General features: G+C 46.1%; 44 protein-coding genes and 1 pseudogene. 30 read left to right on the forward strand and 15 right to left on the reverse strand.

Going from position 1 to position 57451, the window contains the following annotated elements; all coding sequences use genetic code 11:
* The first annotated feature begins 229 nt into the window (after positions 1-229).
* Positions 230-1129, forward strand: a complete 900-nt coding sequence (locus ACVA54_RS11895) for an HprK-related kinase A (RefSeq protein WP_099079424.1) — start codon at positions 230-232, stop codon at positions 1127-1129.
* A complete protein-coding gene (locus tag ACVA54_RS11900) occupies positions 1113-2201 on the forward strand; it encodes a nucleotidyltransferase domain-containing protein (RefSeq protein WP_099079425.1) in 1089 nt (362 codons plus the stop codon). Before ACVA54_RS11895 ends, ACVA54_RS11900 begins: the two co-directional genes overlap by 17 nt.
* 95 nt (positions 2202-2296) lie before the next feature.
* On the opposite strand, the gene ACVA54_RS11905 is transcribed toward ACVA54_RS11900, so the two are convergent.
* The 4 genes from ACVA54_RS11905 to ACVA54_RS11920 form a co-directional block, all read right to left on the reverse strand.
* Positions 2297-5200, reverse strand: a complete 2904-nt coding sequence (locus ACVA54_RS11905) for a S8 family serine peptidase (RefSeq protein WP_446649638.1) — start codon at positions 5198-5200, stop codon at positions 2297-2299.
* A 302-nt stretch (positions 5201-5502) separates the two neighbouring features.
* Positions 5503-6438: an OB-fold domain-containing protein gene (locus tag ACVA54_RS11910; protein WP_446649639.1), complete on the reverse strand. Its 936-nt coding sequence runs from the start codon at positions 6436-6438 to the stop codon at positions 5503-5505.
* A 4-nt stretch (positions 6439-6442) separates the two neighbouring features.
* Positions 6443-7654, reverse strand: coding sequence for a thiolase family protein (locus tag ACVA54_RS11915; RefSeq protein WP_099079428.1), 1212 nt, complete (start codon positions 7652-7654; stop codon positions 6443-6445).
* Positions 7655-7666: 12 nt separating this feature from the next.
* The gene (locus ACVA54_RS11920) at positions 7667-9568 is read right to left on the reverse strand and encodes a long-chain-acyl-CoA synthetase (protein WP_446580771.1); all 1902 of its coding nucleotides are present in this window, start codon (positions 9566-9568) and stop codon (positions 7667-7669) included.
* 339 nt (positions 9569-9907) lie between these two features.
* Between ACVA54_RS11920 and ACVA54_RS11925 the strand changes: the two genes are divergently transcribed.
* From ACVA54_RS11925 to ACVA54_RS11935, 3 genes are all read left to right on the forward strand, one after another.
* Positions 9908-10738 carry an alpha/beta fold hydrolase gene (locus ACVA54_RS11925; RefSeq protein ID WP_099079430.1) on the forward strand — a complete coding sequence of 277 codons (831 nt, stop codon included), beginning with the start codon at positions 9908-9910 and terminating at the stop codon, positions 10736-10738.
* An 18-nt stretch (positions 10739-10756) separates the two neighbouring features.
* Positions 10757-12874 (forward strand): FAD-dependent oxidoreductase, encoded by a 2118-nt coding sequence (locus ACVA54_RS11930; protein ID WP_099079431.1) that lies wholly within the window; start codon positions 10757-10759, stop codon positions 12872-12874.
* A 96-nt stretch (positions 12875-12970) separates the two neighbouring features.
* The gene (locus ACVA54_RS11935; RefSeq protein ID WP_446642381.1) at positions 12971-14392 is read left to right on the forward strand and encodes a coniferyl aldehyde dehydrogenase; all 1422 of its coding nucleotides are present in this window, start codon (positions 12971-12973) and stop codon (positions 14390-14392) included.
* Between the two features lie 820 nt (positions 14393-15212).
* Here the strand turns inward: ACVA54_RS11935 and ACVA54_RS11940 are convergent.
* The 6 genes from ACVA54_RS11940 to ACVA54_RS11965 all read right to left on the reverse strand — a co-directional run bounded on the left by ACVA54_RS11940 (position 15213) and on the right by ACVA54_RS11965 (position 24795).
* On the reverse strand, positions 15213-16289 hold the full coding sequence (locus ACVA54_RS11940) for a replication initiation protein (RefSeq protein ID WP_099079433.1): 1077 nt from the start codon (positions 16287-16289) through the stop codon (positions 15213-15215).
* A gap of 1061 nt (positions 16290-17350) precedes the next feature.
* Complete coding sequence (locus ACVA54_RS11945) at positions 17351-18106, reverse strand: SDR family NAD(P)-dependent oxidoreductase (protein WP_119464436.1); 756 nt, start codon at positions 18104-18106, stop codon at positions 17351-17353.
* A gap of 39 nt (positions 18107-18145) precedes the next feature.
* Complete coding sequence (locus ACVA54_RS11950) at positions 18146-20545, reverse strand: efflux RND transporter permease subunit (protein WP_099079435.1); 2400 nt, start codon at positions 20543-20545, stop codon at positions 18146-18148.
* Between the two features lie 17 nt (positions 20546-20562).
* Positions 20563-21573 carry a WD40/YVTN/BNR-like repeat-containing protein gene (locus tag ACVA54_RS11955; protein WP_216360614.1) on the reverse strand — a complete coding sequence of 337 codons (1011 nt, stop codon included), beginning with the start codon at positions 21571-21573 and terminating at the stop codon, positions 20563-20565.
* Positions 21574-21834: 261 nt separating this feature from the next.
* Entirely contained in the window at positions 21835-23394 is a 1560-nt protein-coding gene (locus ACVA54_RS11960; RefSeq protein ID WP_446580777.1) for a DUF1302 domain-containing protein, read from the reverse strand.
* A 15-nt stretch (positions 23395-23409) separates the two neighbouring features.
* Positions 23410-24795 (reverse strand): DUF1329 domain-containing protein, encoded by a 1386-nt coding sequence (locus tag ACVA54_RS11965; RefSeq protein WP_099079436.1) that lies wholly within the window; start codon positions 24793-24795, stop codon positions 23410-23412.
* A gap of 248 nt (positions 24796-25043) precedes the next feature.
* Between ACVA54_RS11965 and ACVA54_RS11970 the strand changes: the two genes are divergently transcribed.
* From ACVA54_RS11970 to ACVA54_RS11990, 5 genes are read left to right on the forward strand one after another with little or no spacing between them, the layout of a single operon-like run.
* Positions 25044-26012, forward strand: coding sequence for a flavin reductase (locus ACVA54_RS11970; protein ID WP_119464433.1), 969 nt, complete (start codon positions 25044-25046; stop codon positions 26010-26012).
* A gap of 10 nt (positions 26013-26022) precedes the next feature.
* Positions 26023-26820, forward strand: coding sequence for a fumarylacetoacetate hydrolase family protein (locus ACVA54_RS11975; protein WP_099079438.1), 798 nt, complete (start codon positions 26023-26025; stop codon positions 26818-26820).
* A 48-nt stretch (positions 26821-26868) separates the two neighbouring features.
* Positions 26869-27771 (forward strand): acetaldehyde dehydrogenase (acetylating), encoded by a 903-nt coding sequence (locus ACVA54_RS11980; RefSeq protein ID WP_099079439.1) that lies wholly within the window; start codon positions 26869-26871, stop codon positions 27769-27771.
* Positions 27772-27781: 10 nt separating this feature from the next.
* Entirely contained in the window at positions 27782-28804 is a 1023-nt protein-coding gene (gene dmpG / locus ACVA54_RS11985; RefSeq protein WP_446642380.1) for a 4-hydroxy-2-oxovalerate aldolase, read from the forward strand.
* A gap of 59 nt (positions 28805-28863) precedes the next feature.
* Positions 28864-29643 (forward strand): SDR family oxidoreductase, encoded by a 780-nt coding sequence (locus ACVA54_RS11990; protein WP_099079441.1) that lies wholly within the window; start codon positions 28864-28866, stop codon positions 29641-29643.
* An 877-nt stretch (positions 29644-30520) separates the two neighbouring features.
* On the opposite strand, the gene ACVA54_RS11995 is transcribed toward ACVA54_RS11990, so the two are convergent.
* From ACVA54_RS11995 to ACVA54_RS12010, 4 genes are all read right to left on the reverse strand, one after another.
* The gene (locus tag ACVA54_RS11995; RefSeq protein WP_099079442.1) at positions 30521-31597 is read right to left on the reverse strand and encodes a ParB family protein; all 1077 of its coding nucleotides are present in this window, start codon (positions 31595-31597) and stop codon (positions 30521-30523) included.
* Positions 31597-32796 (reverse strand): ParA family protein, encoded by a 1200-nt coding sequence (locus tag ACVA54_RS12000; RefSeq protein WP_099079443.1) that lies wholly within the window; start codon positions 32794-32796, stop codon positions 31597-31599. The genes ACVA54_RS11995 and ACVA54_RS12000 overlap by 1 nt, the downstream gene beginning before the upstream one ends.
* A gap of 210 nt (positions 32797-33006) precedes the next feature.
* Positions 33007-34098: a Rieske 2Fe-2S domain-containing protein gene (locus tag ACVA54_RS12005; RefSeq protein ID WP_099079444.1), complete on the reverse strand. Its 1092-nt coding sequence runs from the start codon at positions 34096-34098 to the stop codon at positions 33007-33009.
* Positions 34091-35479: a spinster family MFS transporter gene (locus tag ACVA54_RS12010; protein WP_099079445.1), complete on the reverse strand. Its 1389-nt coding sequence runs from the start codon at positions 35477-35479 to the stop codon at positions 34091-34093. Before ACVA54_RS12010 ends, ACVA54_RS12005 begins: the two co-directional genes overlap by 8 nt.
* A gap of 249 nt (positions 35480-35728) precedes the next feature.
* On the opposite strand from ACVA54_RS12010, the gene ACVA54_RS12015 reads away from it, so the two are divergent.
* The 14 genes from ACVA54_RS12015 (at position 35729) to ACVA54_RS12080 (ending at position 50778) form a co-directional block, all read left to right on the forward strand.
* Complete coding sequence (locus ACVA54_RS12015; RefSeq protein ID WP_143699939.1) at positions 35729-36817, forward strand: MBL fold metallo-hydrolase; 1089 nt, start codon at positions 35729-35731, stop codon at positions 36815-36817.
* A gap of 13 nt (positions 36818-36830) precedes the next feature.
* On the forward strand, positions 36831-38552 hold the full coding sequence (locus tag ACVA54_RS12020; protein WP_119464431.1) for a class I adenylate-forming enzyme family protein: 1722 nt from the start codon (positions 36831-36833) through the stop codon (positions 38550-38552).
* A 31-nt stretch (positions 38553-38583) separates the two neighbouring features.
* Complete coding sequence (locus ACVA54_RS12025; RefSeq protein ID WP_119464430.1) at positions 38584-40341, forward strand: FAD-dependent oxidoreductase; 1758 nt, start codon at positions 38584-38586, stop codon at positions 40339-40341.
* A gap of 30 nt (positions 40342-40371) precedes the next feature.
* Positions 40372-41985: a FadD3 family acyl-CoA ligase gene (locus ACVA54_RS12030; protein ID WP_446617537.1), complete on the forward strand. Its 1614-nt coding sequence runs from the start codon at positions 40372-40374 to the stop codon at positions 41983-41985.
* Positions 41986-42115: 130 nt separating this feature from the next.
* Complete coding sequence (locus tag ACVA54_RS12035) at positions 42116-42898, forward strand: SDR family NAD(P)-dependent oxidoreductase (RefSeq protein ID WP_446619369.1); 783 nt, start codon at positions 42116-42118, stop codon at positions 42896-42898.
* Positions 42899-42907: 9 nt separating this feature from the next.
* A complete protein-coding gene (locus ACVA54_RS12040; protein ID WP_446640093.1) occupies positions 42908-44032 on the forward strand; it encodes an alkene reductase in 1125 nt (374 codons plus the stop codon).
* 12 nt (positions 44033-44044) lie between these two features.
* On the forward strand, positions 44045-44776 hold the full coding sequence (locus tag ACVA54_RS12045) for an SDR family NAD(P)-dependent oxidoreductase (protein ID WP_099079452.1): 732 nt from the start codon (positions 44045-44047) through the stop codon (positions 44774-44776).
* A gap of 10 nt (positions 44777-44786) precedes the next feature.
* Positions 44787-45422, forward strand: a complete 636-nt coding sequence (locus ACVA54_RS12050; RefSeq protein WP_099079453.1) for a nuclear transport factor 2 family protein — start codon at positions 44787-44789, stop codon at positions 45420-45422.
* A 258-nt stretch (positions 45423-45680) separates the two neighbouring features.
* The gene (locus ACVA54_RS12055; protein WP_099079454.1) at positions 45681-45968 is read left to right on the forward strand and encodes a YkgJ family cysteine cluster protein; all 288 of its coding nucleotides are present in this window, start codon (positions 45681-45683) and stop codon (positions 45966-45968) included.
* Between the two features lie 123 nt (positions 45969-46091).
* Positions 46092-46442, forward strand: coding sequence for a DUF3147 family protein (locus tag ACVA54_RS12060; RefSeq protein WP_099079455.1), 351 nt, complete (start codon positions 46092-46094; stop codon positions 46440-46442).
* A gap of 208 nt (positions 46443-46650) precedes the next feature.
* On the forward strand, positions 46651-46782 hold the full coding sequence (locus ACVA54_RS12065; protein ID WP_446620130.1) for a PEP-CTERM sorting domain-containing protein: 132 nt from the start codon (positions 46651-46653) through the stop codon (positions 46780-46782).
* 314 nt (positions 46783-47096) lie between these two features.
* A complete protein-coding gene (locus ACVA54_RS12070; protein ID WP_446617539.1) occupies positions 47097-48275 on the forward strand; it encodes an SGNH/GDSL hydrolase family protein in 1179 nt (392 codons plus the stop codon).
* A 56-nt stretch (positions 48276-48331) separates the two neighbouring features.
* Positions 48332-49786, forward strand: coding sequence for an MBOAT family O-acyltransferase (locus ACVA54_RS12075; protein WP_119464426.1), 1455 nt, complete (start codon positions 48332-48334; stop codon positions 49784-49786).
* Positions 49787-49845: 59 nt separating this feature from the next.
* Positions 49846-50778 (forward strand): hypothetical protein, encoded by a 933-nt coding sequence (locus tag ACVA54_RS12080; protein ID WP_446580794.1) that lies wholly within the window; start codon positions 49846-49848, stop codon positions 50776-50778.
* 324 nt (positions 50779-51102) lie between these two features.
* On the opposite strand, the gene ACVA54_RS12085 is transcribed toward ACVA54_RS12080, so the two are convergent.
* Positions 51103-51852 carry a PEP-CTERM sorting domain-containing protein gene (locus ACVA54_RS12085; RefSeq protein ID WP_446620128.1) on the reverse strand — a complete coding sequence of 250 codons (750 nt, stop codon included), beginning with the start codon at positions 51850-51852 and terminating at the stop codon, positions 51103-51105.
* Positions 51853-52227: 375 nt separating this feature from the next.
* On the opposite strand from ACVA54_RS12085, the gene ACVA54_RS12090 reads away from it, so the two are divergent.
* The 6 genes and pseudogenes from ACVA54_RS12090 to prpB form a co-directional block, all read left to right on the forward strand.
* Positions 52228-53013: an SDR family oxidoreductase gene (locus tag ACVA54_RS12090; protein ID WP_099079461.1), complete on the forward strand. Its 786-nt coding sequence runs from the start codon at positions 52228-52230 to the stop codon at positions 53011-53013.
* 12 nt (positions 53014-53025) lie between these two features.
* Positions 53026-53487 (forward strand): MaoC family dehydratase, encoded by a 462-nt coding sequence (locus ACVA54_RS12095; protein ID WP_099079462.1) that lies wholly within the window; start codon positions 53026-53028, stop codon positions 53485-53487.
* 16 nt (positions 53488-53503) lie between these two features.
* Positions 53504-54706 (forward strand): thiolase family protein, encoded by a 1203-nt coding sequence (locus ACVA54_RS12100; protein ID WP_099079463.1) that lies wholly within the window; start codon positions 53504-53506, stop codon positions 54704-54706.
* Between the two features lie 56 nt (positions 54707-54762).
* The gene (locus tag ACVA54_RS12105; protein ID WP_446620129.1) at positions 54763-55530 is read left to right on the forward strand and encodes an enoyl-CoA hydratase/isomerase family protein; all 768 of its coding nucleotides are present in this window, start codon (positions 54763-54765) and stop codon (positions 55528-55530) included.
* 18 nt (positions 55531-55548) lie between these two features.
* Positions 55549-57189 (forward strand): electron transfer flavoprotein-ubiquinone oxidoreductase, encoded by a 1641-nt coding sequence (locus ACVA54_RS12110; RefSeq protein ID WP_099079465.1) that lies wholly within the window; start codon positions 55549-55551, stop codon positions 57187-57189.
* A 95-nt stretch (positions 57190-57284) separates the two neighbouring features.
* Positions 57285-57451: pseudogene (gene prpB / locus ACVA54_RS12115) on the forward strand (methylisocitrate lyase); the annotation flags it as partial.

Consider the following 57451-nt stretch of genomic DNA (forward strand, 5'->3'; position numbering starts at 1 on the left):
TGAAAGATAGCGTGTTTATTAGCGAACATAACGTGGTGATTTTTAGTCCATTCACATGTGAAACCTTATTATGTGAAAGAAAAGCACTCCGTTTGCTAGTAGATTTAGTACAGAAACAAAATAATCCATCTAAAGTTAAAATTAGCCAACACGAAACTCAATGGATTAATGATATCATCGTAAAACTGATATCAATGAGGATAATTTTGCTCAAGGAGTGAGTCCATTAATGTTCCTTAAGAATCGATTATACCTACTTCAAGTGGGGGAGTTTACTTTTCAGATTGAATCTAACGTTTCTACCATCCATGACTACCTTTGCACGCACTATCGCTCCAACTTAAAAGAGCCTTCTTCACAAACATATGTTGATTACTATATCGCAATCAAACATGGTTGTTGGTATCGTCGTTTTTTTAAACCACAAGTTGCGTTTTATTTTAATCATCTGGCTCCCTTTAAACCACTCCCCCTTTCTCAAGCCCACGCACTGCTTGAATGGGGAATGAACTGGGTTATTTCGACCCAAGCTCATCAACACTTGATCATCCATGCAGCTTCATTAGAAAAGAACGGTAAAGGCATTATTATTTCAGCACCTTCTGGATCAGGGAAAAGTACCCTCTGTGCCTATTTAGCTTCCCAAGGTTGGCGTTTACTCTCGGATGAATTAGCATTAGTGCATACCGAAAGCTTGGCTATACACGCCCTTGCCAGACCCATCAGCCTAAAGAACCAATCCATTGACGTCATCAAACCCTATTTTAGTGATGACCATTTTAGTGACATTGCTGTTGATACACATAAAGGTTCCATTTGCTTAGTGAAGCCTCCTCTTTCAAGCTCAATACGGGCGCAAGAGACCGCGAAGCCAAGCTTAATTGTCATGGTGAATTTTAACCCAGATGAACCTTTATATATAGAACGTATGGACTCGGCAGTTGCATTAACTGAACTAATCCAAAACTGTTTTAACTTCGGATTGTTGAATAACAATGGGTTTCAATGTGCAAAAAAACTTATCAACACCTGTGAAAATCTCTATGTAGAGTACAGTAATTTTCAAGATTGTGAGCAAGCACTAAGCCATTACTTGGAGGCAGAAAACCGTTGTGATAAAGCTAGTTGATGTATTAGTTCAGCCTGAACAGTTAATCGAAGTCTCGCCGGCAACATTATCGAATATCGTAGCTGAAGCTCGATATTTTAATATGTTGGGACAGCTTAAGTATCATTGTAATACACGTGGAGTATGGTCTCGTCTACCTAAAAAATTTCGCCAACAGCTCGATACTGCCACACTATTTTACGACAACCAGCGCAGAAAATTGGCGGTTGAAACTGACGAAATTGCTCATGCGCTCTCTCCACTCAACATCAATTGGATCTATTTGAAAGGCAGCGCCTACCACTTAAATAACATGAGTAACTTCTCAGGAAGAATGATGAGCGATATTGATGTTCTTGTGCAGGAGGAAGACTTACCACAGGTCGAAGCCGCACTAAGATCTCATGGCTGGATGCCTGCTCCGGTGAATAGTTACGATGAAAAATTCTACCGCAATTGGTCGCAAGAGATCCCGCCATTACGACATATTTATCGCCAAGTAGAACTGGATGTACATTTCAATATCCTGCCGAAGACATTAAAAGAGTCCATTAATAATAAACATTTATTCGAACAATCACTTCCGTTTAGCGATGACCCCAATCAAAAAGTACTCACCCCACATGCAATGCTCGCCCATAGTGCCATTCATCTGTTCTACGAAAGTGAATATGCCAAAGGGCTAAGAGATCTTTACGACATTGCTCTGTTGATCAATCATTATTCTGTAGAAGCGTCATTTTGGGATGATCTCATCGAACTTGGTCGTACGATTGGTAACGAATCATCGATCTACTTAGCGTTACGTTACAGTCAGCAAATTTATTGCTCTCAAATTCCTACCACGGTGATTGATCACTATGCTCAGTTCAGACCCAATTGGTTGTATCTCACTGTATTGGATTTCTGTTTCTTTGCCATTTTTACCCGCTCATTTCCACCTCACAGAAAGTCAGGACATGGGTTGGCAGAAACATTCCTCTACCTAAGAGGGCATTTGAAAAGAATGCCACTGCGCTTACTCGTCCCGCATCTAACCAAAAAGTACTTCGACAAATTTAAAGTCAAACAACAAGCAGACGAACTGATTTAATACTAACAACTATCTTCTTTTGCTAGCAACAGACAGCAAGCAAAGCTAAATACACTCTGCCTACTGTCTGTTGACAATTCGAGTTGAAACGCTGACTACTTAACGGCGATATCGTCAATCAACAACACGGAATCGTACAGATCATCTTCACTGTCTGAAATATTGATTCGGTACTCACCTTGCCCTTGTGTCACCGGTATGGTTAAGCTGACGTTCTTAAACCCTATGTGCCCCACAGTGTCATCCCCTCCTGGAAAATCAATGCCGTCAATGAGCGTAAACTCAGAGTCATTCACACTATCACGGGCTAACTCTTGTTGTGTGCCATCGGGCAATGTCAATGTGATAAGCAATATGTCATCAAATGGAGAGCCTAAAAATTCCGGATACTCTTCGGTAAGGAAATTGTAAGTCAACTCAAGCGTTAACTCTGTAACGCCCGGCTGAATAACAAATGACTTGAGCAAGGTTGTTTCCGCTTGATCTTCTTCTGGACCAGTACTCAACAACGCCATTCGATTCCCTGAAGGTGGACGTAGACTACCCAGTTCAGTAATGCTACTCGCGGTACCACTAGTTTCCCATTCAGCCAAGTCCCCAATCTCAAAACCACCATTAAACACCGCCTCAAAAAGGTCAACGCGACTTGTACCAATCAACAGTGCTGCGTCAACCGATTTACCAGACCTGAGCAAGCGCTCCCTAATTTGCTTTGGTTCCCATTCAGGGTGTTGAGTCCATATCACCGCGGCAGAACCCGACACCAAAGGCGCAGCCATACTAGTGCCCGATTTTATCGACGTACCACCGCCAAGCTGAGTAGAACGCGCATTTTCGCCCGGTGCCGCAATATCAACCCATGTCCCAAAGTTACTTAAAGGTGCTCTCTCATCAAGATCTGTTGCGTTTCCTACGCACAGTGTTTGTTCATAATAACAAGGGTACTTTCTCTTATTCGACGCATCATTACCGGCTGTGGATACGATTAAGGCCCCTTTATTCGACGCATAGTCAATCACGCGATTTAGCGAGACCGAATCGACATAACCACCGCCACTAATATTTACTACTTTAGTGCCCCTGTCCGCAGAATAGCGAATCGCAGAGACCAGTGCCGCGTAACTTCCGCCTAGACCTCGAACTGCCAAAATTTTACTGTTCCAAGCAACACTAGCGATACCATCACTATTGTTTGATTCCGCCCCGATCAGTCCCGCAACGTGGGTGCCATGGCCATTTTCATCCATAGGATCATCATCACCGGAGACAGAATCGATTCCTTTAATAATTTTGCTGTCTAAATCGGCGTGTGTATAGTCAATGCCAGTATCCACCACACCAACAAGGGTGTCGCCAGAAGAGATATACCACGCCTTATCGGCACGTATTGTGGTCATATTGGATTGATTCAAAAACTCACTGTCATTCGGATAAGCATCAATGCTCGCAAGCACTGAGTATTCGACATAGTCCACTTCAGTGTATGTTTGAAGAGATTCAATCACTTGCTCTAAACGAGATAACGAATTATTGGTTTCAACTTGGAGTTGGTAAATCCCTAGACTCAATACCGTACCAACAATTGTACCGTTCTCTGACGCGACGATTTCCTGTATACGATCTTCGCTAGTTACATCTACAAACTTGACCAACAATTCGTTACTAAAGATTTGGTTGCCACTCTCATCGGTAATAAGAGCACTGAAATCTGACGGAGCAACTGAAGTGGGTAATTGAGTAACACTAAGCGTATGAACTCCTGATTTGATCTCGCCATTGGTAACGCGGTAATAAAGTTCACCGATACTGTTTTTAGAAACGGTGTGCAAACCGGTGTAAACCAAATCCCTAGCCACAATGTCTGGTGCGATACCGTCATCACGCAGTGAGCCGAGCGTCGCAATAACGCCAGTCCCAGCCTCATCGACTTGTTCAAGTGTTAGCGTCTCTGGAGCAGTGGTGGTACGTGTTACTTTGGCACTGACAATCAGCTCTTCAGTTTGCCCGAGCGTAATGGCGTCTTTATCAGTTCCAGGGGTACTTAACTTCATTGAGCTTCGAGACGCGGTATCAGTAACCGTAATTGGCAACGACAATGTCATTGTTTGTCCTGTTTCTACCAAATTCACCACACTGGTGAACGTATACTCACCTGCGGTTACGGCATTCAATGTCACGTTGACGACCCATGAGTTATCTTCTGCGGCAAGCCATCCCCCATTAGGGTAGTTACTGGTATAGGAGACACCGCTTGCCGGCGTGACCGATTGTTCCAGCTGCACGCCATACTCTGCGGCATTGCCATCAATAAACTTAACGACAAACGCGATGATTTTTTCATCACCTTCTAGCATCGAAATGCTCGAAAGCCCCTGTTCGATAGATACAAATGGGCCTTGCGACTGAACAACCGTTACTGTTCGTGTCGCGGTAGCTTGGTTACCTGATGAGTCCGTCGCTTCGTAAGTCATGGTGTAATCGCCCGTGACATTGGTATCGACACTCCCTGTTGTCACAACGTCAACAGATCCATCAACATCATCATCTGCTGTAGCGCCGGCGTCTTTGTACGTTTGACCTTGGCTTATCTGCGTTGGGTTATCCCCCAATACGGTGATCACCGGAGGTGTTGTATCTGACTTAGTGACTGCCGCTTGTACTTTTACCGTTCTGCTCGCAGAAGCTTCGTTTCCAGCCGCATCCGTTGCCACATAAGTAATGGTATAAGTGCCTACTTTACTCGTATCAACATCATCCCCTGTTGTTGTTACCGTAACTGAACCGTCAACGGCATCGTCAGCCGTAGCTCCTGCATCACTATAGGTTTCCCCTTGCTCTACCGTCGCCGGATTATCACCCATAACAGAGATCACTGGCGGCGTGGTATCCGAGCTCGACTGTACCTCCCCATCACCACCTCCCCCGCAACCAAAGAGAGAAAAGAATAACGCCGCCAGCGCCACTTTTTTTAGTGGTTCAAATACTTTGGTGTTTCCCATCTGATTTCCCCTTCATGATCCCATCATGAATCGTGAGCCATGACTCGAATCTCGTCCACCGTCGCTCACTCATAAATATCAATATGGCATTTTATTCCTTGCCTCGAAAAATGCTTGATTAAGCACCTAGATTAACCATAGCAAAAAAAATCAATCTCATATCAATAAGGCTGCATAAATAATATGTAACCACATCACTTAGCGGGACTTCTCTGTTCATGAACGGTGTCCATCATCAAAAAGCAAAAGGGCCTGAATTTACATTCAGGCCCTTTTCTATACCTTAAAGTAGTCGCTGCCCTCTAGCGATAAATAATAACCAACTCGTTAATCACTGATGGGCGTTCATTACCCACTACATGAGTCATCACTTCCAGCGTCAGCTGAGTGCCTTTTGGACTTTGAGTCGCAGACTTCACTCGCGCACGCGCATGCAACACGGAATCAACGGGCACCGGGGCAGGAAAACGTAAGCGATCAGAGCCGTAATTCATCATGGTTCTAAAACCGGTAATTTCATACGGAAGTGCTAAATCAAATCTTGACTGAAGTACTTGAACAAGTGCACCGTGAGCAATCGTAGAGCCAAATGGACTCTCTTTCTCCGCTCGCTCTGGATCGGTATGCAACCAATAATCATCACCCGATAGCTTAGCAAAATCATCAATAAGTGCTTGATCGACGGTAATCTGGTTACTCCAAGGCGTAAAGCCTAACGACGGTAATGCGCTGATCGCGACGGTATTCTCGACACCAATTTTCACCTGGCCACGATCGTTTTTACTTAAGCACTCAAGCGGGCTCTGGTAAGTGATCTTATCAAAGTCAACCTCCTTCGCCGTGAATTGCAGCAGCGTTGTGCCTTCTGCATCCACCTCTTCAAAAACGGGCTTTAACGGCATGCCAACGGCTAGATCCGCTTCTTCAACACCCACTATCGTTGTGTTGATCTGTACACCTTCTTTGAGTTGAGCGACCGCCAGCACTTGCGGCTTATCGCTAGCAAACTCAGCCATGGTTGGCACTCGAGCGATGGTAAAGCTATACAACGTCGCTTCTCCCGATACCTCTTTCCACTCCAACTGGTCACTAAGGCAGTGTGAACAATGGTGGCGTGGATAAAAGACCCAGCCTTGACAGTCTTGGCATTGTTGAATACGAACAACACCATCTTTTAGCGATTGCCAAAAAGGCGTTGAAATCGCCGTTGCTAACGGCATTGGTTTAGTATGATTCATCGATTTATGCTCCTTGCAAGATCAGGGCGCCCTGCTCACTCATCACGCCACCGGTGCCACTAACAAAAATTTGGTCACATTTCGCCAACTGCCTTTGATCTGCACGGCCAGCGATTTGGTGAAAGGCTTCTATCACTTGCGACATGCCACCGGCCGCCCCCGATTGACCGAAGCTTAACTGACCACCATGGGTGTTCAGCGGAAAATCACCTTTAAACGTCAAGTTATGTTCTTTAACAAACGACATCCCCTCCCCTTTGCCGCAGAACCCCGCGTCTTCTAGTGAGAGCAACGTGGTAATGGTGTAGCAGTCATAAAGCTGCGCCGCATTCATATCTTCTGGCTTCACGCCAGCCATGGTAAAGGCTTGTTTCGCGGCTCGCTCTAGCGGTGTCACTGTCATCTCTTCACTGTAAGAGGGGGATTTATAGGACAAGCGTTCACCAAAACCTTTCACAAACGCAGGGCGGTGTCGCGCACGTGTGGCCAACTCTTTCGATGTCACCAATACCGCAGCACCACCGGCAACTGGCATCACAATTTCAAGCACATGAAGCGGATCGGCGACCACTTTACTCGCTAGTACGTCTTCAGCAGTAAGCGTTTGTCCGTTGAAGATGGCATCTGGATGATACTGCGCGTTAAATCGTTGATCGACCGCGATTTTAGCCATCGCTTGCTTATCATAACCATATTTCGCGGCGTAACGTTGGGCGATCATTGCATAGCCGGTATTCTGGCCAACGTGGCCATAAGGCAGATCAAATTCCGCTTCAGGGGCACCAAACGCCGTCGAATGACCACCGTAGCGCATCGCCTCGGCCATCCAGCTTAAATCTTCACCCGGAGCAAATGGTGCCATGCGAGCAGGAATAACACACAAAACCGCTTGGCATAGGCCCATTTCAATGGCCGCAGCGGCGCGCCAGATCATCCCAACCGAAGAACAGCCACCAAGATCCACCACTTCAGCAAAGTTAACTTCTACCCCGAGGTATTCTGCCGCCATCGCTGGTACAAAAATGGACGCTTCATGAAATTGCGGGCCATGTAGCACAAGGCCATCGACATCTTTCATACTCAGCCCAGCATCAAGCACCGCTCGACGGCTAAGATCAGCCACCTGCTCCAAGTGAAACATTTGCGGAGCAGTTTGATATTTCTCAGGCTTATACTGCGCCGCGCCAACGATTGCTGCGGTTCCTTTTAATCCCATTGTTATACTTCCTTATCCCTGTTCAATTTGGTGAAATGGTGGATACCCCACTGCTTTAAGTACGTCGAGTGAGTACGGTTCATAAGTCGCCGTTTTCTCATTGCGCACATACAACGGGTCTTGACACTCCTCTGGGTCATAACCTTGTCGTTGCAGATCCACTTTACGCAGCTTAAATGTGGTGGTGATGTCTGCTGCCCCACAGACACGAACAAATTGTGGTGCCGCATAACGCGGTAATCGTTCCTCAGTGAGCTGATAAAATGCCGCTGGGTCAAAAATCGCCCCCTCTTGCATTACTACCGCGGCCATACCTGCACGACCTTCATGATTTGGCACTTGTACACCATAGATATTGATCGTTTCAGCACCTTTAAAATCCGCCAGTTCAGTGGCAACTTCTTGGGTCGACACATTTTCACTTTTCCAGCGGAACGTATCGCCAATTCGGTCGACAAAATAGTAGTAGCCATCGTCATCATAACGAAGTAAGTCACCCGAGCGCCAATAAGCATCATTATCTGCAAGCACATTTCGGACAATTTTTTGCTCCGTAGCCTCTGCAGACACATAACCTTCAAATCGCCCCGCACCAATCTCTGGATGATTAATGATCATGCCGAGCGCTTCACCAACTTCTCCCGGCTCACATGGGATGCAAAATCCGTTGCTATCTTTAACGTATTGATCCGCTTCAACATCGTATTTCACCAACAAAAAGTTGGTTTTGGTCTTATCCGGAACCCGACCACACGAGCCAATATAATTATCTAAGTTGATCAAGTTTGTGTTGGCTTCGGTTGAACCCCAACCTTCATAAATGTCCATTGCACCAAATTTATCCAACCAACGTTGCCATGATTCAGCCGTCAATCCAGCCCCTAACATCGCGCGCACTTTATGGTCACGATTGCCCAAAGCCTGATTGCTATTGTCATCGTAATTCAACAAATAACGACAGATTTCGCCAATATATTGAACAACGGTAACCTGATGTTGTTTTATGTCACACCAGAACGAGCTCGAACTGAATTTACGTCGTAATACAATCGCCGACCCAGCAGCTAGTGCGGTAGAAGTGACTGATGTAGCGGCAGCGCCGTGATAAAGAGGAAGAAAACAATAAAAAGTGTCATCTTCTTTGGCATCTAACGTCACTTGCATCACATCACCAGAGGTCATCCAACGCATGTGGCTGTAGATCGCCGCTTTAGGTAATCCCGTCGTTCCTGAGGTAAAAATCAGTAGTGATGGCGTTTCCGCCGTTACCGATGAACGAACTGCCTTATCAAACGGTTCTGCGCTAGCGGCCTGCAACGCATGGACAAAACCTAAATCAAATCGAGCATGAATGCGCTCATCAGCGGGTTTTTCTTGGTCCGGTAATAAATAAAGCGGTAGCTGGGCAAAATCAGCAAATTCATCCATGGTTTGGGCAAACAGTGGCGCGCACTCTTCACCAACAATCACCATACTTGGTTGACACGCATCAATGGCATGCACCAATGGCATGCCATGAATTTGGGTATTAATGAAAGCAACGGTCACACCGATTTTGGCGAGACCAAGCCAAACAAAAAAGAATTCGGGACGGTTCTCAATGGCCATGGCACATACATCGCCAGCTTTTAACCCTTTTTCATGTGCAACATGTGCGATTTTGTTTGCCTGACGATCAACCTCGCGGTAGCTCCATGAGTGATGGTCATAAATCAAGAATGGACGCTCAGCGATTTGGCTTACTTGTTGTTCAAACCGATCGGCCAACGTGTAATGATCAGACGGTTTTATTAACATCGCCGCTTTCGCTCGACGATCCATTTTTGCCTGTGTCTCACTGCGAGGAACAGGTAAAATGACGTCTGCTACTTGGTCATAGGTGCCACTCACCTTCGGACTCATTGTGTCTGTCATATTACTTCCTGTTGTATTCAAAGGATTCATTCCATGAAATTGAGTGACGAGTCGGAGCAGTTGAATCATCAACCCTAGCAAAAACTGACGGTGTTTATTCTTATTAATTAATAGCGCCGACCTGCCATTCAATATCCCTCAATTTTTTATAAAAAATTGAACCAAGCCTATGTTGATAAATATCTTATCTCTCAACATCGTCCAACGGGACTAATCAGCGTCTATAGCGCAAAAGTCTATCTGGTCTAAACGGACGATGTAAAATCAGGCCAAACAAAGGACGATGGCAAGATGACAGTCATTGCGACTGAAAGGCATAACAACAACAAGGAGAAAGCAATGTCTAATTTGGAGCTAAATTTGCCTGAGCAGCATTATCTAACATTGCAAAATGGACTCACGGTACACTACCTAGACGAAGGCGAAGGCGACGTGGTGATTTGGCTACATGGCAGTGGACCAGGCGCATCCGGATACAGTAACTTTAAAGGCAACTATCCTGAATTTACCCAGCAGGGCTTTCGTAATATTGTCCTCGACCTTCCCGGTTTTGGTCGCTCAGATAAGCCTAGTGATGTGCACTATAACCTCGACTTCTTTGTCAGCGTACTCAATGAAATCATCGAAACCTTACGTCTCTCGCCATGTACCTTATTAGGGAATTCTTTAGGCGGCGCGATCGCGCTTGGCCAAGCGTTACAGTACCCTTCAACGGTCAATAAACTGATCCTAATGGCGCCTGGTGGGGTGGAAGAGCGCGAAACGTATTTTGAGATGGAAGGCATCCAAAAAATGGTGGCCACATACAACCAAGGGCCAATGGGAATCCACGAAATGCGAGAAGTGATGAGCCTGCAACTTCATGACTCGTCACAACTGACAGACGACATTCTGCGCGAGCGTGTTGCTGTCGCTGTTACCCAACCAAGTCAACTGTTTTCAACCATGATGGTGCCAAACATGACAAAAGATCTGCACAAGTTGGCGTGTCCCGTACTTGGCTTTTGGGGTAGCAATGACCTCTTTAATCCGCCATCCGGTGTATTTAAGTTTCTCGACAATGTGCCTGAAGCAAAATTCATTTTACTAAACCAATGCGGCCATTGGGTTCAAGTCGAGCACACTGCTCTGTTTAACCGCACCTGTTTAGATTTTCTTCACGGCTGTTAATCGAACAAGGACAGTAATATGAGTAGCTATGAGCATCTTCTAAAACCCGGAAAGATCGGTTCAATGACGGTGCGCAATCGCATTGTATCTGCACCGATGGGAACAAATCTTGCTGAATCAGATGGCCATTGTGGTGAGCGTATTCAAGCTTATTACGAAGCACGAGCAAAAGGTGGCGCGGGATTGATCACCATGGGTGTGGGCGCAATAGCCTACCCCGCAGGCACTGCAGAACCTTATCAAGTCGGGCTTTCATCCGACGAATTTCTTCCCGGCCTAAAGCAGCTAACTGAACGCGTGCACAAGCACGGTGCAAAAGTCGCCATTCAGCTACAGCATGCTGGTAAAACCGCCGTTCGAGACATCGCCGAAGGGCGAGAACTTTGGGTGCCGTCGATACCACCTAAAGCATCTATGGCCATGATGGCCGCGCTATCAAAAGAAGAACTGGCATCGTTTGTCCGCCCTAAAGGGGGCAATGTCAAAATTCGCGTCATGGATCATAAAGATATTGAACAGATGATCACCTGGTTTGCTGACGCGGCGGATCGTGCGAAAAGAGCGGGATTTGACGGTGTAGAAATACACGCCGCACACAGCTATATCATCGCCGGCTTCTTATCTAGATATTACAATAAACGAACCGATGAATACGGCGGCAGTTTCGAGAATCGAACTCGCCTGTTACGCGAAATCATCGCCTCAGTTCGTCAAAGGGTTGGTAGTGATTACCCCGTTTGGTTACGCCTTGACGCATGCGAAATGCGAACGCCTGATGGCATCGATCTCAATGATTGCCTACGCGTTGCCAAACTGTCAGAAAAACTTGGTGTGGACGCGGTCAGTATCTCTGCATATGCCACGACAACCAGTGGTGATGCCTTTACTGAAGCACCATTGGTCCATAAGCCTGCTGGATTTTTAGATTGGGCGACAGAGGTTGCGAAACAACTAGTGATTCCAGTCATCGCCGTCGGCCGTTTGGAGCCTGAAGTCGCCAACCGAGCGATTGAAAAGGGTCAGTGCGATTTTGTCGCAATGGGAAGAAAACTGCTCGCCGATCCAGAGCTGCCAAACAAGCTAATGGCGAATAATCCTCAGAGCATTCGTCCTTGTATCTACTGCTATACTTGTGTAAGCCAAATTTTTATTAATCAACGTGTTAAATGTGCTGTCAATCCAGCCATGGGGCAAGAAGAACACTACCCTCTTTCCATCCCTGAACGTCAGAAACACGTTGTTATTATTGGCGGTGGTCCGGGCGGAATGGAGGCGGCGAGCCAAATCGCCAGACGTGGCCACAAAGTCACCTTGCTTGAGCAAGAAAAACGTCTAGGCGGCACGCTATTTTTCGCCTCAATGGTTTACCCAGAGAACAACAAACTGCTTGATTACCTGTACCAGCAAATCGACCACCCAATGATCACGGTTAAGCTCAATACCAAAGCGACGCCATCTGTATTAGCCGATCTAATGCCCGACGAAGTCGTGGTCGCGACCGGAGCATTGAGAGGTAAACCTGAGATAAAAGGCGTAGAACAAAAGCATGTCTGGAGTGGTGATGAGCTGCGTAAAGTGATGACCAGTGGTGGCAGTAATGTTGGAAAAGAGAAATTCAATCTATTCCAAAGAACCCTGCTCAAAAGTGGTCAATTGAGTGGTATTACGGGCTCAGTTGAAGCCACAAGAAAGCTCTCCCATCTTTGGATGCCCCTAGCAGATAACGTTTGTATTATCGGTGGCGGTCTGGTTGGTCTGGAACTGGCGGAGTTTCTTGCTCAGAGAGGTCGAAAAGTAACGGTATTAGAGCCAGGTGAAACATTAGGCAGAGAGCTGTCAATTGTTCGCCGCTGGCGAGTGTTGCACGAAGTCGAGAAGCTTGGTGTGACAATGCACAACCAAGTTTCTATTCAAGAGATCACGTCCAATCAAGTCCACTTTTCATTTGCAGGCAATGAGGAAATCCAAACGTTGCCCGCAGGCTCTGTCATCCTCGCTTCAGGCGCAGAAACCGACAGTACATTAGCAAACCATATTTCGGATACCTATACCGTCCATCAAATTGGTGACTGTGGATCTCTTGACTACATCGAAGGCGCGCTCTCCACGGCATGGAAAGTGGCAGCAAAAATATAGCGCTAACTCATAAATATAAAGGGCACATCGATAACATCGTCGTATCCAGTCTAACGATTTATCGATGTTCTTAAGCAAAACATAAGGAAGAAATGGATGTCAGACAATTTTGCTCACCTTCGCCGTACTTTCGAACAACAGGTATCGGCTTATAAAGCGTTCAAGACCAGTTCAGCTCAAGAGCGACGTGATATTATCCAGCAAGTCATTCAACTGCTCGTCGATCATTACCAACCACTCATAGAAGCGATGGAGGCTGATTTTGGTGGCCGCAGTCAAACCTTTTCTATGATGAATGATATTCTAGGTTCGCTTGGCTCTCTCAAGCATACAAGAGATAACCTAGAGCAATGGCTTAAGCCAGAACAAAGATCCATGATTGCGCCATATGAACAGCTTGGCGCTCAGGCTGAAGTGCTCTATCAACCCAAAGGTGTAATTGGTATTATGGGTACTTGGAATGCCCCACTTTATACCCTTCTTAGTCCATTAGCGTGTGCCGTTGGAGCGGGAAATCGTGTCATTCTTAAGCCATCAGAATTGACACCACGTACTGCTGAGGTGCTTGCAGAACTGCTCCAAACCAATATTGATCCGAATTGGGTTAGTGTGATCACCGGCGACAGCGAAGTCAGTAAAGCGTTTTGTGCCACGCCATTTGATCACATAGTTTTCACAGGCTCTCCTAGCGTAGGTAAAAAAGTCATGGCTGCGGCAGCGGAAAACTTAACACCAGTGACACTCGAGTTGGGTGGTAAATCCCCAGCTATCATCAGCTCATCAGCGAACTTGAAAGAGGCTAGCCAGAAACTTGCCATCGCCAAAGGTACTAATGGGGGGCAAATATGTATCAGTCCTGATATTGTTTATGTGCCATCTGATGCTTTAGATACGGTTGTTGCAGAAATTAAAGCCGAGTTCAAACGTTGCTATCCGACGGTGATTAACAACCCGGATTTGGTACCGATTATTAATGCCTCTCATTATGAACGCATTCACCACTATATTGAGCAAGCGTTAAGCCAAGGGGTTCAGATTGAGCTGAGCCATGATGAACGTGATGTTACTGGCCGAAGAATGCCATTAACGTTAGTGATCAACCCACCGTCTGACATTTTGATCATGAATGAAGAGATTTTTGGTTTAGCATTAGTTATCAAAACTTATGAAAACTTTAATGATGTTCTCACGGATATCAATTCACGCCCAAATCCACTTGCTCTATATTACTTTGGTGAGGATCAACAAGAGCAGAAGCAAGTTCTGGAAGATGTTCGCGCAGGTGGTGTAACCATCAATGATGCCTTAATGCATGCTGCATTGCATGATGCGCCGTTTGGTGGTACTGGTGAATCAGGTATGGGTCACTATCACGGTAAAGAAGGGTTTTTGGCATTTAGTCACCTAAAAACTGTTTTCTATGCACCGAATAATGATATTCGTAGAGAGTGGGGAATGTTACCTCCTTATTCCACTGACTTTCATACATTGATCAAATCTCAGATCACCTCAGAATAATTAAACTACCTGTTAATGGTAGCAATTATCTATTGTTACTATTAACGGGGATTTTATCCCATTCAAATCATCCTGTATCCCCCCATAATAGACTTTAACAAATCAATTAGTACATAGGCTTAGGTTAGATTTCTAAATCCAATTAGCGTGCTTGTGAAGCCTTTTTAGTACGATCCTTCTCTTTAACACCGACATGTAATCTAGAGAGAAGCGGAACAATGCTTCAACATGAACGTCATTTATTCGGACTTTTCTTGTGATCAACAGTCTTATCGATGATCAGAGGGAGGTCTGTAGGAATCTAATAAAAATATAAATTGGTTGGTTCTGTGGATTAGTGTGTAAATCTTTGATTTTCCACTTATCCACAGACACTATAAAGATCTATTTTACCTATGAACACTATTATTACTATGAAAAATATAAGATCTATAGGCTTTGCAAGTTATTGATTTTAAATGATTTAATCCCGCAATATGATCCTTTTTTAGGTGCTTAAGTGACATTATCTAGGTGTTTATGATCACTTGCTAGGTGTTTATGATCCTTTTTCAGGTGTTTAGCAGACAGCTTCTAGGTGTTTATGATCATTTATCAGGTTTTTAGGTAACAAGATCTAGGTATCTGCATCGCTCGCTTTGCCATTTGGAGTACATTAACAATAGAAATGGAACCGATCTGCTTGAGATTTCTTCGACCGCTTGTTTTTTGTTCGTAAGTTCATTGTTGAGATGGTCAAATACCTAAAATGTGTCTTTTATCACAGGTAAACACCTAAAATCTGTCTCCTAAAGTTCTTAACACCTAAAATTTGTCATGTTCAATAGTCTGGGTTATCGTTGATATCGAGTAATGTATCGATTTTATCAAGTAAATCATCAATCTCTTGAGTTTGACTGGAAACATGTTGCTCTTTTTGTTCTCGGTGTCTTCTCGCGAGGCTCTGCTCTACCTTTAGCGCATGCTCCTCTTTGCCTAAATTTCGGTAAGACATCGCTAAGATTTCTAATTCTGCATCGGTCAAACGTTCATTGCCATTGATACGTTTTAACTCTAACTCTTTGATTTTTAGTAATGCATCGTGTTGGTTAAATTCATCAACGGTTGATAGCTTCAGCCAGCGGAAAAGAAATTTGATGCCGACGATGGTTTTTCCCTTCTTGATCAATTCGAAGCCTTTATCTCCTTTTTCGCTTTCGAGAAAAAGGAGCTCTTTGCTGATTTGAGGGTGTTCTGAGAGTTCTTTGATGCTTTCTCTGATACAACGTTTCATAAATACGCTGTTATTTTTAAATGAGCTTTTGTCTTTTTTTAGTTTACCAGCTTCATCTAGCAGCCCAAACACCCCTTTCAGTTCGTCTAATTTCTGGGTGTGCATCTCAAAGCCTTTATCTTTAAAGCGGCTTAACAATTCGTAAAGGCGTTTTGAGTACTCTTTTTTTACATTAAAAAAGTTACGCGTATTGATGAGCGCAAACCCCTGATTATATTCTATATATTCAGGCTTCAGCATGTCGTTCGGGACCATGGTCAGCACACTATTTTTGTAGGCAATGTGCTTAAACAAGGGGCGATAATCAAATTCGGTATCACCCTTCTTATTTTCAACTTTGATGCCGACTTTTCGGCTGGCCAATCGATTGGCGACAGGGCTTAAGTTACTACCAATATGCTTTGACTCAACATTGAGCCATTCTGAAAGTTGATGCGAAGTAAACTCGTAATGAGGTGTACTTGTCTCCCAGTCATTCGGTCTCATATGCGCAATCATTAGCGCAAACATGTCTGCTTCACGTGCAGACAAATCCTGGCGACTGAATACCAGTTGGTGCCCTTTTTTGATGTGTTTAGGTAAGTTATCACTAACAACAGGGTAGTAATATGGCTCTTCGCTCATGGTCTCTTACTTCATAACTAACATAATTTAGGTATTCTGACATATTTTAGGTGTGGGATCATTATTACACCTAAATTATGTTAGCTATAAATGTGCTTTCTGTGATGTGTGCAATGCTGCTCGTTTCATGTGGCTTGAGTCTTCGCATTATCGTCGCTTAACTGGTCGGCTTGACAATATTTGGCTATCAGTATTCAACCTCCCTACCTAGAAAAGGTATTTTATAAAGTGAAAGGTGATGCTATTTGATCTTTAACCTGCCAGTTGCCCCTTTTGTTTATATCTTGGTTTAAAATCAAACGTACTTTTCTCACGGTTAAGAACGGGGGGGAGCGCAGTCTTTACTTGATGGGATGGTGACTGGCGTTTTTTATCGTTAAGGAGAAAAAAACTTGGATAAATTACGGAAAACCTGTACCTCCTTTGCTTTATGAAATCACGCTAAATCCGTACTTGTTCGCTGAATTGGCAGATTGACAACATGGTTGTTGATAAAAAGTACGGGCAAACGATCTTTCAATGATTCTAAATTCGTATTATGTGTTTTTTGGGGTTTAAGCGGATGATAGATGAGCATAAATGTGTACAACTGGATACGAAAAAGCGGTATTTTGAGTTTGATTCGAATTGTGTTTTACTCGATTTCGTCAAGGGCAGCTTTCCTAAATAAAAATATTTAAAAGGTTAGATATTTGCATCGGAAAATGGACTTAGTATTTGCTGTCTGAATTTTGTACTTTTTGGCTTGTTCTGTCATTCCGGTTGAGTGGACGTTGGCCCATGTTGTATTTCTCTTCGGCCTTAAACTCATGTGTTGCGTATAAGATTGTTTTTCGTCCAGGACATTTGACGATCTGTAAAGCATATTCACTAGATTGATATCATGAACCCAATGCCCATCGCTTGTCGTGTATAGCGGCGAGTTTGGGGTTGAGTGTAGTTCGGGGGAATGAAAAAATGATGCTGCTTTTCAATGAATAATTGTCAATATTCAGGCTGAATATTGACAATTATAAAGGTAGGTAGACTTCGTGGATGACCGTTGAATGACAGTGAGCGTGTTAACCTAAATACGCTTGTCCGCCATCTAAAGCAATGCTTTGGCCATTTAAGTAGCTGGCTTCATCACTGCACATTAACGCGACAAATTTTCCAATATCATCGACACAATCACCGACACGTTGTAGTGGTATTTGTCTGATAAACTCGGCAGCTTCTTCTGGATTTTCGCCCATCCACCAATTAAGGCCGGGTGATTTAGCATGTGGTAAAATGACATTGGTACGAATATTGTCTGGTCCCCATTCATTCGCCGCAGCGCGCGTCAACGAACGTATCGCTTCTTTGACTGCTGCGTAGCCACCATAACCACTCATATCCCAACGTTTGCTTGCGCTACTAGCGAGATTGATAATACAGCCATCTCCTTTGAGGTATGGATAACACAGCTTCATCATGCGAAAGGTCGCTAAGGGCCCAGATTGCCAACCACGCTCAAGCTGTTCTTCGGAGAGATCTTGAAGACGTCCTAGAGGAGAGTCCTGTGCATTATTGACCAGAATGTTGATGCCTCCAAAATGGCGAACCACGGCATCGATGCACTGGCTCGTGCTGTGGCTATCCGAAACATCAAGCGTAAATGGCTTAGATTCACCTCCGAACTCTTGGATTAATTGGCACGTTTTTTCAAGTTTACTTTCGGTACGTCCCACTACCGCGATCTTCGCGCCTTGCTCGGCAAGAGCGAGAGCAATGCCTTGGCCAACGCCCTGCCCTGATCCGGTAATGAGTGCGACTTTTCCTTCTAGTTTTTTCATCGTTATTCCTGTCTGTACTCGTTGAGATTATGGTCAGTGTTAAGACTGCTGAGCCTCTCTGGCTTCAGGCTCTTTTTCTGGAGTGTGCTTAGGATTAAGTACGACCGCTTTTGCTCCTAATAAATAGGCAAGAGCAGGTAATAGCAGTATCGCGCCTAGCACATTTACTAGGAACATGAAGGCGAGAAGTAATCCCATGTCGGCCTGAAATTTCAACGAAGAGAATGCCCAGGTTGCCACGCTTACCGACATCGTCACCGCAGTGAAAATTGCTGGGATGCCACGAGTTTGAATGGATTGGTAGAACGCTTCTCGTAGTGGGACGTCACGATTGAGAGCATGCTGCATTCGTTCATAAATGTAGATACCGTAATCGACCCCAACCCCAACCCCAAGCGCAATCACTGGTAAGGTAGCAACTTTTAGTCCAATGCCAAGTACGGCCATTAATGCATTACACATAATACAAACTAGCATTAGCGGTAGAATGACACACAGTGTGGCAATAAATGAACGGAAAGTGAGCCAACACAAAAAACCAATCGCAACGAAAATTGAGATCAGAATTTGAACTTCCGCTTTTTCTACCGCCTGATTGGTCGCGACAGCAACACCCGCGTTACCACCGAGTAGTCGAAATTCTGCATCGGTTAGGTTTGCATTTTGGATGAATGTCTGGATTTCAGAGATGACATGATTCAGCGTCGTACTTTGGTGATCATCGAGGTACACCATCATATTTATGGTTTGACAACCATTGTCATTCAGACCAAGTTGTGGATGTGCGGCTTGAGCACCTGCACGTAATGCGACAGGATCACGCTGCAGAGTACGCCATAATGGGCTGCCTTCGTTATTACCGGAGACATATCGCTTAGCGTTGCCCGCCGTCGTGGCGACTGACTGAACACCATCGACGCCTCGCATATGAAAATCAAAACGCGAAACTGCATTCATGATTTCCCAGTTCAGGCAAGCTTCTTCTTGGTTCTTGGTCTCAAGGTAGACCGATAACACATCCATCCCAATGGAATAATCACTGACGATTTTATCGTTGTCCAAATTGTAACGTGAGTCAGCATGTAACTCCGGAACTCCATTACCAATGTCGCCAGTCAATAAGCTACGCGATTGCCATGTCGCACCCGCGAGCAAAATAAGCATTACGGCAACGGAGATTTTTGCTGGTTTTTCTGTTGCTAGCGAGGAGACTGCCCACCATAATGGACTGTGTTTGTTCTGCTCGGGAGTGTGACGAAGCGCCATACTTTCAAGGCTTAAATGCGAAAGTATGATCGGCATAAACATTTTATTGGTCATGATCATCATCGCAACGCCAAGGCAAGCGGTCACACCGAGCTCGTGGACGATTGGGATATCGATAACCATGATAACCATAAATCCAAGCGCGTTTGCGAGTAGCGCGACGGTGCCCGGAATTGCCAAGCGACGAAATGCATTCACGGCTGCTTCTTTACTATCAACCCCCGCCAAAACATCAAGTTTCCATGCGTTGGTCATTTGGACCGCGTGGGAGACACCAATCGAAAAAATAAGGAAAGGGACTAATAAGGACATTGGATCAATACCGTAGCCAATGATGGGCAATGTCCCTAATAGCCAGATCACCGGCAGTAGTGCAACCGCAACAATCAAGCCAGTCAGTTTAATTGACATGGTGTAGTGCCACAGTAAAAGCACAGTAACGACAAACGCAATAGAGAAAAACATCAAAACATTGGATAAGCCATCCATGACATCGCCCATGACTTTTGCAAAGCCGATGATTTGGATTTCAACACCTGCACCGGAAAGCGCTTGGCGGATATTTTCTAGGTGCTTAGCTACGGCGGCATAGTCGGTTTTAAGTCCGGTTTCTGGATCGATATCGAGCAGTTCAGCTTGCACCATCGCCGATTTATGGTCGTTAGATACCAAGTTACCGATCTGACCTGATTTGGCCACATTACTTCTGACTTGCGCGAGGCTTGCTTTGTCTGCAGTGAAGCGAGATGGGATAACGACATCTCCCATAAAGCCAAACTCGGTGACCTCAAGGTAGCGAACTTCGGGAGTAAAAAGAGATCGTACCGTGGCTCGGTTTACGCCCGGAGTGAAAAAAACACCATCGGTCGCTTTTCTTAAACGAGCGAGAAGCTCTGGGTTGTAAATATCCCCCTCCCCCTTCCAAGTTAAGCTGACCATGACACGGTTGGTACCAGTAAACTTATCGGCATGCTCTAGAAAGGCTTCCATATACTGGTGTTTGATTGGGATTAGTTTGGTAAAACCTGGATCAAATCGTGTTTTAGTCGCGGTGTAACTCAATAGAACGGTTAAAACTAAGAAAAACAGTGCTAGCGGAAAGCGCCAATGAATGATCAATCGACCTAACTTATCCACAAATAAATGACTACGTGTAAGGGCTTGTGTTGACATGGTTACTCCGAATTCAATCACTTGTTGATAATGGTTGACTTATAAGCGATTTCTTTAGCATCAGACACAGGGAAATGAATCACACCTGCGTCTGAACCCAGTAGAAGGTCACCGCTGTCAAGTAGATGGATATCGGTGATGGTTTCGCGCCCACCGCGTCTAAGCAGGTTGAAACTCTCACCGTTATCGGTTGAGGACAGTAATAACCCACCCTGCCCGCCCAGCATGATTTGGCCGTCGGGCAATTGAAGGTGTGCAAAAAGAGAAATAGGCAGGTTGAAATCGGCTTTTTGCCAGCTGATGCCGTCATCAAAGGAACGGAATATGTTGCCGCGCATGCCGTAAATTAGCCAAGACTGGTTACCAAGATGGATGCCGCCATAAAAAGAACCGTCGTAGAATGGCGTGATGCTTTGCCAGGATTGACCGTTGTCTTCTGATCTCAGTACTGTGCCCGCTTCGCCGGCAATCAATCGAGTCTTGCCTTCCTTTGGCACTATCATGGCATTGAGATGCCAATCCGTTTGTGCCGGAGGTGGCACATCCTGCCAAGTGTTTCCGTTATCATTCGATATTCTGGTCAGGCCATAAGCACCAATGGTGGCCCATTGATTCTTGGTGACCTGGCTGATGTTTAGCAGTGGTACGCTGTGCTCACTGCCGAAACTTACTTCATTCCAGTTCGCACCGCCATCTTGGGTTTGTAATATCCAACCTTCGTGCCCAATGGCTAGCCCATATGATTCAGTTTGAAACGTGAGATCGGTAATCAGCGCATGTCGCTGTGTGTTGATATTGGCTTTGTTCCACGTTTGACCATTATCTTGAGAGAGGAGAATATGACCTAGCTCTCCAGCGGCGATAAGTCCGAGCTTTGACTGAGCGACGCTAGTTATGATCATATTCTTGACAGGGATTTCGGTTGCCGCGAGAGGTTCAGTTATCCTTGGTGCAAAAGCTATGGTGCCAGCTGTGGCCATGATAAGTGACAAAGCGATTGCAATTGGCGTAGTTGCCATTTTTTTCATATACCACCTCGTTTCAATGTTATTTGGCATCGTTCCTTAATGCGCATTTTTGTCGTGCATAACAGTAGACCCTAGTTATAGTTGCACATACGGATCACTGGCATCGTCCAAACGGGCTAGGTGGATATTTTTCAGTTTAAATGCGTCGGTGGTCGCCGATTAATTAGTGGGAAATGCAATGTGGTTGACGGAATTAAGGACAGACATTGACGTGACGTTGAATAAAAAAATGGAGGCGTTATCGCCTCCATTTTATGCTCATTAAAATGCGTATTTAGCGGTAAAAGAGATGTTGTCTCTATCACTTAAAGGACGTTCTTTAATTGGGTCACCAACATCTGGATTACCAAAGTATCCAGCATATTGAAGAGTTAATAGAATATTGGATTCGTTGTGAGTCAACTCAGCACCGACTCGTGCACGATGGTCGCCTTCACCGCCCACACCACCGGTAAGCGTGCGCCCTGAAATCTGGCCGGTATAACCGATAGGGATGGATAGCCCCCACCCTTCAGAGAAACTAGGGTAAGATAGGATCAGTGTTGCCGCAACTGCTAGGCTATGATCATCATAATATACTTTATCACTTTCAGGGTTTGGTAGGCTAGGCGGAATTCCGGCGATGTTGCGCTTATCTGCATCAAGAATATCAACGTAGGCGATTTCTGCCGTAAGGTTGACTGATTCCGCAATGGCGTTGCGACCAAAGTTAACAATGGTGTTTAAATTGGTTTGCAACACTTCGCCTCGAGACGCAAGGGGTACGGCGTTCCCAAACAGAGCACCTTCAACGAACACAGGTGCGCCGTCTTTGTATGAAACTTCCGCCGCAATAGAGGCAATGCCCACATTGGTTGAATAGGTTAAACCGTATAGTTTAATATCATCAAAATAAATGATATTGTATTTCCCTGGAGTACCAGGAACAAGGCTATACTGAGTTTCAACGAGCGGGATACGGTCGGAATAGTTGAGGTAGTACAAGCCCACTTCTGATACATCGGTCACGCGATAACGAGTACCAATGCCCCACTGGTCGGTTTTACCTGGCTCGATATTAGCCCCGCGAGAGGCGACAACACAAGGTTCGCCCGGAGGTTGGGTTAAACATGTTGCCCCCTCACCAACCGCTTGAGAGGTACTGAAAAAGGTACCTGGCTCAGGAACCAATGTTTCTTGCCAATTAAACTGCCATTGTGCAAGTAGAGACAATTCTGGGGTGACTTCTAGCTGCATCGAAACCTGGTCTTCAGGTAGAAGTATTTCCTTTACTTCTGTACCCGGAACGGAGGCTTTAATCGCATCGGTCGGTCCTTGCGCTAGCGAGATGCTAGGAAAAAATAATCCCTCACCCCATGCAACTACATGGCGACCTACGCGAATATCCGCATAGCCGTATTCACCATATGGAAAAGAAGTGTAGCCATAAAAATCGAGTAGGCGGGTGTAACCACCGCTGTATTTCTGTGCATCGTGAGAAAATTTATCATTTTGATAAACATGATCGTAAAAAGTACTTGCAGAGGCAACAAAACCAAAGTTATCCCATCTCAAATGCCCTTCGAGTAACAGGTAAAGACCATTACCGATCATGTCGTACTGGTCAAAATTACTGTCGCCGACTGACCCTTTCCCTGTTTTTGGGTTATATGCCAATACTGGATCGGGCTCTTCTAAGCGCATACCAGCGGAATAAGTGATGGTTCCTTTCCAATCCAACGTGGCATCATTGCCTAGATTGATGGTTTCTCCAGCTTGCGAACTAGAAGCAAATAGTGCTAACCAGAGAGCAGATTTTTTATAATTGGTTGTCAGTTTCACGTTTCTGCTCTCCTATTAATGGCTCAGACGGCGCAGTGCGGCTGGCGTAAAGTTGTTAGCCGTGAAGTTACCTTTGTTTAGAATTGGTGCAATACCACGTTCTTGAAACAGGTTGTAACCTACATAACCTCCGCTTTTCAGATCGTGATAGAAGCTTGAACCTGCCTCATAAGCTTTGGCATCAAACGCGTAGTAGTAGTTGATGTAAGCGTATTGAACTAGTTCGCCACGGGTGTCATAAAAATCACTGGCAATGGCATGCCAAGTATCTTCGTCAATGTACATCACACGTTTTCCATATTTATGACGGTACTCGTCTTTAAGGTTGCCTTCTAACACCCAAACACGACGGAGCTCGTAGCGCATAAAATCAGGGTTTGCATGATTTTTCGTTAAAAGCGCATCATAGGTGACATCATCTTGGTGTACTCGGTAGGCGTTGGCCGGGATGTACATTTCACGGCGCTCAAATGCTTTCCACTCATAGCGCTCAGGCGAGCCGTTCATTAGGCGATCCGAGTCAAGCGTTAGCTTGCCGGATGTGCCTGTTAATGGGGTATCGAAACCATACTCAGGCAGCTGACGAACACGACGAGTACCTGGGTTGTAAGTCCACGCTAGACGTTTACCACGGGCAAAGTTAACTGGCTCAGAAGTCACTGTTGCATTACCTTTTTGGCGTGTTGGCAAAATTGAGGACACAAAGCTGTAAGCCATTACACCTTCCATCGGCTTACCTACCTCATCCGGGTGGTTCGTCATGTCGAGGCCCTTATTGATGGTACGCGCCCAGGCAATTGATCCAGTAGAACTGACGTCAGCGACATCGCGAGTGGTGTTGTAAGTGTAAGGACGGTGTGGAAAAGTCTGATTCGCATAGATTTGCATTGGTTGGCTAAGATCAGGGATAGGGAATGGTGCGCCACCTTTGTAGCCGGAAAAACCAAAACCATCGTCGATCAGCTCAGCGTCAACGGCGTTTTTCTTAATCGCCACACAAACGTCATCTGGATAACGGAAATCGCGACGACCTGGGTAGATGGGCATTTTAAACGTATCTGGGTACTGCTTGAACATCGCAATTTGTCCCTGAGACAATTTGTCCGCGTAGTCATTGAAGTTCTGGCCATCAATCACATAGAGCGGTTTATCATCTTTGTATGGGTCGACGAGTGGTTGACCCACGTTTAACTCATAATCGACATGCTCTGGCTTTCCTAGCCATTTGCCTGAATACGCTGGGATAGTCCCTGCTTCATTGCCAGCTGCAATTGCGCCGGTACAAGTTAATGCGTTGCCCAATTGGCTCGCTTCTTCTTGCGACACCTTAGCCAATACTGAGGTCGATGGTACCAGTAGCATACTGGCTAGTAGAGCGGGGAATCCTTTCTGGTATTTCATGCTTCTCTCCTTTGTTCCTTCACCTGTTATCCGTGCTTTATCACCGTTAATCAGTACATCGAAGTGTTTTTGTTTGAGTATCACAGAATGATTATTTTCGAAGCACTACGGAACGGAATCGTCTATTGGGACTAGGAGCTAAATCTATGCGTCATAAACTGTAGTCCGTATTGACGATGGAGGTCGCCACGTTCCTTTCAATAATGACAGGGTCAAAGACAACTCATTTTTGTAGAGAGGAAGAGCTGATGCAGCAATCGAATATCGATCCTAAGGCGCTCCGTAACGCCTTAGGTACATTCACCACGGGCGTGACCATCATTACGACTCGAGATGGTGAAGGACAAGCGGTTGGCCTAACCGCAAACAGCTTCAATTCGGTTTCGCTTGATCCACCGTTGGTACTTTGGAGTCTGGCTAAAACTGCGCTGAGTGTACCGGCATTTACGTCAGCAACACATTGGAACGTTCACGTGTTGTCGTCAGCTCAGCAAGAACTATCGAACCGATTTGCTTCGAAAGGTGAGGATAAGTTTTCAGGGCTAGAACTGGATAAAGGTGTCTCGGACGCACCGTTGCTTCAGCAGTGTACGGCGCGTTTTCAGTGTCGTACGGCGTTTACGCATGACGGCGGGGACCACATCATTTTTATCGGCGAAGTGATCGCTTTTGACCAACAAGACCTGCCTCCTCTGGCATTCCAGTCAGGCCAATATGCGGTTACTGCGAAAAAACCGTGGCAGGAGCTAAAACTTTCATCGGCGAGTGAGGCATTAGAATGCAGCTACAGTGAAGATTTACTGGGTTACCTTTTGGGGCGAGCTCATTTTCAAATGTTAGGTAGAATGCAAAAAACCCTTAAAGAGCAAAGCATCACGGCGATGCACTTCTTTGCCTTATCGGTGTTGGCGATTCAGGACGATATTGGACTGAACGAAATTAATGCACATGTCGATTATACCGGCCAAAAAATTGAAACTCAGCATATGGATGAGCTGGTCAAGCAGGGCGCGGTTCGAGAGATTGACGGCCGATACGTACTGACGGAAAACGGTCACCAAGCCGCATTGCTGCACATTTCCGAAGCCAAAGTGATTGAACAGGAAATGGTCTCACAACTAGGCGAAGGCGATGTGATGGCGTTGAAAGTCATTTTAAAACGCCTGATCCAGCAAACCGACCCCGGCCTACCAGATTTATGGGCGAACGCATCTTAAGGAATGGTTTATGAGCAATATTGCAATAGAAAAATATGGCGAGCAATTATATCAAGCTTTACGCCAACGTAAGACCATCGCCCCTTTGGTATCTGGTGAGGAGAGTCACTTACTCACGATAGATGATGCGTACCAAATCTCGCTGCATGCGTTAGAGAAGAGAGCCCAGGATGGTGAAGTCGTGATCGGGAAAAAAATCGGCGTTACCAGTAAAGCGGTGCAAGAGATGCTTAATGTTCATCAGCCAGATTTTGGGTTTCTTACTGATAGCATGCACTATCCAGATGGCAGTGAAATCAGTTTAGCGCAGGCTAAGTTGATTCAACCGCGCGCTGAAGGAGAAATTGCTTTTTGTCTCAAGCAGGATCTGATCGGCCCAGGTGTGACGGCAGAGCAAGTTATCGAGGCGACCGAATGGGTTGCACCTTGCTTTGAGATTGTTGATTCTCGAATTGAAAATTGGCAGATCAGCATCATTGATACAGTGGCTGATAACGCATCTTGTGGTGTGTTTGTCATTGGCGAGTCACGCGTTGATCCACGTACGGTCGACTTAGCGTTGGCCCAAATGAAGGTTTACCACAATGGTGAGCTTGCGGTTCTCGGTTTAGGCAGTGCGGTTCAAGGTCATCCAGCGGAGGCCGTCGCTTGGTTGGCAAATACTTTAGGTGAATACGGCATTCCATTCAAAAAGGGCGAAATTATTCTTTCGGGTGCATTGGCACCATTAATTGATGCGAAAGTTGGTGATCGTTTTGATATGGAAATCGAAGGGTTAGGAAAAGCGAGCATCAGCTTTGCCGAGTAAGTCATTGCAATGGAAATTTCGAATTAGATAAAAATGAAGGATTAGTAAATGAGTAAAATCAAATGTGCTCTGATCGGTTCAGGGAATATTGGCACAGATTTACTGTATAAATTGCAACGCAGTGGCGTGCTAGAACCAGTTTGGATGGTTGGTATTGATCCTGAGTCAGAGGGCCTAGCTCGCGCTCGTGATGCCGGGCTAAAAACTACGGCTCAAGGTGTCGATGGTTTGCTTCCTTATGTTAAAGAGGACGAGATCAAAATTGCTTTTGATGCCACGTCAGCTTATGTGCACGCAGAAAACTCTCGCAAACTAAATGAACTGGGTGTTGTGATGGTGGATCTCACGCCAGCGGCGATTGGTCCTTATTGTGTACCGTCAGTGAATTTAAAGAAAATGGCCAGCTCGATCATGAATGTCAATATGGTGACGTGTGGGGGCCAAGCGACCATTCCAATGGTTGCAGCGGTATCGCGAGTACAGGAAGTGGAATACGGTGAAATTGTTGCAACGGTTTCTTCCCGCTCAGTTGGTCCAGGTACACGTCAGAACGTTGATGAGTTTACTCGTACCACGGCGCGTGCCGTTGAAGAAGTCGGTGGGGCAAACACCGGTAAGGCGATCATCGTTATTAACCCGGCCGAGCCTCCGCTCATTATGCGCGATACGATCCACTGCTTGACTAAGGAAGCGCCCGACCAAGCGGCGATCACTGAGTCTGTCCATGCGATGATTACAGAAGTTCAGCGCTACGTACCAGGGTACACACTGAAGAACGGTCCAATCTTTGATGGCAACAAAGTGTCGATCTTCTTGGAAGTGGAAGGGTTAGGGGACTACTTGCCGAAATATGCCGGCAACCTTGACATTATGACCGCATCTGCAGCGAGAACGGCAGAAATGCTCGCTGTTGAACTGTTAGCGAACATTGAATCATCGGCTGTCGTATAAGGAGTGAACCATGAATTTTGAAAATAGAGATGTCATTCTACACGAAATGTCACTTCGTGATGGCATGCATGCAAAACGTCATCAGATCACAGTTGATGAAATGGTTGCAGTGGCGACTAATTTAGATGAAGCGGGCGTACCTCTGATTGAAGTGACGCACGGCGATGGACTGGGTGGTGCGTCTTTGAACTATGGTTTTCCTGCGCACACAGATGAAGAGTACCTGACGGCGGTTATTCCAAAAATGAAGCAGGCCAAAGTATCCGCATTGCTATTGCCGGGTATTGGTACTGTTGATCACTTGCGTATGGCGCATGACCTTGGAGTGTGCACAATCCGTGTTGCGACCCACTGCACCGAAGCGGACGTATCACAGCAGCACATTGGTTTAGCGCGCGAACTGGGCATGGACACTGTCGGTTTCTTGATGATGGCTCACATGGCGTCACCGGAAAAGCTGTTAGAGCAGGCAAAATTAATGGAGTCGTACGGTGCAAACTGCATCTATTGTACGGACTCAGCAGGCTACATGTTGCCAGAGGATGTCACTTCACGCATTGCGTTGCTAAGAGATTCACTCAACCCTGAAACGCAAATTGGTTTCCATGGCCACCACAACCTGGGGATGAGCATTCCAAACTCTCTTGCGGCAATCGAAGCCGGTGCGAAGCGTATTGATGCCTCTGCTGCGGGCCTCGGTGCTGGCGCAGGTAACACGCCACTAGAAGTGATGGTTGCTGTCTTGAACCGCATGAACATTCGTCATGGTGTTGACCTGTATAAAGTAATGGATGTGGCAGAAGATATTATTACGCCAATGATGGAGCAGCCGATCCGAATTGACCGTGATGCGCTGACGCTTGGCTATGCGGGCGTATACTCGTCATTCCTACTGTTTGCTAAGCGTGCTGAAGCAAAATTCGGAGTGCCTGCCCGTGATATTTTGATGGAACTTGGGCGTCAGGGTACAGTAGGGGGTCAAGAAGATATGATTGACGACACCGCTATGACAATGGCAAAACAATCTGCGTAGTCACACTCAAGCAATAGTTTATTTGGGTTGGAAAAATAACGATTAACTAGGGAGCAGTTATGGCCTCAATTGCAGTTACAGGTTCAGCATCAGGTATTGGTGCTGAGGTTTGCAAAATGTTGGCGTCTGAAGGGTATTCTATTATCGGTATCGATAGAAATACGGACGACAACTTTACAAAAATCGCAGCAGATTTAGCGACAATATCGGGTCGTCGATCAGCGGTTAATGAAATCACACGTCTATGTGACGGTAAGCTTGATGGCATCATTTGCTGTGCCGGTGTTGGTGTTACTGCACCGTCGACGTCTTTAATTGTTGGCGTTAACTATTTTGGTGTTACTGAGTTGATTGAAGGACTAACGGAATCTTTGACAAAAGTCGGAAAAGCATCCGTGGTTGTGATCGGGTCAGTCGCGTCGACACATCAGCAACAAGAAACGGCAGAGCTTGCACAAGCGATGTTTGATTCTGATGAAGAGAAAGCGAACCACATTGCTGAAATGATGGGCTCAACCCATTTAGCTTACGCTGCATCAAAATATGCAGTGACTGCCTGGGCTCGTAAATGGTCGGTTTCTGTTGCGAACAAAGGTATCCGCGTCAACATTGTTGCGCCAGGTGCGGTTGAAACGCCACTGCATCAAGCATCAAAAGATGATCCTCGATTTGGCGAAGCGGTGAAAAACTTCGTCGCGCCGATGGGGCGCAATGGTCAACCGGAAGAAATTGCTAATGCTGTTTCGTTTTTGGTTTCTGAAAAGGCGAGTTTTGTGAATGGTAGCGTGCTATTTGTTGATGGCGGTATGGATGCCATGATGCGAGCTAAACAGTTTTAACTTAAGCGAGCCTTAACGCTATCACCAACAATGAAGGCCGTCATTCATACTATGAATGACGGCCTTGTTATTTGTTCAAACGAGCAAAATAGAAAATCTCAAGTACCATATTCATAACAGATCTATGACGTTGTTCACTCCTAGAGCTGATGATTTATGCTCATGTGCATCGACAGGCGCTTCAAAGACAATGGCCAATATACATGCAGTCTGACTGATACACTCATCCTTGATGGACCGCTTTCGCTGGACCATATGCGTACATTCCCATTTTTAGGCTGATAGGGGCTTGCCCCTGATAAGTGACGTTAAGTTCGCTTGAAATTAAAACCATCCTCTCTGCTGATGTATCCCAATAGGCAGGTTTTTTTAGCCACTAGTAATTTTGACCTAGATATCGGCATTTGTTTTCCCCGGCTCACCATGCAGAACGGCTATTAGACATTCATCAGGAAAGAAAGGCGGGCAGCTTCCCCACTCGATGTCTTCATCGTCCATTGATGCCGATATTGCTTGTTTTTTGGCATAACCCAACCAAGGCATGACCATAATGGTTGATATGATCAATCAAGTTAAAACGTTTTTTATCGTGACTTCTTACTTTGGGTATCTTTCTGCTGACTCATACATTGTCAAAGGAGGACTGATGACCATGAGACTACGCATGATGCTGTACTCACTCAATTTATGTGTAGCAAGTTATGCAGTTCGGTGACGTTGTGGAGACGGTGTCTATTTAGAGAGACGTTCTTTGCAGGCTTAAACGCGAATAAGTGAGCCATATAGATTAACTGGCATAGAAGATTGGCGATATACACACCAACAAAAAGCCAGTCTTTTGGGACTGGCTCTGTGCTGTAGGGGGAGGGGAGGCTATTTATCCCTGATGTTTTTCTAGAACTTGGGCAATTGCATGATCAAGGTCATCCTGCAGCGACTTAGGTAGACGTGAAAACTCATAAGAGAAATTACGCCCTTTGACTCGCTTGCGAGCAAACATACTTTTGTTACTGAACTGTGCCAGTGTCATCACTTCTGCCTTGTCTTTTTCTTGTTTTGCTTCTGTGATTTTAAGCTCAGCTTTGATAGCGGAAATGATCACGTCTTTCTGATCTTGAGTGGAATATTCAGCCTGAATATTGACAATTTTTTTGCCAATACGGCGGACAAATTCCGTTAAGTTTACATCATCACCACACGCTTTCATCACCTTATCAAGTAAGGTGTAATCTGGGTGGGAGAGGGCATTTACCACAGGGAACAGTTTGACTAGGTTGTCATCAACACTCGCTGCTTTGATGGCTTTGCTCACACCAGCTTGACTGAGCCCAACCTGCGCAGCAATTTCTGCTTGGGTTATGCCCTCATTGGCTTGTTGAATGGCGACACACTGCTTACCAATCTCTCGTAGGTTGTGTTCTTTCGCGGTTTGTAGTTGCTTTGCTAACGCTTTAGCATCCGCAATCGAAATGTCGTCCTGAGTAACCAGAATGCGAAACTCTTTTACGCGACCCTCTTGGAGCAAAAACCACGCTCGGCGACGGGAACCATCTAAAATGTCAAGCTTGCCATCAATCTCACGACCCACTGCTGGGTAAAATTGCTGAAACTCGAGCGAGTTAAGGTCTTGTAGTGATTCTTCAGTTAATAACGACTGATCTCGGCCATTGACATCAAAAGTAACGTAAGTATCGTCGCGAACCTGCTCATACGAGAAGATCACTTCGTTGAAGTGCGCTGACTGACCAGAAGCCAATTGCCACTGCATGCTTTGACCAACTGACTCAATGCCAAATTGTTTTTGTAAGTACTCAGCTGCAGAGCGTCCACTTTTTTCCAACTCATTAGTCAGTTGATGAGTCAAAGAGGTTAGGTTTGATTCCGCTGCTGCTTGTTGCGCTTGAGCTGCGCCAACTGCATTACCAAGAGGGCTACCGCCACGTTTTTTCGCCATTACGCTTGCTCCTGTTCACGCCATACATTCACAATATCACGCAAGATTTGGCTTGTTACCTCGTAACTATTTTGCTGCGCTGATTGGAAAGTCGCCTTGCTTTTTGGGTATTCACTTTTTGACATGTCAAAAACGGTAGAGAGTAGTGAAGAAGCCTGACGAACCGCTTCACTGTGCTTAAATTCTTTTGAATAAATGTACGGTGCAAAGTTGTCATACAAGCTGTTCATCAACTCGGTTGTGGTTGAGCTATCACGATGGTTCGTCAGCATGATTTTCATAAAGTCATAACCTTCGTGGTTGGCATTGGCCAATAGCGCCCATACTTGAGGGATGTAACTAAAGTAGGAACACGTCGCATCAATATCATTTTCTGTAATGGATAATGGGAACACCACACTGGTTGCTGCAAAGTAAGCATTGTAAGTGGCATAGCCAAGCGACGGTGGCGTATCGATAATGATGATGTCAAACTCATCGCGAACCGCATCAATGATATCGCTCAAAATAGAGTAAGGTGAAGCCAACTTGTGGCCGAACACCTGCTCGTGAAACCAACCTTCGATCGCTCGGTCAGTTTGTGATGCGGGTAAAATACGCAGGTTTGGAATAGTGGTCGTAAGGAATGCGTCAGACACTGCTTGATCGAACGTTTCACCTTCATCCAACTCAAAATTGCGCATCATGAGATCGCCAACCGATAGATTGCCTTCCAGCTCGGCTTCCGGCGCATAATACATAGAGAGCGTTGCCTGACCGTCCATATCGATAAGACCGATGCGATACTCTTGGTGAAACTCAGTCGCGAGGCCTGATGCGATGGTTGCGGCGGACACTGTTTTACCCACACCACCTTTTTGGTTTTGAATCACAATCACCTGAAGTTTTTGCACGTCGCTTCGGATGAATTTGCTTTCTTTACGCAACGCTTCTGGTAATAAATCACGCACACGATACATCTCCTCAATATCAATGTTCCATTGAGAGTCTTCATGACGACGTGGATCAATATCGGCTGCAGCGACATACTTGTCTAAGGTTTTTGCGTCGATATCAAGGTATGTTGAGGCTTCTGCGCGAGTAAAGTTACGTAATTCTTTACGATGATTAGCCAAAAGGCGCAGGTTACGGCGCTTGATATAGGCGTCGGCGCCATCTTTTAGCGATTGAAACGTTGTTGTTGTTTGTTGAGTGTCCATATCTTTCTCCACCTCGTAATGGCAATAAGTATATCCCTTATTTTTTGAGTGTGGTAGTTAAAATTGAGGTATAAATGAAAAAATGGGACGTAGATATGTTTGGTCTGTGAGAAAGGAAATTGGGGAGCAGAAAAAACGCAGTGAAGATCATGGCGGAGGGGGATCCCAATAGCCTTCATCTTGGTAGACAAAGGCTATTGTGAGGAGAGTTTACTCGCTGTATGGGGTTGCGCCTTTCGGCACATAAACACCTTCACACTTATCTAAGAATTCTTGCTTACGTGCTTTAGGGTTATAGAACTGCTTATACCAGATACGTGCTTTCATGAACGGACCGTCACTTGGCAAGAATAGACCATTCAGACATGCCGCCTTGTTTGTCCATACTTCAAAGTCTTGAGCAAATGCAAGCTTACTTGCTTCTTGGAATTGACGTGCAGAAATCACATCTTCCACGCTTGCTTTCTCTTTACCGCTTGGCGATTTCACAAGTAGACCATGCCACACATGCACCTTACCGTCGTCAACCGGGGTATGGGCAATCATTAGCACCGACTCGTAGTATCCCGTTAGATCAGAAAGCAACACACCTGGACCATGATAAGTTGTCGTGGTGTGCAGAATAGGGCTAACGCCATCTTCACCAACCAGCGTACGGTGAGGACCACATTGACGCTGAATCGCTTTATAGCCTATAAACTCATTTTCGTATCGTTGTACGGTTGATCCATGAATCGGGCTAAGGTGACCATAATCACAAATGTTATCGATGACTTCCTGAGGGTGCTGCTCTAGCTCGCCTAGGTCATCAAATTTCCATTGAACCCAAGATTCATCATCCCACTGAGGCAGAGAAGGGTGATCCCACTCTGGATCACCATTTTCAGGATCGTGCCAGACCCAGATGGCTCCCATGCTTTCAACCACTGGCCAAGACTTAACACACGCTGTTTTTGGGATCGGGCCGTCATGATAAGGAATATCGTCTACTTTACCATCTGGACCAAAGCGCCATGCGTGGTAAGGACAACGAATACCATCGCCATCGATGTTGGTACCTCCACCATCGATAATTACGTATGACGTGTCATTCTCTGCCGCAAGGTGTGTTTTCATGTGCGGGCAGTAAGCGTCAAGTAGTACGACGCGACCCGTCGCACGACCACGATAGAGAGCGAAATCACGGCCAAAAAATCGAACCGCAAGGGGTTTCGGTTGGTTGATATCCTCAGAAGTCGCGATCATGAACCAGCCACGTGGGAAGGTAAATTCCCCTAGGCGGTAGTCTTCGGTTTTAGCCATGATTTTCTCCTTGTTGATAATTAGGCTCAGTTAGATTCTGTTTTGTGTTAGGCGCACTTGTCGATGTGTGCATGTTGTCGTTCGTTGTCGTGCTGTCTTCGTCTACTGGTCGGTAATAAAAAGACGCGAGTAGATAAAAACAGGAAGAAATCAAGAACAAAGAAAACGTAATAAGAAGTGCGTCAGCCAACCCGTTGTCACCAAAGTAGTCGCTAAGACCACCAGTGATAAGTGGGCCTAGGCCGGCGCCAAACAGAGTTAGGAATAAGTTAAGTAACGCAGCTGCACTCGCACGTTGTGTGGAACCAACAATTTGACTGACTGCCGCATAAGAGAGACTTGGCCACCATGAATTAAAAAACGCAAACAACCCGATGAAGACGAAGCTTGGTGAGATCGCAAACCCCATCAATTCCATGCTCACGTCAGCTGGCCATAGGATCAGTGCGATGCCTGCTGGAAAGCTAAGTAAAATCCCGAGCATTGGGAATAGAATTTGCCAGCGGAAATGTTTTTGCACCAAGCGGTCACAAACGACGCCACTGAATATACTGCCGATACAGGCGCTTACACCACTAGCAATGCCGAATATCAAGCCGGCACTGGCTAAAGACATCTCTTGTGTACGTACCAAATAGGTTGGTGCCCAAATGACATAGCCATAACCCGCCGTTCCGGCTAGTGCACAACCGATGGCTAGCATTAGGAAGCCAGGTGTTTTCACAATAGAGGACAATTGCGAACGCAGTGAATGATGAGGTTGCGCAGTTGTCGGCTGCGATTCTATGTTGCGTTTAGGCTCGACACCGAAAAAGTAGAGTAAAACGGCGAGTAAAATACCTGGTGCACCAAAGACAAAAAATACCGTTCGCCAGCCATATTCTTGTGCGATCCAACCGCCGATGATCATGGCTAATAGCAGACCAAGGTGTGGACCCATCATAAAGATGCTGATCACCAATGAACGGCGATTTTTTGGGTACAGTTCTGAAAGCATTGAAATCGAAGGTGCCATACCTCCGGCTTCACCGACCGCGACGCCCATTCTAGCGAGTAATGCTGTCCAAAAACTTTGCACCGCGCCACACAGCACAGTGGCGATACTCCACAATCCACAGCAAATCGCGACCATGTTACGGCGGTTAACGCCTTTATCAGCGAAATGACTAAGGGGGAGGCTAAGCAGTGAATAAACGGTGGCAAATGCGAGGCCAGAAAGTAGCCCCATCATGGTGTCTGATGCGCCAAATTCTTGTTTAATTGGCTCAATCAGGATCGCAATGACGTTACGGTCAATATAAGAAAATACATAAATCAGAGCGAGGAGCAATAACGTTGTATGGGTACGCCAGTTAACCGTACTCGTAGATGACGGAATCATACTTCTCTCCTATCAGTGAGAAAGCCATCGGGATGCTCCGGTGGCCCTTGTTTAAAACATCGTGCGTGACAACTTACGCATTAAGTCAATGAGAACGAGCCTCATGACATTGAGTCTCTTTGTTGTAGATAGAAGATAGAGAGTTTGTAATTTTAAACATCGTCCTTTTGGACGTATTGCATTCTGCGTATTTTGTTTACATTTTGGTAACGTCTGTTTTTGGGATAAATAAGAGAGGGAGAATTTAGGGTGACAGTTGAACGTTCGGCTCCAGAACATACCAAGTCTCATGCGACTGAACTGAGCTATCCTATGGCTTCTCCATCTGTCGGTGAGCCAACTCTTATCGTACCTGGCGTTTATATAGTCCGTATGCCGATGGATTTGGGGCTCGATCACATAAATATCTATTTGTTAGAAGATTTCGACGGCTGGTATGTCGTAGATACGGGGCTTGCGACCCCAATGGTCAAGAAAATTTGGCGGGAGATTGTCGATAAGTGGTTAGTTAAAAAGCCACTAAAAGGACTAATTTGTACCCACTTTCATTATGATCATGCCAGTTTGGCTAAGTGGATGATGGTAACCTTCGATATTCCTCTTTATATGTCTGCGGGAGAATATTTTTTGATGAGGACGCTAGCGGATTCGAAGAAAAAGCGCGTCAACACGCACTTAAAACCGTTTTATCGTCAGCAAGGCGTACCAGAATCGCTCATTGATAATATCTTGTCCCTGATTGAAATGGATCCATTATCCAGTCTTTATGCCCCAAACTATTGCCGCGTTCGCGAAGGTGATGTGTTTCAGATTGGGGGAAGAGAATGGCATGTTCTCATCGGAGAAGGCCACTCACCAGAACATGTCTGTCTTTATAATGCCACGGATGGTTTATTGATTGCTGGTGATCAACTGCTACCAGAAATCAGCAGTAGCGTATTCGTCAATGAAATTGAGCCCCAAGCTGACCCGTTGCGTGGCTGGTTGGCGTCATTAACGAAATTAAACGGTTTGCCTAGTGATACGATGGTGCTACCCGCTCACGGTGGTGTGTTTTTCGGTCTGCATCAGCGGACTAATGCGATATATGCCCTTCATCAGAGGCGGCTTAAACAAACGCTAGACGTCGTACAAAATAACGGCACATGCCATTTATATGAAATCATGCGTAGCTTGTTTACCAGAGAAATGAGCGCGATGAATACCATGCTCGCGTTAGGTGAGACAGCGGCACACGTGAACTATTTACAATTTGAACAAAAAATAGAAAAACAATTTAGTACAGATGGGGGCGTGATCACATACCGTCCTTTTTATGCTATCGATTCGCTTACATAAAGGAGATTGGTCTATGGAACAGGATGTCCAAATTAGCCAGCTAGTGTCACAACTGACGGCACAAGAGAGCCCATTTGCGTTACAACAGGATAACAAAGGCTTGTTCTCTTATTGCAATGCACCGCAGAGCTTACCGCAGGTGATCGAAACAGCAAGGCGCGAGGATGACTCATGTTTTATGGTTTACCAACAGGACCGCTGGAGCTTCCAACGCTTTTTTGATGAACTCGATCGTCTGGCCAGTTGGATGTTACAACGTGGTATTAAACAGGGCTCGGTCGTCGCTATTGCCTGTCGAAACCGGCCGGAGTGGGCGGTCGCGTTTTGTGCAGCGGCACGTCTCGGAGCGATTCCTGCGCCGTTAAACAGTTTTGGTCGTAAGGAAGAGCTGCAAGCGGCTTTAGAAGATATTCAGCCAGCTGTCCTCGTTTGTGACAAAGACAGATTCGCGCGATTAGACGGTGAGACGGCGGTTGATGACTGCGCGGTTATCGTGATTGATGACAGTGAAAAGCAATATGGTATGGCGATTGATTATCAAGAACTGATTGCTCGAGAGCCTAAGCCACAAGCAGACTTACCAATGCCGTTAGTGGAGAGTGATGACTCTGCTTTGATTTTGTTTACTTCTGGGACGACGAGCCGAGCAAAAGCGGTTGTCTCAAGTCAAAAAGCCGTGTGCCAATCGTTGTTCAATATTGATTTTATCTCGGCGTTATCGGCGATGAGTTCCCCGGATAAAGTAAAGCGGATTGTCGAAAAGGCGAAGCCTGCGGTTATTTTATCTGCCGTCCCTTTGTTCCACGTCAGCGGTTTGCACGCCCAATTTCTAACTGCTTTGCGAAATGGTACCCGTTTGGTATTCATGCATAAGTGGGATACTCAGGTAGCCTATGAGTTGATGAAAAAAGAGGAAGTAACACAATTCAATTGTGCTCCGTCAATGTTATTGCAGCTTTTTAGAGAGCCGCATCCAGATAAAGAAGCCATATTAGAGCAACTATTCGGTTTGGGTTTTGGCGGTGCAGGCGTGCCCGAGTCCCTAATGGAGCATGTTTTTAACGTCATGCCGAATCAGATGATTGGTATTGGTTTCGGTATGACTGAAAGCAATGGCGTTGCATCGGCGGTGTCAGGTGATTTATTCCGTCTAAATCGTGATAGTTCTGGTGTTATTTCACCGATCATGCAGGTAAAAATCGTTGACCCGATTGGTCAAGAACTGCCAGATAACGAAGTTGGGGAAGTGTGGCTGAAAGGGGTATCGGTAATGAAAGAATACCTCGCCAACCCCCTAGGAACTGCTGAAGTGATGCATGACGGTTGGCTCGCTACGGGTGACTTAGGTTACCGCAACGCAGACAACTTCTTATTTATCGTTGGCCGATTAAAAGAGTTGATTAACCGCAATGGCGAAAAAGTGTCTCCGCAAGAAGTGGAGTCTTGTCTCCAGCGTCATCACGCAGTTAAAGAAGCGGCGGTCTTTGGCATTGAAGATGACACCACAGGGGAAGCGGTGATTGCAGTCGTTTCTCTCGCCCCTTACGAACAGATCAGTGAAGCGCAGCTGAGGAGTTTTGTTGGTGAGCACCTTGCCAGCTACAAAGTGCCTTCCCAAATTCATATTTTGCAACGTGAATTGCCGCGAAGTCCGGCAGGCAAGCTATTGCGAAAAGAGATCAAGCGAGAATTCTCAGTGAAGACCGGTGCGCTTCTGGCAACAAACGAGTTTTGATTTGGAAATCGGGTGACCAAAAGGATTACGGATGAAACAGACACAACAAGCAGTATCACCACAGCAACGTTATGATGTGGTGGTGGTAGGCTCGGGGGCGGGCGCAATGTCGACGGCAATTGTTGCCGCAGATAAGGGATTGTCGGTGGTGATGATTGAGAAAACCGATCAATATGGCGGAACATCGGCATTATCAGGCGGGGGCATTTGGATCCCCAATAATGACCACTTTCATGCTAAAGGTGGCGGTGACAGTCGAGAGTTGGCGCTGAAATACTTGCAAGCGTCGACTCAAGGTGAGGTGGACATCAAAAAGCTTGATGCATATTTGGACAATGCCCCACAAATGATTCGTTACCTAGAGCAACATACGCCAGTACGTTATGCAGTAGCGGAAAAATACCCGGATTATTATCCGCACCTCGCAGGCTCACTGCCAGGTGGTCGAACGCTGGATCCGGAGTTATTTGATACCTCTTGCTTAGGCGAAGAAATTCATCACATGCGTAAAGCATCTCGCTCTACGTTGCTGATGGGAAAGATCGCTTGGACCGCTCGTGATGCGCATAAAGCAATGGCGCGAGAGCGAGGATGGCGACTGTTACTCCTACGTCGAATGATGCGTTATCAATTTGACTTCCGCCAACGTAAAAAGGGCAAGCGCGATCGTTTGGCAGGCTTAGGCAGTTCACTGATCGCATCACTGCGAAAAGGCATGCTCGACCGCGATATTCCATTGCTGCTCAATACCGATTTTGAAGATCTCATCATCGAACACGGCCGCGTGACCGGTATCCAAGCGAAACAGTCTGGGCAGCCTACGACATTATGGGCGAATAAAGGCGTGGTATTAGCCAGCGGTGGCTTTGAGCAAAACCAAAAACTCAGAGAAAAGTATCTGGCCACCCCAACGCAAAAATCGTGGAGTGCAACGCCAAAAGACGCTAACTCTGGCGCAGCGTTAGAGGCGGGGATCCGGCACGGTGCCGCCACCGACTTGCTCGATTGGTGTTGGTGGTCTCCGACCTTCTCCGTCCCTCGTGAAGCGGAATCTCGTGGCGTGTTTGCTGAGCGAGCCTTCCCTGGAGCGATCGTGGTTAACGGACTGGGTAAACGTTTTTATAACGAAGCGGCACCATATTTGGAATTTGGCCATGCGATGTACCAAAACAATCAGGAAACTAACGGCAAGACGATTCCTGCTTGGGTCATTTTTGACGCGAAGTTCCGATTCAATTATGCGATGGGCCCATTAATGCCCGGGCAAATCATGCCGGACAGCCGATTGCCAAAAGATTGGAATGAAGACCTGTACTGGAAAGCAGACACCCTCGACGAATTAGCGGCTTTGATCGGTATTGATGGGGATGGGTTAAAGGACACCGTCACCAGAATGAATGAATTTTCGCAGACTGGCGTCGATTCGGACTTTGGCCGAGGCGGCAATGTGTTTGACCGTTACTACGGTGACCTAAACATTAAACCAAATCCATGCTTGGCATCCATCGACAAAGGCCCTTATTACGCCATGAAGCTTCAGGCCGGTGATATCGGCACCAAAGGTGGCTTGGTAACCGATGAGAAAGCGCGAGTGGTTCGCGAAGATCAGACCCATATTGAAGGTTTGTATGCAATAGGCAACTGTTCGGCGTCTGTGATGGGTAAAAGTTACCCAGGCGCAGGGTCAACGCTAGGGCCTGCGATGACATTTGGTTATATCGCGGCTCATGACATTGCCGAGTCAGTCGTCGTGACGAATCCAGTAGAAAACGAACGTACCGTGGCCTAATAACAATCGCATTGATGAAGGATAATTAACATGGATAAATTATCACTTGCTCTTCAGCCAAATACTATTCCGAGCTTAGTGATCGAAGCCGCGGCGAAGTACTCTGATATCACTGCCATTCGTGATGGTGAAGAGTCCATCTCATACGCGGAGTTACCGGAACGAGCTCTTGATGTGACCAAAGGGCTGTTAAACTTAGGAGTGCAGAAAGGCGACCGCGTCGCTGTCTGGGCACCTAATTCCGCACGTTGGATTTTAGCCGCGATCGGTTTGCAGATGGCAGGCGCGGTATTAGTGCCACTTAATACCAGAATGAAAGCCCATGAGGCGCAAGACATTCTCCATCGAAGCGGCGCGAAGGTGTTATTTAGTGTTGGAGACTTTCTTTCAAGTGACTATGCGGCAGAACTTGAGAAAGTGGCACCAAGTTGTCTGGAGAAGATTATCGTCCTGAGTGAAAGACAAGCAGAACCGAATGACAACATGCTCGAATGGGATGCGTTAATTCGCTTGGGCAACACGGTTTCGCAAGAGCGACTTTTCGAGTGCTTACTGTCGCTGGAAAGCAACGACGCTTCCGATCTTATGTTTACCTCTGGTACCACAGGTAAACCAAAAGGCGTGGTCAGTATCCACAGCGCCTGTGTTAACGCTTTCAGAGAGTATGTCCAAGTGCTGGCTCTCAAGCCTGGAGAGCGTTATTTAGTGATTAACCCTTTCTTTCACGCTTTTGGCTACAAAGCTGGCTGGGTCGCGAGTTTGATCGCCGGCGCCACCATTTTACCTGAACAAGTGTTCGATGCCGAGACCGTGTTAAATAGGATTGAATCTGAACGGATTAACATCTTGCCTGGGCCGCCGACATTGTACTTATCTTTGCTTGCTCACCCGAAGCTAGACCGCTACGACCTATCAAGTTTAAGAGTGGCCGTCACGGGCGCGTCGACGATACCTCCGGTTCTGATTGAGTCGATGAGAACCACACTCGGGATAGAAACCGTTACTACTGCGTATGGTCTAACCGAATGCGGCGGGCTAGCCACTATATGTGATCCACTCTCGCCATCAGAAGTGATCGCACAAACCAGTGGCAAAGCGATTGTAGGTACGGAAGTGGCAATTTTAAGCCAACAAGGTCAGGCGTTAGCCCAAGGAGAGGCAGGGGAAGTGTGTATTCGCGGCTTCCATGTCATGAAAGAATACTTTCAAGACCCACACGCCACCGCAGAAACGATTGATGCCGATCAGTGGTTACATACAGGCGATCTTGGTGTGCTTGACCCTGAGGGCAACCTACAGATCACGGGTCGAATCAAAGACATGTTTATTGTTGGTGGTTTTAACTGCTATCCAGCAGAAATTGAAGCAGCGTTGGCAGAGAATCATCAGATAGCCCAGTCTGCCGTCATTGGTGTACCCGATGAGCGAATGGGGGAAGTGGGTTGTGCCTTCATTGTTGTTAAAACAGGATGTGAACTCGACGAAGCTGAACTCATTCGTTGGTCTAGAGAAAGAATGTCGAATTACAAAGTACCTCGTTATGTGCGCTTTGTTGACAGCTTACCGGTCAATGCTTCGAATAAAGTCTTAAAAAACGAACTTGCTCAGCAGTTCAAATCCGAAGTGGCGTTAGGCACTGAATAATCTCGACACCTTGCATATTCAAACGTAATGCGTGCTATTCCAATAGGATGAGCCCTGCTTCTTGACACTCTACACCTGGGTTTATCCTCTTTTTCTTTATAAATAATCACCTTATGGGTGAGGAGGAACTATGACATATGCGGATCAACCACGACTTAGTGGCAAAGTGGCTTTTATTACTGGTGGTGGTAGTGGTATTGGTGCCGCTACGGCTGAGTATTTTGCTCAACAAGGGGCAAAAGTGATCATTTGTGGGCGTACGCCCGAGCCATTGAATGAGGTTGCCGAGCGCATTCAAAAAACAGGCGGGGTTGCAGAGGCGCGAACCTGTGATGTCAGCTGTGAAGCGTCGCTTATTCAGACACTGGAAAGCATACAGAAAGATTATGGTCAGTTAGATATCTTAGTTAATAACGCCATGGCATTTACCTGGGGCGCAATCGAAGAGATGACGACAGAGGATTGGCATGCAAACTTTGCCACATCCGTTGATGGTACTTTTTGGGCAACGCGCTGCGCTATGCGACTGATGAAAGAGAGAGGCGGTGCCATCATTAACCTTTCTTCCATCTGTGGAGAACTCGGAACGGCTTATATGTCGGGCTACAGTGCATCAAAAGCGGCGGTGATCAACTTCTCTCGAGCTGCCGCTGTTGAGGGTGCGCCGTTTGGAATCAGAGTCAACTGCGTGATGCCATCGGTGGTTGAAACCCCGGCAACACAGGGCATGCTATCGGATGAAGAAGCAAAGCAGAAAACAGAAAGACTGATCCCGATGGGGCGTGTCGGGCAGCCACATGAATTGGCCGCTGCGATTGCGTTTCTCGCCAGTGATGAGGCAAGTTACATCACCGGAGTGAACTTACCTGTCGACGGTGGTCGCGCGGCCACGTTAATTACCGCGTTAGATTAGGGACCAACAATGAATAGCCATTTAAAAGACGACGTCATCGAGCGTTCTCCTGATTCTGTCGCCCCATTCTTATTCGAACCGTTATCACTCGGAGAGATTACGCTAAACAACCGTATTGTTATGGCTCCGATGACGCGCAATCGTGCCAACCCGGACGGTTCACCCAGTTCGTTGATGGTTCAGCATTATGCAGAGCGTGCGTCGGCTGGGCTTATTATTGCCGAGGGTACGTGGCCTAGCGTGACTGGCCAGGCCTATTGTCGTCAGCCAGGTATCGAAACCGATGCTCATATCGAGGCATGGCGTAAGGTGACGGATGCGGTTCACCAAAAAGGTGGCAAAATCGTTTTGCAAATTATGCATGCAGGACGTATCGGAAGCCGCTATATCAAACCGCCTAAAGTCGAAACGGTTGCACCTTCTGCCATACAAGCGAAAGGGGAAGTGTATACCGATGCGGCTGGAATGCAGCCATTTGATATGCCAAGAGCGTTATCAACGCAGGAAGTCAAATCTGTGGTTGAAGAGCATCGCCAAGCGGCCATCAATGCCAAGAAAGCGGGTTTTGATGGTGTAGAGCTACACTGTACCAGCGGTTATTTACCTATGCAGTTTTTGTGTAGTGGCACTAACCTCAGAACGGATGAATATGGTGGTACGGCTGAGAATCGTGCTCGTTTTGCTTTTGAATGCTTGCAAGCGATGAGCGATGTATTTGGTCATAGAGTTGGGTTAAGAATCAATCCCGGCAACCAATTCAACGATACGCAGGATCAAGACCCCATTGCCAGCCATAATGCACTATTAAAAGCGTGTCGTAGTTTGAATTTAGCTTACGTGCATGTTATGCGAGCACCAACGACGAGCATTGACGCATTTACTCTGGTAAAAGCGTATTTTTCCGGTGCAGTGATCCTCAATGATGGCTTTAATGCAGAATCTGCCAATCAGGCGATCAAAAATGAGTTGGGCGATGCCGTCTCCTTCGCTCGTCACTTTATTGCTAATCCGGACTTGGTCGAGCGTATTGAGCACAATCAACAGCTGGCCAAGTTTGATCGAGCAACGTTGTACACCGTGGGCGGTGAAGGGTATATAGACTACCCGCCCGTCACGCTAAAAACAGCAAATTAAGGGAGTATAAACATGAAACATCAAGGACAGGTTGTATGGGTAACAGGTGCAGGGCAAGGTATCGGTCAAGCCGTGGCTAAGCAGTTTGCACAGCAAGGTGCCAAAGTTGCGGCCATTGATATTAACGCTTCGGCTGCGCAAGCGGCAGCGGACGCATTGGGTGATAAGGCCATCGGCATCGCGTGTGACGTTTCTGACAGTGGTTCGGTCAGAGACGCGATGGCTATCGTCAAGCAGCAATTAGGCCCGGTTAACGTCGTGATCAACTGCGCCGGCGTTGGCTCCGTTGATGGCTTTGTTGATACCCCTGATGAAAATTGGCAAAAAGTTATCGCGGTTAACTTGACCGGAACCTTCGTCTGCTGCCGAGAGGGGGCGAAAGCGATGTTGGAACAAGGGGGTGGCAGCATCATTAACATATCGAGCACGGCGGCTATGACGGGGGAGGGCCCAAGCCATTACTGCGCTTCTAAAGCTGGAGTCATGGGCTTAACACGCAGTATCGCCAGAGAGCTTGCGCCAAGCGGTATTCGTGTCAATACCATTGTCCCAGGGCCAACCAATACACCGATGATGGCTGACATTCCAGAAGAGTGGACACAACAGATGATCAATGCGATTCCGCTTGGTCGCATGGGAGAAAGCGAAGACATTGCCAAAGTAGCTAGTTTTCTCGCGAGCGACGACGCTGAATTTGTCACCGGACAAAACATTGCCGTCAATGGTGGCATGGCATTTTTGTAAGGAGACTAAGATGGCCTTTTCAGATACAACATTGACTCAGCGAGTTGATCGACTTGAGTCAACAGAGGCAATACGCCAACTCGCCGGAAAGTATGCGTTATCTCTCGACATGCGCGATCTTGACGCGCATGTCGGTTTATTCGCAGAAGACATCAGAGTTGGTAAAGAAAAAGTGGGCCGCGCTCACCTAAAAGCGTGGGTTGACAAAACACTGCGCGAGCAATTTACCGGGACGTCGCATCATATCGGCCAACATATCATTGAATTTGTCGATGATAATCATGCTATTGGCGTGGTGTATTCGAAAAATGAACATGAGACAGGTGCAGAATGGGTGACCATGCAGATGTTATATTGGGATGACTACGAGCGCATTAATGGCGAGTGGTTCTTCCGTCGTCGGTTGCCTTGCTACTGGTACGCCAGTGATCTAAACCACCCACCTATCGGGGATATGAAAATGCGTTGGCCAGGCCGTGCACCATACCATGGCACTTTTCATGATTTGTTTCCTTCTTGGGAAATGTTCTGGCGTAACCGACCAAAAGAAGGCGATTTTCCACAAGTTGCATCACCAGCACCTCTTGATCAGTTTTTGCTGACCATGAGACGCGATGCACCAACGCCACGAATTCGGGTTCGCTAATCCGCTATACTTCCCAGATGTTTTCTTGCTTCAGGAAGGTTAAACAACTGACGTTTCGCGTTGACTTTAAACGTGAAACATCAGTTGATGCTTTTCAGATTGACTCAGGGTTCGTGCTAGGTAAGCTGCTCTAATTGGGGCGTCATCGCTTGTAGCATATCCAATTCATGAGATACACAGGTCAACACCCCCTTTAATTTTTGAGTAGTGGTATAAGATTTTAGGTATCATGCACAATTGATTAAATTGTAGATACCTATGAATATACCAATTAATGACACGCTTGCCTCCAAAGTCTCCTGCTCGAATTGCAAAGCGTGCTGCTGCCGCCTTGAAGTGATGATCATCTCTGACACCGGTGTTCCTGAAGAATTTATCGCTCGTGACAGTTATGGTGGTGAGACGATGAAAAGATTAGCGGATGGCTGGTGTGCCGCTTTAGACAGAGAAACGTATCTGTGTACTATCTATGAAAACAGACCGTGGATATGTCGTGAATTTGAAATGGGCTCTTACGAGTGCGTTGAAGAATGGATAAAATCATAACAAATCCAGCAGATTACTTTTTTGTGAGAATTATATGGTAAGCGTGCCAAGGTAGTTACAATCAGGACAACGTTTTTACCGATATAAAGTAAGCTTGATGTTCCAAGGAAAAGGAAAGTAAGAATGTTATGGATAGTGGTCAAATATCTGACAACGGCGGCAATTGTCGTCGCCATTTCTGAAGTTGCGAAACGTAGTGACAAAGTGGGCGCATTAGTCGCAGCATTACCCACTGTGACCATATTGGCGCTCATTTGGATGTATATCGAAGGTCAAGAAACCGAACAGCTTTCCAATCATGCGCTTTTTACCTTTTGGTACGTATTGCCAACCTTACCGATGTTTTTGCTTTTTCCATATCTACTGAGCAAATATTCGTTTTGGCTCACTATGCTGATTAGTTGCGTGGTGTCGATTGCGTGCTTTGCGATCACACATTATGCAGCGAAACAATTCGGGATCAATTTGCTGTAACTAAGCTTTTTTAAGTGCAACATTCCTCAACAAAGAGTAAGACGCTTTATCGAGGGGATCTCGCTCGATACTCTTCGCATGCCGTTTGTGGTGCCGTTCTTCACGTTATAGGCTGAATCAAGCAGCTTAGATTTTTCGACCGCCTATTTATTTTTACAATGACGGCGGAGGCAATGCTGACGCAGACTTCGATGATTTCGTATTGTCGATGACAGTTGGCCAAGAGAGTGCACCATTCGGTGTTGTTCCCACTGGCGTCGTGCCAGAGCCATCTTCATTAGCAGTCTTTGGTTTAGGGCTATTTGGGGTTGGCTTGTTGCATCGCCGTCAGGCAAAGTAACGTCTCGCTCATACGAGCAAAGAACCCGTGGCGAGACCGCAGTTTTGAGTCAATGGTTCATTCCCCCAACAGTTAAGTGATGATTGGTAAAGGTCTAGTGAGATTGCTAGGCCTCTTATCCACTCATCCACTCATCCATTCATACTTCTATGAAACGAGCTTGTTTATGTTGTGACTAACTTACCGCTCTATAACAAGTTTATTACCTTGGCTTATCTATCTGCTGAATTCAGCATCGCCAATCCTCGCTGATTTATTTCGATCTTTGATTTAGGCAACAAAGCTAATATCAGCTGCTATTCTTACATTTGACAATGTTATTAATTGTTGAAGAGCAAAATGGAAAATACTTGCTCAATCATTTGTCCAATATGCATTTCCAAGGAGAGACAATGCAGAGTGTTGGGGTAAGACCGCGTAGAGCAAAGCTGAATAGGTTTGTTAAGTATGGATGCATTCTGATTGGTGGGTCTTTAGCTGCTATCTTGCTTTTTGAATGTGTATTGCGTTTGCTTTACCCACCCCATAATTTCTTGACACCGAACGTTTCTCATCATGAAAGTTTGGGGTATCACATAAAACCCTTTCATGCCGGTCACGATGCTTGGGGTTTTCGAAATCAAACGATACCCGCTGAGGTTGATACGGTCGTCATTGGCGATTCTTTTGCCTATGGCGTCTCAGTTAGTGCGCGCGATGCATGGCCTGAAGTTCTTGCAAGTAATGTGGCCCTGCCAATATATAACTTGTCGGTGGGGGGCTATGGGGTGAGGCAGTATCAGTATTTGCTTGAAACTTATGCCACTCAGCTGAGCCCGAGACAAGTTATTATCAGCTTGTATTTAGGTGACGACATAGCGGTGAAGCCCCCTCATTTTAATCGAGGCAATAATCAAGAAAAGTCGTCCGTTCAATATCGATTTAACTTGCGCCGTTGGCTTGCTTCAAACAGCTTTCTTTATCACGTTATTGTGCAGAGTGCCGTTGGAGACTGGATAAGGTTGGTTGAAAACTGGTGGTTGACTAACGAGTCGAGCAGCGAGCGTTATATCTATTTTGATAACACAGCTAATCGCACCATATTCACACCAAAGCCTAGACTAAAAAATCTCGATCTATCTCGCGAGAGAAATCAAATAGGTTTAACGGCGTTAAAGTCGATAATTTTAGAGATGGAACGCTTTTCCGCTAGTAAAAACATGGCCTTTAAAGTGGTCGTTTTCCCGACAAAAGAGCGTGTTTACAAAGAGCATTACCTTTCAGTTGGCAATGAAAACTACCCAATCATGAATCAACTGTTTTCTGCTGAAGATGAAGTGCGAAAGCAGCTCACAAGATTCTTATATGAGCATCAGATTGCCCATTTAGATTTATTAGAGTCACTGGTTCAAGAAAATAGGAAGAGTAAACTTTTCTTTCAGGATGCAAATGGGCATATGGCCAGAGAAGGACATAAGGTAGCGGCGAAAAGGATTGCAGATGAACTATATTGAGACTACTCACGGTGATTTAAATTCTCATTTTAATTCTATATCGTGGGATTGAACTGATGCTTTTTCCAACATTTGAATTTGTCTTTGCTTTTTTACCGCTCTCGTTAAGCTTGTACTGGATGACCTTTTTCTATCGTCCAACCGAGTCGATACGAGTGATGCTGGTAATATCCCTCGTGTTTTATTTTTTGCCTAATTGGTTGCATGGTCACATCATTATTGCCTCGATACTGGTGAACTTTGTCATATCAAAGTATGTACAAAAAACAGGTAAAATCGCGAAGTATTTCCTCATCTTGGGTATTGCCTATAACCTTGCTGTTATCGGTTACTACAAGTATTCCTTCTTTTTTGGGGAAATATTTTATTATCTCACCGATATCGATATGGGACTGACTAAGTTTATTCTTCCGGTTGGCATCTCATTTTATACCTTTCAACAAATTGCCTATTTAGTGGATTGTTACAAAGAAAAGGATGTCGACTACAGTTTTTGGCATTACAGCTTATTCGTGACCTTTTTTCCACAACTTATCGCTGGGCCAATTGTTCACCATAAAGAGTTGATTCCTCAGTTCATGAGACTGAAAAATCTTGGTTTTAACGGCGAGTGGTTTGCAGCAGGCGCGTTTATATTCATCATCGGTTTAGCTAAGAAACTACTGCTTGCGGATAACCTTGAAGTATTAGCAACAGAAGTGTTCTCCCATGCAGATAAAGGTGATTACATTGGAACCTTCGCGGCGTGGGTCGGTGCGCTGAGTTATACGCTACAACTATACTTCGATTTTTCAGCCTATTCGGATATGGCAATTGGGTTAGGCTTGATGTTTGGTATAAGGTTGCCAATTAACTTCTTATCCCCTTATAAGTCAGAATCCATTGTTGAGTTCTGGCGGCGCTGGCATATCACTCTGTCGGCTTTTCTTCGTGATTACCTATATATCCCTTTAGGTGGCAACCGAAATGGTGCAATAGGTCGTTATCGCAACCTAATGTTGACGATGTTGATAGGTGGTTTATGGCATGGGGCGGGTTTCAACTTCATTATATGGGGTGGATTGCACGGATTCTATCTCATCGCTAACCACGCCTTTCAATCAGCGACCAGAAACATAAACTTATCTAGCTTTAAACCCCTATTTGTTCTGGTTACGCTTTTCTTTGTGGTTATCGCTTGGGTGTTTTTTAGAGCCGAAACGTTACATGGTGCCATGACCATTGTTTATCAGATGCTAAGCTTTTCATCAGCAACCTCTGAAGTTATTCAGGTGCAGCCCTATATGATCTTTCTAATTGTTGTTGGATTTTTCATTACACAATTTACGCCAAACGTATCACAGATGTTCGAATACCAGGGTTGGAAAACCCCAGATGACTGGCAACCAATAACGATCTTTTTTGACAAGTTTAAATTCCGCAAAGGAGCGCTGGCATATATCAGTTGTTTACTGGCTGCATCCTTAATGTTCATGGCACAACCCACAGTATTTATTTACTTTAACTTTTAATTATGAAATCTAGTCCTAGTTATCACTTAAAACTCTTGATTACTTGCTTGCTAGCAAGCATGACTTTGTTGGTCGGCATTTCCTTCCTGCCTGATTCGCCTTATACGCGTTATCGTTTGCTTGATATTGGTTCATATAAAGCCGCAGCATGGATTTATGAACGTATTCACTTTGATGACACGCCGATCGATGTTGCGTTTTTTGGTACGTCCCATACCATGAATGGCATCGATAGTCGCTTGGTCGAGCAGTCGCTAGGTGACGATGAGCTCCGAGTTGTTAACTTTGCGATTCCCCATTTTGGCCGGGACATGCACTACACGTTGGTTAAACAGTTATTGGAGAGTCGCAAGCCAAAGCTTATTGTACTTGAAGTAAGAGAGCAAGAAGCGAGAGATCTCCATCCAGGTACGCATTATCTTGCGCAGCCAGAAGATCTTTACGCTGCGCCTTGGATTGTGAATCTGAGGTATTTTGGTAATCTTATTCGTCTACCATTAAGGACCATTAAAACGGCATCTTATGATTCTTTTCCCGAGTTTTTTGGGTTTAAAACGGGCTTCTCAGCGGTGGACTATCACGGTTCACATCTTAACAATGCCATATCTTGGGCAGATGGAAAGGAGAGGGTGGGTGTTGCCTCGGAACAATCATTACATCCAATGAAGGGTATCTCAAGGCCATTAGGTTGGCTTGACGAGTTAACGTTCTACCTCTCTCATAATGCTAACTTCTATTATGTTGAGCAGATTTCGGAATTAGCTGAAAAATATAATGTACCAATAGCGTATGCATATATACCAAGTTTTGGTGCGCCAGACGTGTCTGTATTTGCCGACCAATACCCTGACAATCAATGGCTCTATTTTGATGAGCGTATATTTAAAGAGAAATCCAACTGGGCTGATCCGGGCCACCTAAACAAAAACGGAGCGATAGCTCTCTCCATGGATGCTGCGAATAAACTCATTCCCTATTTTAAAAAACACTAAATCTTTTACATGACTAAGCAATCCCAAGGTAAACCACTATTCAGGACTGGTCCCCTATTCCATCTCTGCGTCAATTCTTAGAAATAGTCTGAATTGTATTGGCGAGTATGCATGAACTTAAATTAGTGATATGGGCTAGATATCATATCTTCAATCCGTTCAGGAAAGGCCTAAACTGAGTTAGGCTCGAAAAGCAACATGCCGTTTCATCAAATTGCCTGTAATAATAAGCCGCTTGCGATATGGCAAACGGCTTGTGAAGTGCGAGTCAAAATGACAGTGAACAGTAAAAGAGTATATAAAGCATGTCCTTTAGTTCAATGCCTATAGCTGAGATTTGCGGCGACGCAGCAGCCCTAATCCAAGTAGACCAGCGCCGAAGAACGCAATACTGGCAGGCTCAGGAACAGAGACGACACTACCGATCGAAAAGTCAATATCAGCTTGGCCTGCTTTCCCATTAGTATTGATCGTAAACTCTATCGCACTGACGTCCGTAAAATCTACCCCTACAAAGTCACTGAAAGCAAGGGCGGCTAGACCCGTAGTAGCACCCGAAGCGGTATACACGACAGTGTCAGTCTCGGTACCTAACGCAGACCAGACTTGCACTCCGAACGTAAAGCCAAGGTCAGTATCAATGACATCCAGTAGGAAGGCGTCACCGCCATTAAGGGTAAGGTCTACAGAGCCTAAACCTGCGGTATCAATATTTACCGCATCATTGTCATTGCCGTCGTACTGAATTTTACCCTCCGCGACTACACTTGAACCTGTACCATAACTAAGACTTCCTGCTGCCACCGACAGAGCGACACCAGTCAATGAACCTTCGGGGTTATCTAACAGCTTAACCCAGAGATCGCGCTCCCCGCCTAGGATACCAAGGGGATCATCATACGTTGCTTCGCTTGGATTACCACTACCTGAGTCATCGACTGTCGTATCTTGCACATAGTTCACACCAATTGCATCAGGGTTGTCAAAATCGTCAATGATCACAGCATTTGCTTGCGAGGCGAACGCTAGCGAGGTGGCGAGCGCAGTGTACAGCCCATATTTAGCTATTTCCATGTGTATTTCCTTATCGTATTTAGAAGTTAATACAAAGTTTGTTACTGCGCTTTATTAACAGCAGCATTCGTGCCAAATCGGAAAGATGTTTTTTATCAGTTACTTGTGATTGTTAGGTTAACGATGTAGATGAGAAGTGTAAAAATTACTGACATTTTCCCTTTCGCTTCATTGCTCGTTTGTACTTCGACTCTGTTGCTTGCTGAGTGCTCAATTTCGGTGGAATGGTGGCTCAGTTGAGTGACAGGGGCATATACCATCAAATCCTGTCGAATATCTTCAATTAGTCCAGTTTGACGATGGCACCCAATGATCACTGTGTTCGAATGATCCCAATTACGGTTTGAATTGTTTTTGAAGTTAGGAGATTGGGTGATGAGTCAGATCCCAGAATATGTCAAAGGTCACGGGTTGTTGAAAGATAAATCCGTATTGATCACCGCGGCGGCGGGGGCGGGTATCGGTTTTTCTGCCGCTCAGCGCGCACTTGAGGAAGGATGTCGTGCCCTGATGATATCGGACATTCATCCGGGGCGGTTAGATAAAGCAGTGACCGCATTGCAGGAACAGCATCCAGATACGCCAGTTTACGGTCAGTTGTGTAACGTCACCAAGCAAGAAGAAGTGGATGCCTTGGTTTTGCAAGCTAACAGCAAACTGAATGGTATCGATGTGCTTATCAATAACGCCGGACTGGGCGGCCAGAAATCGATTATTGAGATGAGTGATGACGAATGGTCACTCGTTCTTGATGTGACGCTAACGGGCACTTTCCGCATGACACGTGCGGCACTGCCTTATATGCAGCAGCGTAAGAAGGGCGTCATTGTTAACAACGCATCGGTACTCGGCTGGCGAGCACAAAAAGAGCAAGCCCACTATGCCGCAGCAAAAGCGGGCGTAATGGCACTAACTCGATGCAGTGCGTTGGAAGCGGCAGAGCATGGTATTCGTATTAATGCGGTATCCCCTTCTATTGCGTTACATGACTTCCTAAAGAAAGCCTCTTCAACAGAACTATTGGAACAACTGGCAAGTCGGGAAGCCTTTGGACGCGCTGCTGAAGTGTGGGAAGTGGCGAACGTAATGATGTTCTTGGCTAGTGACTATGCCTCTTACATGACCGGTGAAGTCGTGCCTGTCAGTTCACAACGCGCTTAATGGAGAATAACCGTGTCAAATGTAACCATCACCAATCCAGAACAACTGCTCAGCCTTGAGGGAAAGACGCTAGGTACGACAGAGTGGCTGACCATATCACAGCAACGCATCAATTTATTTGCTGAAGCAACCAATGACCATCAGTGGATTCATGTTGACGAGGAAAAAGCGGCAAAAGGGCCTTTTGGTGCGTGCATTGCGCATGGCTATTTAACGTTGTCGCTTGCCAGTGATTTCCTTTTTCAACTTATCGATATTCAAAATTTGGCAATGGGTGTGAATTACGGTTGTAACAAGATCCGTTTCCCTGCGCCCGTTCCCGTTGGCAGTCAAATTCGTGGACGCGGTGACGTGATCCGCGTAGAGAAGATCGGTGAAGCATATCAAGCCGTCATTCGAATCACGATCGAAATTGAAGGTTCAGAACGTCCAGGTTGTGTCGTGGATACCATCAGTCGTTATTCATTCAAGTAAGGTCAAGGAGTAGACAATGAAAAAAGCGGTTATTGTTTCGGCGGCTCGCACCGCATTGGCGAAATCATTCCGAGGAAGTTTTAATGACACCGAAGCCCCCGTTCTTGGTGGTGCTGTGGTGAAGGAAGTGGTTGAGCGAGCCCAGATCGATCCAAGCCTCGTTGAGGACGTTATTATGGGCGCGGCGGTTCAACAAGGAACGCAGGGCTACAACATTGGTCGTCTTTGTGCGTACACCGCTGGTCTGCCTCAATCGGTACCGGGCATGGCTATCGACAGAATGTGCGCGTCTGGCCTGATGACCATCAGCGTTGCGGCAAACAACATCATGACGGGTGACATGGAAGTGGTGGTAGCCGGTGGTGTTGAATCACTTTCTTTGACGCAAACCAAGCACAAAAACAGTTACCGTGCACGCTCAGAAGCCGTGATCGAACAGGCGCCATCGGCTTACATTCCGATGATAGAAACAGCAGAAATTGTCGCCGAACGCTATGGCATCACGCGTCAGCAGCAAGACGAATACGCACTACAGAGTCAGCAACGTACTGCGGCAGCACAAGAAGCCGGCCTGTTTGATGATGAAATTGTACCTCTTAGCGTAAATAAGCTGATATTTGATGAAAATCGTCAGCCAGCGGGTCACGTGGAAGTTCGTGCCGACAAAGATGAATGTAATCGCCCATCGACGGATTATCAAAGCCTAGCGAATCTAAAAACGGTCTGGAGCGATGGCGCTTACGTTAAGCAAGGCCAGCACATTACCGCGGGTAATGCCTCTCAGTTTGCTGACGGTGCGGCAGCCACACTGCTGATGAGCGAAGAGAAAGCGAAGCAACACGGTCTCGATATCATGGGTGAGTTCAAAGGAATGGCGGTTGCTGGCTGCAAACCAGAAGAGATGGGCATTGGTCCAATTTACGCAATTCCAAAGCTGCTTAACCGATTCGATTTAAAAGTGGATGATATCGGCTTGTGGGAAATCAACGAAGCATTCGCCAGCCAAGTTATTTACTGTCGTGACAAGCTTGAGATCCCAAATGACCGCTTGAATGTCAATGGCGGTGCCATTTCTATTGGTCACCCGTTTGGCATGTCCGGTGCGCGCATGGTCGGTCATGGCCTGCGTGAAGCGAAACGCCGAGGTGTTCGTTACCTTGTGGTTGCCATGTGTATTGGCGGCGGTATGGGTGCTGCAGCACTGTTTGAAGTGAAGTAATAGGAGAGCTTACGTTGTCTGTTTATGAGCATGTATGGTCAAGGAAAGAGAATTCATTGCTGAATGTCTCTGTGACCGAAAAGGTCTGCTTCATTACGCTCACTCGTTCAGCCAGTTTAAATGCATTTAATCAGCAAATGCGTGCCGAGTTAGTTGACGCTTTGACACTCATTAATGATGACGCGCAAATTAGAACCGTGGTGTTGCTGGCTGAAGGCCACTGTTTTTCTGCCGGTGCCGACTTATCTGAACTTTCCAACGAGTGCGATGACGTTCAGGTTCAACTGATAGAAGAGTATGCGCCAATCTTCAATATGATTCGCCATTCTGACAAAATTTTTATCGCCGCTGTTCATGGTGTTGCTGCTGGTATCGGCGCAGCATTAGCGATGAGTTGTGACTTATTAGTGATGGCCGACAACGCTCAGTTATACCCGGCATTTATGTTACTTGGTTTAGTACCGGATGGCGGAACAAGTTGGCATTTTGTCAAGCAGCTCGGGTATCGACAATCACTTGAGTTATGTCTTGAAGCAAAAAGCATGGATGCTGAGATGTGCCTTGACTTGGGGTTAACCAATAAAGTGGTGACACACCATGAATTAAAGCCATTTGTAGCTGATTGGGCGGAAAAGTTTTCTAAGGGGCCTTCAATCGCACAACGCCATGTTAAGCCGCTATTACAACAGGTTGAAAAATTGTCGTTCGAACAAGCATTTGCAATGGAAGCAGAGCTGCAGCAGCAGTGTTTTATCAGTCAAGATTTCGAAGAAGGATTATGTGCCTTCTTTGAAAAGCGTCAGCCTATCTTTTCAGGGAAGTAGGTAAAAAGGAGAGAATATATGCGTGAATCAATGGAATTTGATGTTGTGATCGTGGGGGCGGGCCCATCTGGTTTAGCGTCTGCTTGTCGACTTATGCAACTGGCACAAGAAGCAGAAAAAGAACTGTCAGTCTGTGTGGTCGAAAAAGGGGCTGAAGTGGGCGCGCACATATTATCCGGTGCGATTGTCGAACCTCGTGCTTTGGATGAGCTCTTCCCAAATTGGAAAGAAGAAAATGCGCCACTCACTTGTGGTGTGACGCAAGACCAGGTGATTATTTTAAAAGACGAGGAAATGAGTGTTTCGCTACCTCACTTTGCTATTCCTAAGCCAATGCATAACGATGGTAACTACATTGCCAGTTTGGGCAATGTGTGTCGTTGGTTGGCACGCAAAGCGGAAGAGATGGGCGTCGAAATTTTCCCCGGCTTTTCAGCCAGTGAAGTGCTGTACCATAAAGATGGTTCGGTAAAAGGCATCGCCACGGGTGACATGGGGCGTGACAAATCAGGTCAGCCTAAAGCGAGCTTTATGATGGGGATGGAATTGCATGCCAAATACACCCTATTCAGCGAAGGCGTGCGCGGTCATCTCGGTAAACAAATTATTGAACACTTTGAGCTAAATAAAGCGTGCGATCCACAGCATTATGGTTTGGGCATCAAAGAGCAGTGGGAGATCCCGGCAGAAAAACACACTCCAGGTTTGGTCGTGCATGGCTCGGGTTGGCCACTAGGCAGCGAAGCTTCGGGTGGTTTTTTCTTATATCACGGTGACAACAACCAAGTTTCTGTTGGTCTGATAGTTGATCTCAACTATCGCAACCCATATCTGAACCCTTATGAAGAATTCCAGCGCTTAAAGCATCATCCAGACATTGCTGCTCATCTTGAAGGCGGCAAGCGTTTGGCATATGGTGCTCGCGCGATCTCAAAGGGTGGCCTTAACTCATTACCTTCGATGGTCTTCCCTGGCGGTATGCTGATTGGTTGTAATGCTGGCACGCTGAATGTAGCAAAAATTAAAGGCACCCACACCGCAATGAAGTCGGGCATGTTGGCAGCAGAAGCGGTATTTACGGCCTGTACGAGCGAAAAAGGGTTGACGGGAGCAGACTTCGAAGCGCGCTTAAAAGCGTCTTGGCTATATGACGAACTGTATCGTAGCCGAAATTTCGGCCCAGCACTGCATAAGTTTGGTTTATGGGCCGGGGGAACGTTTAACTATCTAGACCAGAATTTGCTTGGCGGTAAAGCGCCAATCACGCTGCGCGATAGAGAGTACGATCATGCCAAATTGCAGCCAGCGGAGAAGTATGAGCCAATCGTATACCCTAAGCCAGATGGTGTACTGAGCTTTGACAAAAACTCCTCTGTGTTTATGTCCAATACCAATCATGAAGAAGATCAGCCTTGTCACCTGCAGTTAACGGACTCCGATATCGCGATCCAAACTAACTTACCCGTCTTTGCTGAGCCAGCGCAACGTTATTGTCCAGCAGGGGTTTATGAAGTGGTTGATGATGAGCAGGGTAAGCGCTTGCAGATCAACGCACAAAACTGTTTGCATTGTAAGACGTGCGACATCAAAGACCCGTCACAAAACATTACTTGGGTTTCGCCAGAAGGCGGCGGTGGCCCAGGTTACCAAAATATGTAACACCTCTCTTTGTGCACAATTAGCCAGTATCTTGTTGATGCTGGCTTTAATTCAATGACAAGTGAGAGAAAGAACAAGACTAGAAGGAAATTGTCATGAGCTTATCACCAGGGGCGAAATTCCGGCTCGCCGTTGAGCAAAACGATCCGCTACAAATTGTTGGCACCATCAACCCGTACACCGCAATGATGGCCAAAAATGTCGGCCACCAAGCGATTTACTTGTCGGGCGGGGGCATTGCTAATGCCTCTTACGGCCTGCC

Source organism: Vibrio sp. PNB23_22_6, from assembly GCF_052877535.1.

What these genes read in the sequence shown, in the direction of transcription:
- ACVA54_RS11945 (WP_119464436.1), bottom strand. Translation starts at nt 18,106, where the DNA reads ATGAAAAAACTAGAAGGAAAAGTCGCACTCATTACCGGATCAGGGCAG.
- ACVA54_RS12080 (WP_446580794.1), top strand. Translation starts at nt 49,846, where the DNA reads ATGACTTTGTTGGTCGGCATTTCCTTCCTGCCTGATTCGCCTTATACG.
- dmpG (WP_446642380.1), top strand. Translation starts at nt 27,782, where the DNA reads ATGAATTTTGAAAATAGAGATGTCATTCTACACGAAATGTCACTTCGT.
- ACVA54_RS12075 (WP_119464426.1), top strand. Translation starts at nt 48,332, where the DNA reads ATGCTTTTTCCAACATTTGAATTTGTCTTTGCTTTTTTACCGCTCTCG.
- ACVA54_RS12060 (WP_099079455.1), top strand. Translation starts at nt 46,092, where the DNA reads ATGTTATGGATAGTGGTCAAATATCTGACAACGGCGGCAATTGTCGTC.
- ACVA54_RS11905 (WP_446649638.1), bottom strand. Translation starts at nt 5,200, where the DNA reads ATGGGAAACACCAAAGTATTTGAACCACTAAAAAAAGTGGCGCTGGCG.
- ACVA54_RS12070 (WP_446617539.1), top strand. Translation starts at nt 47,097, where the DNA reads ATGTTATTAATTGTTGAAGAGCAAAATGGAAAATACTTGCTCAATCAT.
- ACVA54_RS11990 (WP_099079441.1), top strand. Translation starts at nt 28,864, where the DNA reads ATGGCCTCAATTGCAGTTACAGGTTCAGCATCAGGTATTGGTGCTGAG.
- ACVA54_RS12065 (WP_446620130.1), top strand. Translation starts at nt 46,651, where the DNA reads ATGACAGTTGGCCAAGAGAGTGCACCATTCGGTGTTGTTCCCACTGGC.
- ACVA54_RS12045 (WP_099079452.1), top strand. Translation starts at nt 44,045, where the DNA reads ATGAAACATCAAGGACAGGTTGTATGGGTAACAGGTGCAGGGCAAGGT.
- ACVA54_RS12110 (WP_099079465.1), top strand. Translation starts at nt 55,549, where the DNA reads ATGCGTGAATCAATGGAATTTGATGTTGTGATCGTGGGGGCGGGCCCA.
- ACVA54_RS12030 (WP_446617537.1), top strand. Translation starts at nt 40,372, where the DNA reads ATGGATAAATTATCACTTGCTCTTCAGCCAAATACTATTCCGAGCTTA.
- ACVA54_RS12035 (WP_446619369.1), top strand. Translation starts at nt 42,116, where the DNA reads ATGACATATGCGGATCAACCACGACTTAGTGGCAAAGTGGCTTTTATT.
- ACVA54_RS12050 (WP_099079453.1), top strand. Translation starts at nt 44,787, where the DNA reads ATGGCCTTTTCAGATACAACATTGACTCAGCGAGTTGATCGACTTGAG.
- ACVA54_RS12040 (WP_446640093.1), top strand. Translation starts at nt 42,908, where the DNA reads ATGAATAGCCATTTAAAAGACGACGTCATCGAGCGTTCTCCTGATTCT.
- ACVA54_RS12100 (WP_099079463.1), top strand. Translation starts at nt 53,504, where the DNA reads ATGAAAAAAGCGGTTATTGTTTCGGCGGCTCGCACCGCATTGGCGAAA.
- ACVA54_RS11930 (WP_099079431.1), top strand. Translation starts at nt 10,757, where the DNA reads ATGAGTAGCTATGAGCATCTTCTAAAACCCGGAAAGATCGGTTCAATG.
- ACVA54_RS12055 (WP_099079454.1), top strand. Translation starts at nt 45,681, where the DNA reads ATGAATATACCAATTAATGACACGCTTGCCTCCAAAGTCTCCTGCTCG.
- ACVA54_RS11980 (WP_099079439.1), top strand. Translation starts at nt 26,869, where the DNA reads ATGAGTAAAATCAAATGTGCTCTGATCGGTTCAGGGAATATTGGCACA.
- ACVA54_RS11975 (WP_099079438.1), top strand. Translation starts at nt 26,023, where the DNA reads ATGAGCAATATTGCAATAGAAAAATATGGCGAGCAATTATATCAAGCT.
- ACVA54_RS12020 (WP_119464431.1), top strand. Translation starts at nt 36,831, where the DNA reads ATGGAACAGGATGTCCAAATTAGCCAGCTAGTGTCACAACTGACGGCA.
- ACVA54_RS12005 (WP_099079444.1), bottom strand. Translation starts at nt 34,098, where the DNA reads ATGGCTAAAACCGAAGACTACCGCCTAGGGGAATTTACCTTCCCACGT.
- ACVA54_RS12010 (WP_099079445.1), bottom strand. Translation starts at nt 35,479, where the DNA reads ATGATTCCGTCATCTACGAGTACGGTTAACTGGCGTACCCATACAACG.
- ACVA54_RS11895 (WP_099079424.1), top strand. Translation starts at nt 230, where the DNA reads ATGTTCCTTAAGAATCGATTATACCTACTTCAAGTGGGGGAGTTTACT.
- ACVA54_RS11965 (WP_099079436.1), bottom strand. Translation starts at nt 24,795, where the DNA reads ATGAAATACCAGAAAGGATTCCCCGCTCTACTAGCCAGTATGCTACTG.
- ACVA54_RS11940 (WP_099079433.1), bottom strand. Translation starts at nt 16,289, where the DNA reads ATGAGCGAAGAGCCATATTACTACCCTGTTGTTAGTGATAACTTACCT.
- ACVA54_RS11925 (WP_099079430.1), top strand. Translation starts at nt 9,908, where the DNA reads ATGTCTAATTTGGAGCTAAATTTGCCTGAGCAGCATTATCTAACATTG.
- ACVA54_RS11950 (WP_099079435.1), bottom strand. Translation starts at nt 20,545, where the DNA reads ATGTCAACACAAGCCCTTACACGTAGTCATTTATTTGTGGATAAGTTA.
- ACVA54_RS11955 (WP_216360614.1), bottom strand. Translation starts at nt 21,573, where the DNA reads ATGAAAAAAATGGCAACTACGCCAATTGCAATCGCTTTGTCACTTATC.
- ACVA54_RS11935 (WP_446642381.1), top strand. Translation starts at nt 12,971, where the DNA reads ATGTCAGACAATTTTGCTCACCTTCGCCGTACTTTCGAACAACAGGTA.
- ACVA54_RS12000 (WP_099079443.1), bottom strand. Translation starts at nt 32,796, where the DNA reads ATGGACACTCAACAAACAACAACAACGTTTCAATCGCTAAAAGATGGC.
- ACVA54_RS11995 (WP_099079442.1), bottom strand. Translation starts at nt 31,597, where the DNA reads ATGGCGAAAAAACGTGGCGGTAGCCCTCTTGGTAATGCAGTTGGCGCA.
- ACVA54_RS12025 (WP_119464430.1), top strand. Translation starts at nt 38,584, where the DNA reads ATGAAACAGACACAACAAGCAGTATCACCACAGCAACGTTATGATGTG.
- ACVA54_RS12090 (WP_099079461.1), top strand. Translation starts at nt 52,228, where the DNA reads ATGAGTCAGATCCCAGAATATGTCAAAGGTCACGGGTTGTTGAAAGAT.
- ACVA54_RS11920 (WP_446580771.1), bottom strand. Translation starts at nt 9,568, where the DNA reads ATGACAGACACAATGAGTCCGAAGGTGAGTGGCACCTATGACCAAGTA.
- ACVA54_RS11970 (WP_119464433.1), top strand. Translation starts at nt 25,044, where the DNA reads ATGCAGCAATCGAATATCGATCCTAAGGCGCTCCGTAACGCCTTAGGT.
- ACVA54_RS12085 (WP_446620128.1), bottom strand. Translation starts at nt 51,852, where the DNA reads ATGGAAATAGCTAAATATGGGCTGTACACTGCGCTCGCCACCTCGCTA.
- ACVA54_RS11910 (WP_446649639.1), bottom strand. Translation starts at nt 6,438, where the DNA reads ATGAATCATACTAAACCAATGCCGTTAGCAACGGCGATTTCAACGCCT.
- ACVA54_RS11915 (WP_099079428.1), bottom strand. Translation starts at nt 7,654, where the DNA reads ATGGGATTAAAAGGAACCGCAGCAATCGTTGGCGCGGCGCAGTATAAG.